This window comes from Rhodococcus sp. 105337 (assembly GCF_012844225.1).
Lineage (GTDB): Bacteria > Actinomycetota > Actinomycetes > Mycobacteriales > Mycobacteriaceae > Rhodococcus.
Genome location: NZ_JABAGQ010000005.1, coordinates 228,578 through 286,248, shown reverse-complemented (window position 1 = coordinate 286,248; position 57,671 = coordinate 228,578). Strand labels below are relative to the sequence as shown.

Genomic DNA, 57,671 nt, shown 5'->3' with positions numbered 1-57,671 from the left:
TGGCGGACGACAAGGCTCGTAACGAGCTCGAGGCCTTCATCATCGGCGCCGACGCCTGATTCTCACGCTCTACCGGATGTCACATTCGGGCAGTACGACGACTGCCCGAATGTGACATTCTGCTTTTTCGGACCGGAGGAGCGTCACACCATCCGGCGGACCACCGACAGCGGCAGCACCTTCATCGCGAAGCCCAGCGGCACCCAGGGCCACGCGGGCACGTAGGCGCGGGCAGGCTCTCTCTCGATCGCGGCCGCCAGTGCGCGACATCCCGTTTCCGTGTCGACGATGAACGGCACGTTCTTCACCTTCTCGTTGATCTCCGACCGGATGAAGCCCGGGTAGATCGTGCTCACACCGATTCCCGTGTTCGCCAGGTCCGCCCGCATCCCCTCGCCGAGCGACGCCACCGCGGCCTTCGAAGCCGCATAGGTGGTCATGTTCCTCGGCATTCCGCGGAGAGCGCTCATCGACGAGATGAGCGCGACGTGCCCGGCGTTGCGCGGTCGCATGAGTTCGAGCGCGGCTTCGCTCTGCGCGAGGGCACCGAGGAAGTTCGTGGTGGCCGTCTGCGCGTTCGCACGAAAATAGCCGGTGCCCAACGGTTGTCCCTTGCCGAGACCCGCGTTGACGATCACCCGGTCGAGACCTCCGAGTTCCTCGTCGAATTCACGGAAGACGGTGAAGACGTCGTCGTGCCGGTCGACGTCGAGAGCACGCAGCGTCACCGTGATGTGCGGATGTTCGGCGAGCAACTCGGTACGCAGTGCCTCGAGCCGGTCGACGCGCCGCGCCGCGAGTGCGAGATTTCGTCCCCGCGCCGCGAACTCGCGCGCCATCCCGGCACCGAGGCCGGAACTGGCACCGGTGATGAGGATGTTGCGTCGTTCCGGTCGGCTCATCGCACTTCGCTTTCGATTCGGTCGATCAGCGCGTTGCAGCGCGTATCGAGATAGCCGACGATGACCCAGAAATCCTTGAACGCCGGGTTGGTGGTCTGGCCGTGGTGGTAGCGGTAATAGATCTGCTGCGCGATGACGGCGAGCCGGAACAGGCCGAACACCTCGTAGAAACCCCAATTGTCCACCGGCAATCCGGTTTTCTCGGAGTAGTAGTCGACGATCTCCTGCCGGGTGAGCATCCCGGGAAGGTCGGAGGGCTGCCGCTTGGTCGCGAGCAGCATCGGATCGTCGTCGGCTTGCACCCAATAGGCCAGGGACGAACCGAGATCCATCAGCGGGTCGCCGACGGTGGCCAGTTCCCAGTCGAGAACCGCCAGCGGTGTGCACGGATCGGTCTCGTCGAGCACGACGTTGTCGAGGCGGAAGTCACCGTGGACGACCGTTTGCGCCACGTCGGCGGGCTGTGCTCGATCGAGCCAGGTCCGCACCCGGTCGAAGTCGGGAACGTTGTCGGTGCGGGCCTTCTCGTACCGTGACGACCACCCCGCCACCTGGCGGGCGACATATCCGGTGCCGCGGCTGAACTCGTCCAGTCCGGTCGCGGCCGCGTCGACGCTGTGCAATTCGACGAGCAGATCGACGATCCGCAAGCAGAGGCCGCGGGTCTGTTCGGGCGTGAGTGCGAGATCCGTCGGCGGATTCGTGCGCAGGATCGTTCCGGGTACGCGTTCCATGACGTAGAAATCACTGCCCAGGACGCTGTGGTCGGTGCACAGGCCGATCATCGTCGGGACGTACGGGTAGACAGGGGCGAGCAGCGACTGGATGCGGTACTCGCGCACCATGTCGTGGCCGGAGGACGGTTTCGCGCCCACCGGTGGTCGCCGGAGCACGAGATCGCGGTCCGGGTACCGCAGCAGATAGGTGAGATTCGATGCGCCACCCGCGAACTGGTGGACCGCGGGAACGCCGTCGATGCCGGCATGCTCGGAGAGCCACGACGCCACCGCGGCGACGTCGAATGCGTCTTCCTCACGCACATCGCGCGCGTTGTCGGGAAGAGTCGTCACTTCTGCCGTACCCCGTCCTGCTTGTACTTGCCGAGTTCGCCGCGCGCGATCAATCCCTGATGGACCTCGTCCGGCCCGTCGGCGAGACGCAACGCACGGGCCGCCGTCCAGGCTCCGGCGAGAGGGAAATCGTCGGACAGCCCCGCGCCACCGTGGATCTGGATCGCGAAATCGACGATCTGCTGCGTCACGCGGGGCGCCGCGACCTTGATCTCGGAGACTGCCGACCGGGCACCGGCGAGACCTTGCGTATCGAGCAGCCATGCCGCGTGGAGAACGAGCAGTCGCAGCTGATTGATCGCGATGCGGGCGTCGGCGACGCGCTCACGATTACCCCCGAGGTCGATGAGGGGTTTGCCGAACGCGGTGCGCTCGAGGCCGCGACGGCACGCGAGTTCGAGAGTGCGCTCGGCGAGGCCGACGAGACGCATGCAGTGGTGGATACGGCCGGGTCCGAGTCTGCCCTGGGCGATCTCGAATCCTCGGCCGGGGCCGGCGATGATCGCGTCGAGCGGCAGCCGCACATCGGTGAACGACACCTCGCCGTGCCCTGCGGGCTCGTCGTAGAACCCCATCGTCGGCAACATGCGTTCGATCGTCACGCCCGGGGTGTCCACGGGAACGAGGACCATCGAATGCCGTTGGTACTTGTGAGCTTCCGGATCGGTCAGCCCCATGAAGATCAGGACCTTGCAGTCCGGGTGCCCGATGCCGGTGCTCCACCACTTGCGCCCGTTGAGCACCACCTGGTCGCCCTCCACCACGGCGGTCGCGGCCATGTTGGTCGCGTCCGACGAGGCGACACCGGGTTCGGTCATGCAGAACGCGGAGCGAATCTCGCCGTCGAGCAGGGGGCGGAGCCACTGATCCTTCTGGGCTGCACTGCCGTAGTGGTAGAGCACCTCCATGTTGCCCGTGTCGGGCGCGGCGCAGTTGAACACCGCGGAGTAGAACGGCGAGCGTCCCATTTCCTCTGCGAGCGAGGCATATTCGACGTTCGACAGACCGGCGCCGAGTTCCGCGTCCGGAAGGAAGAGATTCCACAGTCCCTGGGCGCGGGCAGCACGCTGGAGTTCGCGGAACTCGTCGCTCACCGCCCATGCGTCTGCACCGGAAGTGTCCTGGCGCTGGGCCTGGGCGACGCCGCGGGCGGCGTGCAGGCGGGCTTCCACCGGCGCGACCTCGTCGGCGATGAACGTGCGGAGCCGCTCGAGATAGTCGCGGCTGCGGTCGGACTGTCCGAAATCCATGTGCGCCTTCCGTAGGAACGGTAATGAGCAATGCTCAGTTAGGCTAACCGGATGAGCACCCCGCGACAAGAGGTCGGCAAACGCCGACGGCTGCCACCCGAGGAACGACGCCGGCAACTCGTCGCGATCGGTCTGCAGGAACTCGCGACGCGCCCCATCCACGCGCTCTCCATCGATCGTGTCGCCGACATCGCCGGAATCTCCCGCAGCCTGTTGTTCCGGTACTTCCCGACGAAACAGGACTACTACGTGGCGATCGTCGGTTCCGCCTCGCGCCGCCTGCTGCGCGCGGCGGTACCCGCCCCGGGCGACCCCGATCCGCTACGCGCGATTCTGCAGGCGTTCGTGTCGTTCATCGACCGGCACGGCGACAACTACCAGACCTTCTTCCACGGCGGATACGGGTCCGATCCGCAGATCCGCGAGATCCACGGTTCGATGAAGAACACCCTGGTCGATCGCGTGATCTCCGCGCTCGGGTGCGCGGACGGCTCGCTCACCCGGATGCGGCTTCGGGGATGGTGGTCGCTGGTCGAATCCCTCGCAATCGACCGGCTGCACGAACCGGGGCTCTCCGTCGACGATGTGGTCGACTACGTCAGCACGCTCCTGCCCGCCGTCCTCACGCCGGACGACGAGCTCACAGCCCCGGAATCTGGATCGTGACCCCGGGGAACACCTCGATCTGCGGCGGGACGGGCACGGGTAGCTGAACCGGCGGTGCCGGAATCGTGATCGGCGGAAGATTCGAGAAATCCGGAAGCCGGAACCCGGGGACGGGGGCTTCCGACTCGGGCTCCTCGATTCCCGGGTCGGCCGGTACGCCGGCCTGACCGCCGATCGGTGCCGGCCACGGGAAGCTCTCCACCTCGGTACCGGCGAGGGCGCCGTCCATCGTGCCCTTCCAGATGTCCGCCGGCAGGCTCGACCCGTAGATCGATCCGCCCCAGCTGTTGGTGATGGGACCGGCGTCGGGTGTTCCGATCCAGACCGCTGTCGACAGGGACGGGGTGTATCCCACCATCCACGCGTCCTTGTTGAGCCCGGTGTCGCCGAGCTGCGTGGTGCCGGTCTTCGCCGCCGAGGGGCGGCCCCCGGCCAGTGCATGTCCGCGCGAGTGCGCCGCGATGGGCAGCATCGCCTGCGTGGCATTGTCGGCGACGGCGGGATCGATGCGCTGTTCGGCGGGGGAGGCGGGCCGATCGAGAAGTACCACACCGTCCGCCGTGACGACCTTCTGCACGAAGTACGGCGCGCGGTACGTCCCGGACGCGGCGAGCGTCGCGTACGCCGATGCCATGTCGATGACCCGGGACTCGTACTGGCCGAGCACGATGCCGCCTTCGGGAGGCCCGTTCGTCGTTCCGAGGGTGGTGCCTTCGACGCCGGGAATGGTCTTCGGGATTCCCGCCCGGTGTGCGATGTCGGCGATCTTCTGCGGACCGTCCTTCATCGACATCATGAGCCGGTAGAAGCTGGTGTTGAGCGACCGCTTGAGTGCTTCCGCGATGGTGCACCGCCCGCACGATTCGCCCTCGACGTTGCCGATCTCGAGGTTCCCGATCTTCAGCGGTGAGCTGTCGAACTTCGCGTTCAGACCGATCCCCTCGTCGAGTGCCGCGAGCAGGCCGAACACCTTGAACGACGAACCGGTCTGCAGGGGCGCCTGCGCGTAGTCGAACCCGGCGCCGTCCTCACCGCCGTAATAGGCGCGTACGGCACCGGACCGGGGGTCGATCGACACGACCGCGGTGCGGAGGTCGGGGTTCTCGCCTTCGAGCGTGCGGCGCGCGGAGCCGACGGCAGCCTCTTGCGCGACGGGGTCGATGGTCGTGGTGATGCGCAGGCCCTCGGTGTTGAGAACCTGCTCGCTGATTCCGGCCTGTGACAGTTCGCGCAGGACGTGGGACCGGATCAGGCCCTCCGGTCCCGTCGCCTGACTCGCGAGCGCGAGCGAGTTCGACGGCACGGTGTCCGGGAACACCTGGGTGGCGCGCTCACCTTCGTCGAGCACGCCCATACCCACCATGCCGTCCAGCACGTAGTTCCAGCGTGCCTCGACGGCGAGGCGGTTGTACTCGGGATCGAGAGTCGACGGGGTCTGGATCACGCCCGCGAGCACGGCCCCTTCGGACACCGACAGCTCACCGACGGGCTTGCCGAAATATGCCTGCGACGCCGCCGCGATTCCGTATGCGCCGCGCCCGAAATAGATCGTGTTGAGGTACGCCTCGAGGATCTCGTCCTTCGACCATTCGCGGGCCATCTTCGTGGAGATGACGAGTTCGCGCATCTTCCGGTCGAGAGTGCGGTCCGCGCCGACCAGGACGTTCTTGACGTACTGCTGCGTGATCGTGGAACCGCCACCGGCGCTTTCCTTACCCATGACGTTGTCGCGGGCCGCGCGGGCGAAGCCTGTGATCGAGAAACCCGGGTTGGTGTAGAAGTTGCGGTCTTCGGCCGACAACACCGCGTCGCGGACGTGCACGGGCACGTCGTCGATGGTGATCTCGACGCGGTTCCCTTCGGGCGGCACGACCCGCGTGATCTCGGTCGTGTCGTCGGCGGCATAGATCCGCGCGATCTGGTTCGTCTTCAGGTCGGCCGGACGCGGAACCTCTGTCGCCGTGTACGACGACATGAAGAACCCCGCGGGCACGATCACCAGAAGCGCGACGACGGCGAGCACTACCCACCGCGCGATCCGCCACCCACTCGAGCGCGCGGACTTTCTAGAACCGTTCCTGCCGGTTGTGTGCCTGTTCGAGGAAGTCACTCGTATCACTTTCTCCGGAATCCGGGCGGGCAGGGCAATCGCACCCGACTAGGAATGGTACGGAAGTGCCCGGCACAGATGATCTACGAGCAGATCAGGAGCCGGTGCGCCGCCAAGCCCGGAACGCGAACCACCACGCCACCGCGAAGCCGAGGAGCACCAGCGACGGCACGATCCCCGGCGCCGAAGTACGCATCTCGGCCACCGCGCCGACCACCGCCAGCACGGTGAAGACGGTGAGAAAGCCCAGGAGCATCTCGAGTCGCTGCCGTTTCGGAAGACGTTTCACGACTTGACGCCACCTGCGGTCAGACCCGAGATGATCCGGCGCTGGAACAGCAGCACCATGATCACGAGCGGCACCATCACGAGTGTGCCGCCGGCCATGATCGACGCGTACGGGGTGACGTACGGGTCGGTTCCGGTGAAGCGGGCCATCGCGACCGTCACCGGTGCGGTGCGTTCGCTCGAGAGCTGCGACATCAACAGGAACTCGTTGACCGTCGCGATGAACGCGAGGATCGCGGTGGTGAACAGCGCGGGGGCCGCCAGCGGCAGCATCACGAGGCGGAAAGCCTGTCCGCGGGTGGCACCGTCCATCCGCGCGGCCTCTTCGAGTTCCCAGGGAAGCTCGGAGAAGAACGACGTGAGGGTGTACACGGTCAGCGGCAGCACGAAGGAGATGTTCGGGATGATCAGGGCCTGATAGCTGCCGATCCAGCCGATGTCGGTGAACAACTGGAACAGCGGCGTGACGAGTGCGACGACCGGGAACATCGACGCACCCAGGATGATGCCCGTGACGAAGTACTTGCCACGGAAGTCGAACCGTGACAGTGCGTAGGCGGTGAACACGCCGATGAGCAGGGCGATCGCGGTGGTCGCACCCGCGATGATCACGCTGTTGAGCAGTGCGCGCGAGAAGTTGACCTTGGCGGCGGGATCGAGTGCGTCCGCGAAGTTCTGCAACGTCGGGTTCGACGGCCACAGGGAGGTGCTGAACGTCTCCCGCGGATCCCTCAATGCCGTGACGATCATCCAGTAGCACGGAGCGAGGCCCCACACCACGATGATCGCGACCCCGACGTAGGTGCCGAACGAGCGCAACCGGGGCTTGGACGTGCGCGCGGCGGTCATGCGACCTCTCCCTTCCGCTGTTTCTCCTGGGTATCGACGGCGTTGGCCCCCAGGAACCGGACAAGGACGAATGCGCACGCGAAGATGATGAGGAACGTGATCGTCGACAGCGCCGACGCCGAGTTCGCACCCTGCCGCATCTGGTCCACGACGAGCACCGAGATCGTCGACGTCGCGGGATTGGAGCCCATCATGATCGCGGGCAGGTCGTACATACGCAGCGCGTCCATGGTGCGGAACAGGATCGCCACCATCAACGCGGGCTTGACCAGCGGCAACGTGATCTGCGTGAAGCGTTGCCACGCGTTGGCCCCGTCGACCTTCGCTGCCTCGTACACGTCCGACGGGATCATCTGCAGACCCGCGAGGATGAGCAGCGCCATGAACGGCGCGGTCTTCCAGACGTCGGCGACGATGATGGCGAAACGGGCCGGCCAGGGATCGGCGGTCCACATGAAGTCGGTGCCGAGCAGTTTGTTGGCGATACCGTCGTTGGCGAAGATGAAGAACCACAGCTTGGCGGTGACGGCCGTGGGAATCGCCCACGGCACCAGAACCGAAGCGCGCAGCAGGCCGCGGCCGCGGAACGACTTGGCCATCACCAGCGCCATCGCGAAACCGACGACGGTCTCGAGCGAGACGGTGACGACCGTGAAGAAGAACGTATTGAAGATCGACTGCCAGAACTGGGAGCCGAGCGTCCCCGGGGGACACGGGATCGTGCCGGTGGCAGTCCCACAGGTCTGGGTGATCCAGCGCGTGTAGTTGTCGATCCCCACGAAGCCGCCGGTGACGAATCGACCGGTCTCGGGATCGAGGGTCTTCGCGTCACCGTGTACCGACATCCACACCGCTCGTCCGAGCGGATACAGGATGATGACGGCCAGGACGATCATCGACGGAGCGACGAACATCCAGATCGGGATCGTGCGTCGCTTCTTCACCACGGGTACGGGCGCGTTGGGCCCACGATGCCGCCCACCGACATGCCCGCGGTCGGGACCTGACGTGGTCCCGACCGCGGTGTCGTGTGGCGGATCCGCGGGAATACCGACCTGCGGTTCTGCCATGTACTGCTCCTAGAGCATCAGTTGCCGGCGGTTGCGATGCCGGCCTGGGTGTCGTCCAGCGCCTGCTGAACGGTCTTCTCACCGCGGATCGCGGCGTAGGAGTTGTCCGAGATCGCCTTCGACACGGCCGAGTAGTACGGCGACGCCGGACGCGGCTTGGCAGCCTCGAGAACTTCCTTCAGCGTGGTGAAGTACGGGTACTGCTCGATGATCGCCGCATCGTCGTAGACCTCGGCGAGGACGGGAGCGCCGCCCGCTTCGGCGTAGTACAGCTGCGACTGGCGCGTCTGCATGAACTCGAGGAAGTCACGCGCGGTCTCCGGCGCATCGCTGAACGCGCTGATGCCGACGTTGTAGCCACCGAGCGTGGACGCACCCGGTCCGTCGACACCCGGGAGGACGGCGATGCCGTACTTGCCGGCGATCGAGGAGCTCTCACCGTCGGTGTAGAAGCCGGGCCACGTGCGCAGGAACATCGCCTCACCGTTGCCGAACGCGGTCTGCGACTCGCCCTCGGTGTAGGTCTGCGCCGCAGCCGGGATGATGTTGTCCTCGAACGCGTCGACGATGAACTGCAGGCCTTCGGCGGTCTGCTCGTCGATTGCCGGTGCGAGACCGTCTTCTCCGACGAAGGAGCCGCCGAAGCCGTTGACGATCTCGGTGACGTTGACCGTCAGGCCCTCGTAGTTCTTGAACTGGCCGATGTAGCACGCGATGCCGGCTTCTTCGGCCTTCGGGCACTCGGCCTTCAGGTCGTCCCACGTGGCGGGCGCCTGGTCGACGAGATCGGTGCGGTAGTAGAGGAACGCACCGTTCGTGTTCTTGGGCGCGGCGTACAGGGTGCCGTTGTAGGTGCCCGATTCGACGGTCGCGGGCAGCAGGCCCTCGGTGTCGATCGCGAAGTCGCCCTCGAGGGGGCGCAGCCATCCGTTGGCCGCGAATTCCGCGGTGTTGGTGACGTCGACGGCGATGAGGTCGTACTCGTCGCTGCGCGCCTGCATGCGCTGCGCGATGTCGTCGTACTGGTCGTTGGCCTCGGTCGCGAGCGGCTTGAACGTCACCTGCTCGTCCGGATGATCGGCGTTCCAGTCGGCGATGATGCTTTCGAGCGCCGTGTTCAGGGGATCCTGACCCTCGACGATCGTGATCGGGCCGCGGCCGCCTGCCGGCGCAGCACTGCTGTTGTCGTCGCTGCCGGCGTTGTCGTCGGACGAGCAACCTGCGAGGACGAGCGCAGTGGCCGCCGTCGCGGCGATCGCGGCTCTACGCATCGCCTTCGTGTTGAGATTCATCAACTATCTCCCCATTCGAGGTCGGAAAATATCGCCGGTAACGCGGAGGTAACCGACACCGGCCACTACTGTGGCACGCGCCACCCGGAAAAGTCGGCATTCCGCCCATCCTGGACGGCCGAGTGTCGGGGTTCGCCGGTGCTCACCTCCGGAGGTCAGCCGATGCGCGTCCCGTCCGACGTCCTGAAGATGTGAACCTGCTCGGGGTCGAACCGCAGGTGCACGCGTTCGCCCTTCTGCGGCGGACTCCGCCAGTCGCTGCGCGCGACGATCTGCTGGTCTCGGCCACCGACCACCGCGCGCCCGTAGACGTACGCCTCGGAACCGAGTTCTTCGACGACGTCGACATCCATGGGCAGGCCGTCGTTCGAGATCTCGAGATGCTCGGGACGGATGCCGAGGGTGACCTCCGACTCGGTGACCTGACCGACCACATCGCGCGGTACCGGCACATAGCTCTCGTCCAGCCGGACGCCCCGGTCGATGACCGGCAGCCGGAACAGGTTCATCGCGGGCGACCCCATGAATCCGGCGACGAAGACGTTGGCGGGCTTGTTGTAGAGCACGCGCGGCGACGCGCACTGCTGGAGGACACCCTTGTCGAGGACTGCGACGCGGTCACCCATCGTCATCGCCTCCACCTGATCGTGAGTGACGTAGACGGTGGTGGTGTTGAGCCGGCGCTGCAACTGTGCGATCTGCGTCCGGGTCTGGACGCGGAGTTTGGCGTCGAGGTTGGAGAGCGGTTCGTCCATCAGGAACACCTGCGGCTGGCGGACGATCGCGCGGCCCATCGCGACGCGCTGCCGCTGACCACCCGACAGCGCCTTGGGCTTGCGGTCGAGGAACGGTTCGAGGTCGAGCATCTTGGCGACTTCGACGACCCGCTCCCGGATGTCGCTCTTGGGGTGCTTCGCGAGCTTGAGGGCGAATCCCATGTTCTCGGCGACCGACATGTGCGGATACAGCGCGTAGTTCTGGAAGACCATCGCGATGTCGCGTTCCTTCGGATCCTGCGCGGTGACGTCGCGGTCGCCGATGAGGATGCGGCCGCTGTGCACTTCCTCGAGACCGGCGAGCAGGCGCAGCGACGTGGATTTCCCGCAGCCCGAGGGGCCGACCAGGACGAGGAATTCCCCGTCCTCGATCTCGAGATCCAGCGAATCGACCGCGGGGGTCGTCGAGCCCGGGAACAGGCAGACCGCCTTGTCGAAGGTCACCGAGGCCATCGCAGATCCTTTCCGAAGCGGAACACAGTCTGTGCGGTAGGGGAATCTACCGTGTTCGTGGCGTATTTCCGCTACTCGGTGTGAACTCGTCGTCCTCGCCCCAGACCTGGATCCCGCGGAGGCCGGGAACGTCCCCGCGATGGAACACCGGATCGCGTCCTTGCTTGCGCTGTGCGGTGTAGTTGTGGAACAGCGCGTAGGCGATGCCGGACAGCGGGATCAGTGCTATCAGGTTGACGATCGCCATCACGCCCATCGAGAGGTCGGCGAGCGCCCACACGAGGGGCACCGATCCGATCGCACCGAGAAACACGCAGAGCACCACTGCGCTGCGCAGGTACGGCAGTGCCCTGCGCGTCCCGGTGAGAAATTCGATGTTCGATTCGCTGTAGTAGTAGTTGCCGATAACGGAAGTGAACGCGAGAAAGAAGATCATGACGGTGAGGAAATGCACCGTCCAGTCGCCCAGTTGCAGCGACAGTGCGTTCTGGGTCATCGCGGCACCTTCGAGACCGCCGCCGAACTCGGGCTCGGACAGCAGGATGATGAACGCGGTGATCGAGCAGACGAGCCAGGTGTCGAAGTACACGCCCAGGCTCTGCACCAGTCCCTGCTTGACGGGGTGCGAGACGGACGCCGTGGCGCCGGCGTTGGGTGCCGACCCCATACCGGCTTCGTTCGAGAACAGGCCCCGGCGGATGCCGTTCATGAATGCGGCACCGAATCCACCGCCGACGATCTCCCGAATTCCGAACGCGTTCTCGAAGATCAGCCGGAACATCCCCGGCACCTCGCCCACGTTGAGAATCACGACCACCACACCGATCACCAGATATGCGGTCGCCATGACCGGAACCACGATCTGCGACACCGCCGAGATCCGCCGGACCCCGCCGAAGATCACGGCGGCCACGCACAACGCGACCCCTATTCCCACGACGACCTGCAGACCGAAGGTCTTGTCACCGACCGAACCGGCGACCGCATCGACGATCGAGTTGGTCTGCACCGCGTTGAACACGAACCCATAGGTGATCGTGATGATCACCGCGAAGATCATTCCCATCCAGCGCTTACCGAGCCCGTACTGCATGTAGTACGCGGGTCCGCCGCGGTATGCGCCTTTGTCACGCACTTTGTACAACTGCGCGAGGGTCGATTCCAGGAACGCCGTCGACGCTCCGATGAGCGCCATGGCCCACATCCAGAACACCGCACCCGGGCCGCCGAGGCTGATCGCGATGGCGACCCCCGCCACGTTGCCGGTACCGACGCGGGACGCCGCCGAGATCGAAAAGGCCCGGAATGCGGAGATGCCCTCTTCCCCGTCGGGGAGTCGCTCGGGCTTCTCCACGATCGAGCGCAGCATGTCCGGAATCAGCCTGATCTGGATGAACCGCGACCGGATCGTGTAATACAGACCGGATCCGATGAGCAAGGCGATCACGGCATACCAGAACCGGTCGTTGACCGCGGTGACAAAATCGACTGCGACGTCCATCCTGCCGATCTTGGGCTGTTCACGGAGATCCCGCAGCGCTTTGAGGTCAGCACCCCGCGTCGGTGCGACGGCCTACCCTTCTCTGGTGAGCTCGGACAAGATGTTGACCCGGATCGGTGGCCTGCTGAGACAGGCCGAGTCGACGGACAACGCGCACGAAGCCGACGCCTTCCTGGCGGCCGCGCAGCGACTCGCGACCGCCGCCTCCGTCGACCTCGCGGTGGCACGCGCGCACGCGGGCGCCAAGGAGCGTCGCGCCACCCCGGTGCAGCGACTGGTGACCATCGGCGAGGTCGGGAAGAAGGGTCTGCGCACCTACGCGCAGTTGTTCCTGGCCATCGCCGCGGCCAACGACGTGCAGTGCGACATCACGGCCACGTCGACGGTGATCTTCGCCTACGGCTTCGCCGACGATATCGACGTGTGCGAGGCGCTGTACTCGTCGCTGCTGGTGCAGATGGTCCGTGCGTCCGACGCGTATCTGCGGTCCGGCACCTACCGCAGCGAGTCGACGGTCCGCACCGTGATCGAACGGCGCGGCGGGCGCGACGTCAGAACGCGGGTACGCAAGCCGATCGCTCCCGTCACCGCGAGGCTGAACTTCCAGTCGGCGTTCGCTGCGCGTATCGGTGCACGACTCGCCGAAACCAAAGAGGAAATCGAGAAGGACGCCGAGTCGTCGTCTCCCGGGACCGAACTCGTGCTGCGCGGCAAAGCCGTGGAATTGCGCGACTTCTACCGCAGCACGTCCCAGGCCCGGGGAAGCTGGCGGGGCAACCGTGCTCCGTCGGCACGCTCGACCGATGCACAGCGTGCCGGCGACAAGGCGGGTCGCGCGGCTCGCTTGGGTACGGCACCCGAACTTCCGTCGTCGCCGAGGAGGCTGGAGGGATGACCCGGGTTCGTGATATCCGCAAGTCTGCGGTGTACGACGCGGAGGCGATGGTGCGCCGCATGTTCGATCTCGCCGACGAGCGCGGTCTGCGCACGGTCGAGGTGGCCGGATCGAGTGTGACGCTGCCCGTCGAGCGGCGGTTCGCGTCCCTCGATTCGGTGCAGCGGTACGTCGATGCCGTACTCGCGCTCGACTGGGTGCGTGCCCGCTGGCCTCGCGCCGCGGTGCCCGTCCGGATCCGTGTACGCGCCGGGAATACCGCTGCGCATTACGAAAATGATTGCGCCACGATCGCCCTGCCCGAGCATCGCGCGAATCGCGCCTGGGCGTTCCGTGAACTCGTGGTTCTGCACGAACTCGCTCACCACCTCGATCCCCAGGATCCCGACGATCCCACTGAAGCAGCTCACGGCGCCGGTTTCGTCGATCGCTTCCTCACGCTGGTCGGTGAGATCATCGGCGCGGAAGCAGTATTCGTGTTGCGTGCCACGGGGATCACCGGAGGCGAACAGCGCACCTGACAGGACGAGATCCGTCTCGTGCGCTGTCCGCCCGGACGCAGCGGTCACATTCCGGCGATCTCGACCCGGTCGTAGGACGTCACGCCGCCGGCAAGCACCCGAAGGTGATCGTCCATGGTGCCGAGCGTGTGCTCGATCGCGGTGAGTCGGCTCAGGTAGTGGCCGATGGAGTGTTCCGCGGTGACACCGATGCCTCCGTGCATCTGCACCGCCTCCTGCCCGACCTTGCGTGCGGTCCGGCCCACCTGCAACTTCGCCCTCGACGCGATGATCGGATCGACGATGCCGTCCGCCAGTGCCATCGTTGCGTACAGGCTCATGCTGGCCGCCAGCTCGTACAGGACGTACATGTCGGCGGCGCGGTGTGTCAGCGCCTGGAACATCGACAGCGGCACACCGAACTGCTTGCGCTGCTTCAGATAACCCGTGGTCAGCTGCACCGATGCGTCGATCGCCCCGACCGCTTCGGCGCACAGCGCGGCTTGCGCGCGGACGACGGCGCCGGAGATCGCGGCGGACGCGTCGACGGCGTCACCGAGGGGTTGCGCCGCCACGCCGTTCAGCACGATCTGCGCACCGCGTCGCTCGTCGTTCGTGCGGTAGACCGTGCGCGAGAGGCCGTCCGCACCGGCGTCGACCAGGAACAGGCCCACGCCGCCGTCGGGAAGCTTCGCGGACACGAGGACGATGTCGGCGCAATCTCCGTGCAGCACAGGGTTCTTGCGACCGGAGAGCAACCACCGGTCACCGTCGCGGGTCGCGGTGGTGGCGACATCGACCGTGGGCCACCGGCTACCGGGCTCGTCGTGCGCGAAAGCGAGCCGGAGATCACCTTCGGACAACCGCGGCACGAGTTCGGAACGCTGTGCGTCACTGCCGAGTTCGGCGACGAGACCGCCCGGCAGGTACACCGCGGCGAGTACCGGTTCGGGTGCGAGCGTACGGCCGATTTCGGTCATGACCGCCATGACCTCCACCGGGCCGGCACCCATGCCTCCGTGTTCCTCCGCGAAAGGCAGTCCGAGCACTCCCAGTTCGGCGAGCTGCTTCCATACCTCGGGGCTCCACCCCAGGTCGCTGTCGGAGACTCGGTTACGGGCTTCCACGTCGTATGCCGCAGTGAGCATGTCGCGGACGGTCTTACGGAGCAGGTCCTGCTCGGTGTCGAGTTCGAAGTTCATGTCCTGGGCCTCACAGTCCGAGAATCGAAGAAGCGATGATCGAACGCTGTACCTCGCTCGAACCGCCGTAGATGGTCACCTTGCGGGTATTGAGGTAGGCCGGGGTGGTGAGTTGCGCCCATTCCGGCGAATCGATGTCCGAGGCGCCGGACGGCAGCGAGTCCGGTCCCGCAACGTCGACGAGAAGCTCGGTCGCCGCCTGCTGCAATTCGGAGCCTCGGAGCTTCAGCAGCGACGATGCCGGATTGGGCTTACCGTCCGCAGATCCGGCGACCACCCGCAGCTGTGTGAGTTCGAGAGCGAGCAGTTCGTTCTCGAGTTCGGCGAGACGCGAGGCGAAGATCGGATCCGAGAGCAGAGTGCCGTCTCCGACCGCGATGTCCGCCGCGAGGCTCTTGGCGCGAGCGAGCCTGACCTTGGTCGCGCCGACCCTGGCGATGCCGGTGCGTTCGTTGCCGAGCAGGAACTTGGCCTGCGTCCAGCCCGTGTTCTCTTCGCCGACAAGGTTTTCTGCGGGAACACGCACGTCCTCGAAGAACACTTCGTTGACCTCGTGGCTGCCGTCGATCAGCTTGATCGGCCGCCGGGTGACCCCGGGTGTATTCATGTCGATGAGCAGCATCGAGATACCGGCCTGCTTCTTCACGTCCGGATTGGTGCGGACGAGGCAGAAGATCCAGTCGGCGTGCTGGGCGAGTGTGGTCCAGGTCTTCTGTCCGTTGACGATGTAGTCGTCACCGTCGCGCACCGCGCGGGTCTTGAGCGACGCGAGATCCGACCCTGCTTCGGGCTCGGAGAATCCCTGGCACCACCAGATGTCGAGGTTGGCGGTTTTGGGGAGGAAGCGTTCTTTCATGTCCTGCGAGCCGAACTGCGCGATGACAGGACCGATCATCGACGCATTGAACGGCAGCGGTTCGGGCACCGACGCGAGTTGCATCTCGCTGAGCCAGATATTGCGCTGCATGGGGGTCCATTCCTGACCGCCCCATTCGACGGGCCAGTTCGGGACGGCCAGGCCCCGAGCGTGGAGGATGCGCTGAGTCGCGATGAAGTCGTCCTTGCCGAGAGGTTTGCCGGCGGCGACCTTCGAGCGCACATCGGCGGGGATCTCGGTGGTGAAGAAGGTGCGCAGCTCGTCACGGAATGCGCGCTCCTCCTCGGTGAGCTTCAGGTTCATGGGGGCCTTCCGTCACGGGTGGTGGCAATGGCTCATGAACGCCCGGATCCACGTTTTGCGGATTGTGGCGCCCAACACAATGCAAAACTAACCTTACATCGTTAGTTCGTCCAGATCGGCGTCGAAAAGGACCTTCCATGGCACGACCCAGCACGCCCCTGCTCAACCGATCACTCATTCGCGACACCACGCTCGCGCTGGTGGACGAGTACGGCCTCGCTGCCGTGTCCATGCGCAGAATCGCTGCCGAACTCGGCGTGCGCGCACCCTCGCTCTACAGCCACTACGCGAACAAGGACGAGCTGTTCGACGACATCGCCGACGGCATCGCCGAGACGGTGGATGTGAGCGGATTCGAGGGTGAGGACTGGCAGGAAGGACTGCGGATCTGGGCGCGCTCGTATCGGGCGGCGCTCGCCGTCCATCCCAACCTCGTCCCCTTCCTTGCGTCGAGTCCACGCCAACGTCCCACCGCCCTGCATCATGCGGACGCCGTCCACGGAGGCCTGACCCGCGCGGGCTGGCCCCCGCGCACCGCGACGCTCATCGGAGCGTCGATCAAGTACATCGTCATCGGCTCGGCGATCACGTCGTTCGCGGGCAGCTTCGACCCGCACGCCGAGACCTACAGCACCCGATATCCGCATCTCTCTCAGGCGCATCGGCTGCGCGAGTACGCGGCCGAGATCGATGTGGACAGCTTCGAACTCCTCCTGGAATCGTTTCTCCGCGGACTCGAGGACGAATACCCCGGGATGCCGAAGATCCCGGCGCACGGTTGAGCACCCAGTTGACAGTGTGGAGTCGGCGATGCCGTCCTACGGTGGAACGATGACGCGCACCATTCGTATCGGACTTCAACTGCAGCCCCAGCAACAACCCGACTACAGGGTCATTCGCGACACCGTGCTCCGCGCCGAGGACGCCGGCGTGGACATCGTCTTCAACTGGGACCACTTCTTTCCGCTCTACGGCGATCCCGACGGCGCCCACTTCGAATGCTGGACGATGCTCGGTGCCTGGGCCGAGCAGACCGAACGCGTCGAGATCGGCGCACTGGTCACCGGAGGCGGCTACCGCAATCCCGACCTGCTCGCCGACATGGCCCGTACGGTCGACCACATCAGCGGCGGCCGTCTCATCCTCGGTATCGGCTCCGGCTGGTTCGAAAAGGACTACGACGAGTACGGCTACGACTTCGGCACGAAAGGCTCCCGCCTGGACCTCCTGGCCGAATACCTGCCCCGCATCACGTCCCGGTTCGAGAAGCTGAACCCACCGCCCACGCGGCACATCCCGATCCTCATCGGTGGTGGCGGACCGAAGAAGACCCTTCCGCTCGTCGCGAAGTATGCAGACATCTGGCACAGCTTCGGCGAGTTCGACACCCACGTCGAAAAGTCCGACATCCTCGCACAACGATGTGCTGATCTGGGCCGTAGCCCCGACGAGATCGAGCGGTCCACGGACTGGCCCGGCGTCGACAAGGCCGCACTCTACGTCGAGCAGGGCATCACCCAGTTCACCGTCGGCATCGGAGGGCCGGACTACGACCTCGCGCCCCTGGTCGAGGCGATCGCCTGGCGCGACGCGAGCGCCGGTCTCGCCTGAAAAACCCACGGCCTGAAAAACCCACGGGTAGGTGCTGTTACGTGGCGCACACGTCTCAGCACCTACCATGGATGGTGCATGCCGTATCTACCGAATCTTCCACCGTGCACCTCCGACGACTGGGACGACGACCGCCGGCGTCGGCGCATGCGCGATACTCGGCTCGGCCACAGCGGGACCCGCTTCGGCCGCGCGCGCATCATTCTGGCCCGGCTCGTGTACGTGCTCGTACCACTGATCGTGCTGGCCACCCTGTATTGGACGTGGGACGTCGCACCCGTTCGGGAAAAGCTTGCCCTGACACAACCGCAGATCCATCAGGTCTACGACGCGGCGGAGCGAGACGATCTCGATACCGCCGTGGTCGATCTGGTGGGCCTGGGCAACCTCGATGCGACCCCGACCGCCGAGGCGTTACCGGCGTTGAGCGAAATCGGTCAGGTGTGGTCGGTCCAATACGACAACAGCGGTCTCGACACCGCTGTCGTCAGCGACCTGATCCTCGAGCGTGCCGGGTGGTCGGGCGTGGAGAACGTCGTCCTCGTCGGGCACAGCATGGGCGGCATCATCGCGCTGAAAGTCGCGCAGCACCTGTACGAGGAATCACCGCTCGAGGTGAGGGGCGTGATCCTGGATTGCACTCCGGTGGACCTCCACGCGGTGCGGGCCGAAAGCCGCAATGCGGGGGAAGACCTGCTCCGCTGGATCGGCTGGCTGCCCGGCGCACGCGAAAGCCGGTTGATGCGGATGACGGTCGAGGTCGCCGCACGGCAGGATCGTTTCGTCGTCCCCTCGGACCGCTGGTATCGGCGGATCGACACCACCGAACTGCGGAACGTGGTCGACGAAGTGCTGCGCGACAAGATCTTGTCGGACGATGCCGCGAGCAACGGACTGATCGAGGCACAATTCCGCGCGATCGTCGCGTCGGGCGCCACCGACAATCTGCAGGCACTCGCCGAACCCCGCGACGACAAGGTCCGTCCCGCCGTCGTCTTCCTGCGGCCCCGGCTCGCGCAGGACGACCCGGTCGTGGACGTCGACTACACGCAGCGGATTCTCCTCGACCAGGCAGGCGGACCCGGCGGAACGCTCCTCGTGTCGAAGCTCGGACACATCGGGCACGCCAACCCGATCCAGGCGCCGGCGGCGTACAACGAGGCGATCACCCGGCGGGTAGCACCGTTTCTGGACACGCGGCCCGGTGCGGTCGACACGAACGACGACGCGGCGGACGGCATCGCTCCGGACGGATCCTGAAGGCGCACAACGCTCATTACCCGTTCATCTTCTCGTTCCCTGCCGATCGTGTACGACTCCTACGGTGCTCGGAGCCCCCCGAACCGAGGAGATACGCCCGTGGCCCGCACGCACCTGCCCCTGTTCCCGACGCACGACGGCAGTTCGTCCCGCGCGAACATCACCTGCCTGTACAAATGTGGCGACGCATGCTCGCAGAGCGTGCCGAACACCTCCGGCGGTACCTATTTCGGCGATGTCGTGCGTACCGCGCTCACACGCCGCGGGGTGTTGCGCGGCGGCGCCATGGCCGTTCTCGCAGTGGGGGCCGGAGGTGCCCTCGCCGGTTGTGCGGACGACTCCGCGGCCGCGAGCAGCGGTGCAGAACCCACCGCCGGCCCCCGTGCGGTAGATCTCGGACCCGCGGCCACCGGAACGGACTTCGCCGCGGTGGCACCCAACACCGACGACGCCGTGACGGTACCGGCCGGGTACGAATCCGCGGTGGTCATCCGTTGGGGCGATGCCGTTCTGCCCGGCGCTCCCGCGTTCGACATCGATCGCCAGACGGCGGCAGCACAGGAAAAGCAGTTCGGGTTCAACAACGACTTCGCCGGGTTGCTCCCGGTGGACGGGGTAGCGAACACGTATCTGCTCGTCGTCAACCACGAGTACACCACCGAGCCCTTCATGTTCGCCGGTTACGACGCCGAGAACCCCACCGAGGAACAGGTGCGGATCGGCTGGGCCAACCACGGACTGTCCGTCGTCCAGGTCCAGGGTGAGCCCGGGACCGGGCGTCTCACACCGGCATTCGGACCGTACAATCGGCGCATCACCGGAACCACCGAATTCGTCCTCACCGGACCCGCCGCCGGAAGCGAGTTGCTGAAAACCACTGCGGACCCGACAGGCACGCGCGTCGCGGGCACCCTCAACAACTGTGCAGGTGGCCTGACACCATGGGGCACAGTGTTGTCCGGCGAGGAGAACTTCAACCAGTACTTTGCGAACGCAGAACGCATCACCGACCCTGTCGCCGCCGAACGACTGGCGCGGTACGGACTGGAAGGCGGCGAGACCGAACGGAAGTGGGAACGCTTCGACACCAGATTCGACATAGCATCCGAGCCCCAGGAGGTGAACAGATTCGGATGGATCGTCGAGATCGACCCGTGGGATCCGCACTCCGTCCCGGTCAAGCACACCGCGCTCGGGCGTTTCAAGCACGAAGCCGCAACCGTGTACGTCACCGCCGACGGCACAGTGGTCGCCTACAGCGGCGACGACGAGCGTTTCGACTACATGTACAAATTCGTCTCGTCGCGGAAGATGCAACCCGGGAACTCCCGGGCCGCAGTACGGCACAACATGACTCTGCTCGACGCCGGGACGCTGTACGTCGCCGAACTCACCGGCGATCACCCCGACGCGATCGACGGGTCGGGCACACCCCCGGAGGGCGGCCGATTTTCGGGCACAGGCCGGTGGATTCCCTTGCTGCGCGCCGAGGAAGACGGTCGGGGAGTCTCGCTGGTGGACGGCATGAGCGCCGACGAGGTGGCCGTCTTCACCCGGTTCGCCGGCGACAAGGTCGGTGCGACCAAGATGGACCGGCCGGAGGACTTCGAGCCCAACCCGGTGACCGGCAAGGTGTACGTGGCACTGACCAACAACACCAAGCGCGGCGCAGACAGTACTGCCCCCGCCGACGAAGCCAACCCGCGCGTCAACAACAAGAACGGCCAGGTTCTCGAGATCGACGACGACCACGCGGGCACATCGTTCACGTGGAATCTGCTGCTCGTGTGCGGTGACCCGAACGAGGCGGACACCTACTTCGGCGGATTCGACCCGGCGCAGGTCAGTCCCATCTCGTGCCCCGACAATCTCGCCTTCGACCCCCACGGCAACCTGTGGATCTCCACGGACGGTAACGCTCTCGGTTCCAACGACGGCCTGTTCGCCGTTGTACTCGACGGGCCGCGCCGCGGCGAAACGAAACAATTCCTCACCGTGCCGATCGGCGCCGAGACCTGCGGCCCGATCGTGGACGCGGACCGGGTGGTCGTGTGTGTTCAGCATCCGGGGGAGACCGACGAAGCATCGTGGGACAGTCCCGCATCGCACTGGCCCGAGGGCGGCAACACCGCACCCCGGCCGGCTGTCGTCGCAGCATGGAAGTCCGACGGGGGACGGATCGGCACCTGACGGGCCTGCGGCGCGCTACCCCAGCCAATCCAGGACGGCGGCAGCGGTCCAGGACTGCTGCATGCTGCCCAGCGGTTCACCGGTGAACGGTTCGTAGTACTCCGCGAACGAACCGTCACTGACCTGGCGTAACCCCTCCGCCCGCAACATGTTCGAACGTTCTGCCCAACCGCGCCGGGCGAACGCCCACGAGAACAACCACGTCATCACGGGCCACACGGGGCCTCGCCAGTACTCGCGGGGCCGGAACGCTCCCGAGACGGGCGAGGCCGACGGTGGCACCGCGTAACGGAGATCGGGGTGGCCACAGAATTTCGGGCCTTCGAAGGTCCGGAGCAGCGCCCGCTCCGCCTGCCGGTCGAGACCGCCGCACAGAAGCGGAGCAAACATCGCGAGAGTGTCTGTGGCTACCCATTTTCCACTACGAAGGTCGAAGTCCTTCGCTGCGCCGCTGCGGGGATCGGTCGTCGCGACGACGCCGTGCCGGAACCGTTCGGCCCAGCCGTACAGGTCGCGGACATCGGCGTTGGGCCGGGAGTGTTCCTCGCCGATATTGGCCAGAACTTCACACGCCAGGGAGAAGATCGCGCTGACGAACACATCCTCCACCGCGAAGCTCATCGTCTTGGCGAGCACGTCGTCCTCGTAGCGCGCCGCCTTCATCTCCTCGAGCAGCCACAGATAGCGGGCGTACTCGCCGTCACTGGGACGCTCGGCGGGATCGGCGACGTGGTTGAGATCCTCGCGGCGGAAGAGCGGAACGTTACCGGCGGTGACGTTCGAGTAGGCGAGATCCCACCGCGGCGAATTGTCCATGCCCGATTCCCACCCGTGGTAGAGCGCGATGCGGCCGTTACCGTCCAGGTCGCGGGCATGGGCGAGCCAGCGGTGCCACCGCATCAGATCGGCCCACCGGCGGTCCAGGAACTCCTCCGCGACCGCTCGGGTGCTGCGGCCGTGCCGCCGCGAGTTCTCGAGGATGCGTTGCACGGCGATCGCGTGCACGGGCGGTTGCGTGATGCCCGACGTCTCCACTCCCACCGGGGCGTTGTCCGCGAGTTCGGACACGGCCCATCGCGCCGGCCCGGGGAAATATCCGTCGACACCGTTCGCGAACACGATGTGCGGGATCATGCCGTTCTTCCACTGCGCCGACAGCAGGGTGTCGAGTTCCACGACGGCGCGCTCGACGCTGAGCGGCGCGAGCCCGACCGCGACGAACGCGGCGTCCCAGCTCCACATGTGCGGATACAGCCTGGGTGCGGCACTGGTCATGGATCCCAGGTCGTTGCCGCGCAGCAGGTAGGCGGCGCGCGCGGCGAGCTGAGTCGGGGTGAATCCTCGGTCCGGCATCGTCTCATTCTCCGGCTTCCCCGCCGATCCGCACGCCGGGCCCGCCTGTGTAACACGCGCGATACATGCGGGACTACGCTCGAAGTATGGGCAGGCAGCGAGGTGGCCGGGCTGCATCGACGCCGCGCCGGGTGAAAGCGACAGATGCCGCGAAGGGACCCGTGGAGGGTCTGTACGACATCGACACCGGTACATGTGAGCTGGTCAAGGACCGGTATCTGCCCGACGGCTGGGTGCTCGAGGTCAACGGGGTGCCGAGTTCTCATATCGACCTGAGCGATCCCACCCTGCTCGAGTTCGAGTACATGCGCTGGATCGCGCTGCTCGTGGAGAGCAGATTCGCCACCGGCACCCGGCTGCGCGCGCTGCATCTCGGTGGCGGCGCGTGCACGATGGCGAGGTATTTCGCAGCCGTGTATCCCGACGCACGCCAGGTGGTCGTGGAGATCGACGGCCGGCTCGCCGAACTGGTACGCGAGTGGTTCGATCTTCCGCGCGCACCGCTGCTCCGCATCCGGGTGGGGGAGGCCCGCGCGGTCCTGACCGGCCTCTCGGACGACAGCAGGGACCTCGTGGTGCGGGACGTGTTCGCCTTCGACCGGACGCCTGTTGCTCTGACGACGGTCGAATTCACGCGTCACGCGCGGCGGGTGCTCTCGCCCGGCGGCATCTACGTCGTCAACTGCGGGGACACCCGCGACCTGACCACCGCGCGGCGAGAAGCCGCCACGATCGGGTCCGTGTTCGAACACCTGGCTGTGATCGCCGATCCCGCGATGCTCAAGGGCCGAAGGTACGGCAACATCATCATCGCGGGAAGCGATACGCCCCTGTCCGATACCCCTTCGCTGGCAAGGGAATTGCTCGGCGGTGCGGTCCCAGCCCACTTGTGGGACGACACCCAGGTACGGCGGTTCGCGGCCGGTTCGCGCGTGATCGACGACAGTGAGGCCCCGGTCCGGAAGTCCGGCACACCGGTGGACGCCGGAACAAACGGGAAGACGCAGGGGTTGCACGAATCATGACTTCCGTGGACTCGCCCGTATTGCAGGTTTTCCCTCTGGGCTCCCCTTGGCAGACGATCGATCCGTTCCTGTTCGTCGCCCACCACGTCGACGCCTACCCGGCAGGCAACCCCGACCTCGGTCCCGACGCTCCGCTCACCGGCCGTCCGCTCGGTCAGGACTTCGGCAATCCCGAGGGCTGGAACATGTACCACGGCACGACCGTCCCGGGGTTCCCGCAGCACCCGCATCGCGGTTTCGAGACCGTGACGTTCGTCCGGACCGGCATCATCGATCATTCCGACTCCGTGGGCGCCACCGCGCGCTTCGGCGAGGGCGATACGCAGTGGCTCACGGCAGGCAACGGCGTGGTGCACAGCGAGATGTTCCCCCTACTGCACCGCGACCGCCCCAACCCCCTCGAGTTGTTCCAGATCTGGCTCAACCTTCCCCGCGAGTCGAAAACCGCGGAACCTCACTTCGCGATGCTCTGGAACGAGGTCACGCCCACCGTCGTCGCGACCGACGCATCCGGGCGATCCACGCACGTCCGCGTCCTCGCGGGTGCGCTCGGTGACGCGACACCGCCACCTCCACCGCCGGCGTCGTGGGCATCCCGGCCGGAGTCCGACGTCGCGATCTGGAACATCGACCTTTCTGCCGGATCGGAGTGGACACTTCCGCCCGCCGCGGGCCCCGACACCCGCAGGGTCCTGTACGTCTACAGCGGTTCCCCGGTCGCCATCGGTGGTACCGCAGTGGAATCCGGCCACGGTGCGCTGGTCGACGCCACGGCACCGGTGGTACTCCGGGGCGGACCCGACGGGACGCAGATCCTGATGATGCAGGGTCACCCGATCGGTGAGCCCGTCGTGTCGTACGGGCCGTTCGTGCTCAACGACGAAGACGGCGTCCGGAAGGCTTTCGACGACTACCGGCGCACCGGATTCGGTGGCTGGCCGTGGGAGTCCGACGGCCCGGTGCATCCCGCGGAATCGGGGCGCTTCGCGCGTTACCCCGATGGCAGGGTCGAGACGCCCTGACCGGGCAGAATGCGGATCACCTGAACTGCATGGACCTGTCGACCCGGCCCCATCTCATGGTGGGCAGATCGAGCAGGTAGTTCTGGCGCATGAGCCATGGGCTGCGGGAACCCTGGCCGGGCAGCGTGTTTTCCGCGCGGTGGATATACCCCGAGTTCAATCCGAGCAGCGGTCTGCGTTGCCCGTCGCCGGTGTACGAGGGTACGGCGATGCGGTATCCCTTGCGGCGCATGTATCCGAGCACCCGGCAGACGTACAAAGATGTGAGGTCGGCACGGAGGGTCCAGGACGCATTCGTGTAACCGATGCACAACGCGGCGTTCGGGATGCCGTCGAGCATGGTGCCGCGATAGATGACCGTGGAGGAAAGATCGACCGGTTCGCCGTCGACGGCTATCGCGATCCCGCCGGCCGGTACCAGACGAAGGCCGGTGGCCGGGATCAGGATGTCGGCGTCGAGTTCGGTTCCCGAACGCAACCGGACACCCTTCTCGGTGACCGTGTCGATGTGGTCGGTGACGACCTCTGCCGCGCCGGTTCCCAGCGCCTCGAACAGATCGGAGTCCGGCACCACGCACAGGCGCTGGTCCCACGGATCGTACGACGGCGTGAAGTGAGGATCGACCTGCGCCTTGTCACGGAGCCGGCGCGCGGTCAGCGTGCGCAGCACGCGCTTCGCGAGAAACGGTGCCCGCCGGCAGAACTGGTAGAAACCGAGATTGGTCACCACGTTCTTCGCCCGCACCGCACGGTGGGCGACGGCGCCGGGCAGGTAACGGTGCAGGAGGCGGGCCCACCCGTCCTGCGCCGGAAGAGACATGACGTACGACGGCGAGCGCTGCAACATCGTCACGTGTTCGGCCCGTTCCGCGAGCGCGGGCACCAGGGTCATCGCTGTCGCGCCACTACCGACCACCACGATCCGCTTGCCGTGCCAGTCGAGATCCTCCGGCCAGAACTGGGGATGGACGACCGTCCCCACGAAGTCGTCCAGCCCGGGAATCTCGGGTAGGTACCCGGACTCGTAGCTGTAATAGCCGCTGCACAGGTACAGGAACGAGCACGACATCTCGACCGTCCGGTCTCCGACCCGGGCACGCACCGTCCACCGCGCATGCTCCGACGACCAGGACGCCTCGGTCACCTTGTGCCCGAACCGTATTCGAGTATCGATTCCGTTTTCGGCGGCAGTGTCGCGTACATACTGCAGAATGTCCGCACCGTCGGCGATCGACTTCTCCCCTCGCCACGGCCGGAACGGGTAACCCAGTGTGTACATATCGCTGTCGGATCGGATTCCGGGGTACCGGAACAGGTCCCAGGTTCCGCCGAGGGAGTCGCGGCTCTCGAGAATTGCGTACCGGAGGTCCGGGCACCGCGTCTGCAGGCGGTATCCGGCACCGATTCCGGAAAGACCGGCACCGACGACCAGCACATCGACGTGTTCCACCGGGTTCCTACCCTTCGGTCCAGGCGAGAAGGTCGTCGACGGACCACGTGTTGATCACCCGATCCGGTTCGACGCCCCGCTCGGCAGCGCGCTCACAACCGTAGCCCAGCCACGCGAGTTGCCCGGGTGCGTGGGCGTCGGTGTCGATGGAGAACAGGCACTCCGTCGCCAGCGCGAGATCGATCAGGCGTGACGGGGGATCGCGGCGCTCCGGCCGGGAGTTGATCTCCACCGCGGTGCGGTGGTCGCGGCACGCCGCAAACACCTTCTCGGCGTCGAACTTCGATTCGGGACGCTGCCCGCGACCCCCCGTGACGAGCCTGCCCGTGCAGTGCCCCAGCACATCGACGTGAGGGTTTTCGACAGCACGGAGCATCCGCTTCGTCATCACGTCACGGTCGGCACGGAGGTGGGAGTGCACGCTGGCCACCACCACGTCGAGTTCCGCGAGCAGGCCCTCGTCCTGGTCGAGCGTTCCGTCGTCGAGGATGTCGACCTCGATTCCCGTGAGTATCCGTGCGCCCTCGCCCTTCTCGTTGATCTCCGCGACCACCTCGAGCTGAGTGAGAAGGCGTTCGGCGCTGAGCCCGTTCGCGACCGTGAGCCGGGGGGAGTGGTCGGTGAGCGCGTAGTACTCGTGCCCGATCATCGACGACGCGGCGCGGTGCATCTCGTCGATCGAGCTGCCGCCGTCCGACCAGTCCGTGTGGGTGTGCAGATCACCGCGCAGCGCCGCGAGCAATTCTTGCCCGCCTCTCCCGATGGGTTCGGCTTCCTCGCGCAGCCGGGCGAGATACTCGGGAACGCCGTCGAAGGACTCGCGTATCACCGCTGCGGTCTTCGGACCGATGCCGGGCAGTTCCGTCCAGTTGTCCCGGCGGCGCCTCGAGGACCGCGCCACGTCGTCGAGTCCGGCGACGATGTCGGCCGCGTGCCGGAAGGCCTGGACGCGGTAGGTGGCGGCATGCTCGCGTTCGAGATAGAACGCGACCTCACGAAGAGCTGTGACCGGATCCATCTCTCCATTGTGGCAACGCGGGTCCGTACGGTGGAGGCCATGCCGAAATGTCCGATTGCTCTTGCCGTCGCCGTCGCGGGCGGTATGTCCGCGTTCGCCTGGGTGTCGTCACAGGTGAGCGCGCAGGCGCAGGGCCGGATGGTGGACATCGCCGAAGCACCCCCTGCGCCCGTGGTGATCGTGCCCGGCGCCCGGGTGCGTGCGGGTGCGCCGATGACGTACCTGCGAGGACGGCTCGACGCGGCCGTCGAGTTGGTCCGCAGCGGCCGGGTGCGGGCGGTGCTGGTGTCGGGCGACGCGGCGGGTACGTCAGGCGACGAGATCGCGGCAATGGTGGGGTACCTCGTTGCGCACGGCGTCGACCGCGAGCAGATCGTCACCGATCCGTACGGCCTCGACACCTACGACACCGCTCGCCGGGCGGTGGAGACCTACGGAGTCCGGCACGCGCTGATCGTGACGCAGTCGTTTCATCTGCCCCGCGCCGTCGCGCTGTGCCGCCGGGCGGGCATCGACATCACGGGTGTCCGGGCGAGCGGGGACGTACGAACCCGTACCCGCGTCCGGAATCTTCTCCGCGAGCATCTGCTCTCGCGACCGAAGGCATTCCTGGAGTTGCGGTTCCCCCGTGACCCGGTGGTGTCGACGCCGCGCGACGGCCGGCTCGCCGACATCCTGGCGGTGCGCTGAGCAAGCGGTGTCCTGCCGCGATCGCCATGCCCTCCGCGCGGCTCATAGTGTGGACCCATGCGTCCAACAGCTCTCATCACCGGCGGAGGCCGCGGCCTCGGTGCCGCGATCGCCCGTGAACTCGCCCCCACACACGATCTCCTGGTCGGTGGGCGCAGTCGCGGTTCCCTCGACGCCGTGCTCACCGAACTTCCGGCCGCCACCGCGTGGCCGGTCGATCTCCTCGACCACGATGCCGTTGCACGATCCACGGGGAGCATCGAGCACCTCGACGTTCTTGTACACAACGCCGGAATCGCGGAACTCGGAACGATCGCCGACGGGAACGCCGGTCAGTGGCGCGAGACGTTCGAAAGCAATGTCGTCGCCGTCGTCGAGCTCACCCGGTTGCTGCTCCCTGCGTTGCGTGCAGCGAACGGGCATGTGGTGCTCATCAATTCGGGAGCGGGTCTCCGCGCGAATGCGGGCTGGGGTGCGTATGCGGCGAGCAAATTCGCGCTCCGCGCGTTCGGCGACGCGCTGCGGCTCGAGGAGCCGTCGCTGCGCGTCACCTCGGTCCACCCCGGCCGGATCGACACCGACATGCAAAGGGCGATCATCGCCACCGAAGGTCGCGAGTACGACCCGGAGCAGTTCTTGAAGCCGAGCACGGTGGCCCGGGCGGTGCGGCAGGCGATCGAGACCCCGCGCGACGCGCAACCCACGGAGATCGTTCTGCGTCCCTGGTGACGCGGGTGCGCCCCGGAGCCGCAGGACTCAGAAGGGCAGCGGAATGACGACCGGAGGTCCGCCGGGAATCGGAATCTGGATCTGAGGGGGCGGCGGCGGAGGTGGCGGGGCCGGCGCACGAGGCGGAGCCGGAGCAGGCGCCGGCGGTGGCTGTGGAGCCGGCTCGGGTGCCGGCGGTGGGGCGGGCGCCGGCGGCGGCGGAGGCGGCACGAACACCGGGGGCCGGGCGGGCGGCGGTGCCACCGGGGGCGGTGCGGGTTCGGGTGCCGGCGCGGGCTGCGGTCGCTGCTCCTGTGCACGCTGCTCGGGCGACGGAGACGGTTCGGGTTCCGTCGGCGCGACCTCCGGTGGCGGAGGGGGCGCGGGCGCCTGCTTGCCTTCTCCGATCCGGACGGGCAGGAGGCCACCGGTCATGATGTCGACGACCCGGAACTCCTCGATGGGCTGGGCCGCCGGTTGAACGACGAACAGCCGTTCGGGATTCAGGCCGGACCAGCTTCGGCCCTCGAGCTCGGCACCTTCTGTCAGCACCGGCGACGACAGGGGATTTCCGCGGGCACATCGGACCTTGGGGACTCCGCGGTTGTCGACGAGCACGATCGTTCCCGTCTCGAGTACGGACTGGACGGGTCGTGCCACGCCGTCCTCGTACTCGTGGAGGGTGACGCGCGTATCGGCGCGGAGCAGCACCGGGGTGAGCTTGGCGATATACCCCCGGATGTCGGGGACTTCGAGGACGTCCCGCCACGCGTCTGCCTTGGAGCGGTCACCTTCGAGCGTGTCTACCAGTGCATTCCGGTCACACAAATCTCGTTCGAGGCTCCCGCCGTAGAGAGCGGCCCGGTCACCCGACACCGCGGGCGTCGCGCCGTCCGCCGCCACCGGGTCGCCGGCCGTCTCGACGACATCGCGTGCGGGCGGGGGTACGGCCACGGGCGCTTGCGCCGGGAGCAGTCGGCCGGTCCACGGATATTCGCCTTGCGACGTCGTCACCTGGAGTCGCACGGTCGGGGGTTCCTCCGAACCGCCCGATGTGCACGCGCCCGCCACAAGCGTCGCGGTGAGCGCGAGCACCAGCCCGAATCCACGCACTGTGTCGGTGGCCACGTCGCCATGTTAGGTCGATGGCGTACGGAGATATGGCTATTCGGCACTTCCCGCGGGCGAGACGACGTCGGACACGAAGCGGAGGAGCAGAGCGTCCACCTCCGCCTTCCGTTCCATCTGCACGAAATGTCCGGCTCCGGGGAGAAGATGAATGCCCCGCAAGTCGGGCACAGCGGCGCTCATCCGCTCGAGCGCTCCAGGACCGGACATCGTGACGACCGGATCCCGGTCGCCCGCGACGAAGAGCGTCGGCACCGTGATCTCGGCGCCCTCGTAAGGAGCCGAGGCGAGCCAGTTCGCGTCGTACGCCCGGTACCAGCACAGCCCGCCACCGAAGCCGGTGCGGTCGAATACCGCGGCGTACGTGTCGAGTTCCTCCTCCGAGAGCCACGCCCACGGAAGGGCAGGTGCCTGCGGGAGCACGTCGAGATAGCCGTTCCCCTCGGACGGGTGATTCCACACGTCGAGGTACCGGTACTCACCGGAGAGAGCGAAGAACAGCCGCTGCAGGAATTCGCGCGCCCGCGGATCGAGTTCCGCTTCCGCGACGCCGGGTTCCTGGAAATAGTGCAGGTGCAGAAAATGCTGTCGCGCCATCTTCCGGTACAACTCCGTCGGGCGGGCACGGAGCCTGTCCGGCGCGTACGGCACGGCCAGCAGGACCAGACCGGCGACGCGGGAGGGATGACGCAGCGCCGTGGTCCACGCGGCGGGCGCACCGAAGTCGTGGCCGACGAATACCGCGCGGGCGATCCCGAGAGCGTCGAGCAGTCCGACGAGACGGTCGGAGGTCGCGACGGCTGTGTACTGCTCGACGGTGGCCGGACGATCGGTGCCGCCGTACCCCGGCATATCGGGCGCAATCGCCCGATATCCGGCTCCGGCAAGCGCGGCACTCTGGTGCCGGAAGCTGTAGCCCAGACCCGGGAAGCCGTGGCACAGGACGACGGCGGGGCCGTCGCCGCTGTCGTCGATGTTCCACGTGAAACCGTCGACGTCGACGGTGCGGGACGCCATCAGGACGCCGGAACGGTCTTCATGTCCTCCTGGCTCCAGTACGCCTTCATGCTCGAGATTCGCGCCTCGTCGTCGAACGTCATGACGTCGACGACCTCCATGACCAGATCCTGCTCGCCGAGGTGGGTGACGAGCCGGAAGAGGAACGCCGCGTTGTTCTCGGCGATCTTGAGTTCGAGTACTTCGCCCGTCTGCGTCATCGGCTCGATCACACCGTAGAACTCGCGGAGTTCGGCCTCGGTGGTGCGCACGGGCGTACCGATCGGGTCTTCGACCGTGGCGCCGGGCGCGTAGAGCGCAAGCACATCGTCGACCGTTCCCTTCGCGACCGACCGGACATAGTTCTCGACGGTGGCGCGGATCGCGTCACGGGTGGGTGCCATGGGTGAGCCCTCTCGATTTCTGGAACGTGTTCCACGTTGGAGGCTAGAGCACGACGCGCATTCCGACCAGGCTGTGATCACACAGTCCTGGGCCACAGTCGTGCCATGCTTACCCCACCACCGACGGTTCGACCCGCGACGCCAGGAGCACGATGCCCGAGACCCTCGCCTTCACCCTCGACGGACACGCCGGCACGCTCGCGGCCAGGCAATGGGAGACGGCGACGCCCCGATACATCGCGTTGTTGTGCCACGGCTACGGGGAACACGCCGGCCGCTACGACCATGTGGCCGCGCGACTCGTCGACGACGGCGCCGCGGTGTACGCCGTCGACCATGCCGGTCACGGACTCAGCGACGGCGAGCGCGTCTTCGTGCCCGATTTCGAGCTCGTGGTGGACGATTTCCGCCGCCTCGATCTCACCGCCCGGCGCGACCACCCGGGGCTTCCCGTCGCCCTGATCGGACACTCGATGGGCGGCATGATCGCCGCACGGTACGCGCAGCGATTCGGAGACGAACTCGCCGCCGTCGTTCTCTCCGGGCCGGTTCTCGGTACGTGGCCGGTGGTCGACACGCTGCTGGCAGCGGACGAGATCCCTGATACTCCTATCGATCCCGAGACACTCTCGCGCGATCCGGAGGTGGGACGCGCGTACATCGACGATCCTCTCGTGTGGCACGGACCGTTCCAGCGGGTCACCGTGCAAGCCCTGAAGGCGTGTCTGGACCTCGTCACGACGGCCGGCCCGGTCGAGACCGTGCCCGTGCTGTGGCTGCACGGGGAAGACGACCGCCTCGTGCCGCTCGACGGAACCGCGAGCGGCTGGTCCACCTTCGCCGGCAGCACGTCGTCGTCGAAGGTGTACCCCGGCGCGCGACACGAGATCTTCAACGAGACCAACCGGGACGAAGTTCTCGGTGACGTGCTCGATTTCGTGCGCAGCCACCTGGGGGAAGCCCGCACGGGCGGGTGACGACACCGGGAATTCTCCGGCCGGTTCAGGATTGAAGCGTGCCATTCGCGGTTATCCCGCCGAAAGCCACTTTCTCGTGGACCCATCGGAAGGAGTTCCCGTGGCCGAAGAGGATGCATCGCACAAAGCCCGTGAAGGGTTGAGGAAATCCGTGGTCGGCAAGTTCAAGGAAGTAGCCGGAGCGCTCACCCGCAACGACTCCCTGACCGCCGAAGGCCGCCTCGAGCAGGAGGAGGCACGCAAGCGCAAGGAAGCGGACACGTCCGCACAGCTGGCGGACGCCGAAGCCAAGCAGGCCACCGACCATCTCGAGGCTGTGCACGAGGCCGGCCGCCAGGAACGTGCGGCGGCGGAACGCCGAGCCGACGCCACAGAGACCCGTGCGCACCAGGAAGCCGAGATGCGGAAGCACGAGGCCGAACGCGAGCAACAAGAGCAGGTGGCGCGCGAGAAAGCCCAGGCGACGCGCGACGCGGCCCTCGCCGAACAGCGTGCCCGGGCTCGGGAGAACGCGGAGGCAGCCGACGTTGCCGCAGACGTGGGCGACGCCCACGCGGAACACGGAGAAGCCGTCACCGACGCCGAGCGCGCACGCCTCGAGGCGGAACAGGAACGCCGCCGGGCCGAGGCTCTCGGACAAGCGCTGGACGAGCACGACCGCTGACGCGGGCGTCAGCGGCGACCCCGCGAACCGTGTTCGACGAGACCCCGACTTCGTACGGCCCACAGAACCGGAGACTGGAGATGTGCCCATGAATCTGACCGCCTTACCCAAAAGCGTTCTGCGACTGCAATATCGCATCGCCCGATTCCCTCTGGGCGTGATCGAACAGCAGTTGCGGTTCCTCCCGTCCGACGCGGCACCGCGCCTGATGTACGAGCGCGGCCTCGGTATGCTCGACGGCATTGTCGGCAGTGTGGTGGGAGACGAGGACATCGCCACACGCGGGGCGCTGGCCAACGAACGCGCGCAGGCCGTGATCCGCGCCGAAGAACTCGACCGGCAGGCGGCCGACGAAAAGCGGGCTGCAGACGAGGAACTGCGGCGCGCGCACGAACGCGCGGCGGACGAGCGCGAGGAGGCGCGACGGAAACGCGAACGCGACGTGGAGCAGGCGCGAGCCCAGCGCGACGAGCGCGAGAAGCAGGCCGCACAGGAAGCCGCGCAGAAGAAGGCAGCGCAGACCGCGCAGGCCACGAAGCAGGCCGAGAAGCAGCAGCAAACCGCCGAAGCGGCGAAGCGGAAGCAGCAGACGGCCGTTCGGGAGGCCGAGAAGCAGGCATCCGAACCGGCCAAGATCGCGCTCGAGGATGCCGTCGCCAAGAAACTCGAGTCGAAGAAGGCCGAGCAGGACGCCAAGAAGGTGGGCAACCTCGCCGACGCGGAGAAGTCCTCGCGGCGTTCGGCTTCGAGGCAGTCCAAGTAGCAGGAACCGACAGTGCCCGGCAGCTCGTGCGAGCTGCCGGGCACATGTTCGTCGCCTAGGTGAACACGTCTACTTCACGACGTTGACCATCTTGCCCGGTACGACAATCACTTTCCGGGGCGCGGCGCCGCCGAGCATCTCGACGATCTTCTCGTCCGCCAGCGCGGCGGCTTCGATCGCATCCGGCTTCGCATCGGCGGGCACCGTGATGCGACTGCGCACCTTCCCGTTGACCTGGATCGGGTACTCGACGGAGTCCTCGACGAGCCACTTCTCGTCTGCGGTCGGGAAGGGCCCGTGCGCAAGCGATTCCGTGTGTCCGAGCCGGGACCACAGTTCCTCGGCGAGGTGCGGCGCCACCGGAGCGAGCATGAGCACGAGGGGTTCGACCGCACTGCGCGGCGCACCCGCCGGGTACTGCTTGGTCAGGTGGTTGGTGTACTCGATCAGCTTGGCGATCGCGGTGTTGTCACGCAGGTGTGCGTAGTCGTCCGTCACCCCGGCAACGGCCTTGTTGAGCGCACGCAGGGTCTCGTCGCCGGGCGTCTCGTCCGTGACCCGCACATCGCCCGTCTCCTCGTCGACCACCAGTCGCCAGGCACGCTGCAGGAAGCGGGACGCACCCACGACGTCCTTGGTCGCCCACGGACGCGACTGGTCCAGCGGGCCCATCGACATCTCGTAGACGCGGAGCGTGTCGGCACCGTAGTCGTGGCAGATCTGGTCGGGCGCAACGGAGTTCTTGAGCGACTTGCCCATCTTTCCGTACTCGCGGGCGACTTCCTGCTCGCCGTCGGGACCCGTCCAGAAGAACTTTCCGTCGCGTTCGACGACGTCCTCGGCCGGGACGTAGACACCGCGCGCGTCGGTGTAGGCGTACGCCTGGATGTATCCCTGGTTGAACAGGCGCCGGTACGGCTCGGACGAGGTCACGTATCCGAGGTCGAACAGCACCTTGTGCCAGAAACGCGCGTACAGCAGGTGCAGCACCGCGTGCTCGACGCCGCCGACGTACAGATCGACGCCGCCGGGATCGTTCGGCCCGTACAGATCCGGGCGCGGCCCGGTCCAGTACTGCTCGTTCTCCTTGGCGCAGAACTCCTCGTTGTTGAGCGGGTCGATGTAGCGCAGCTGGTACCACGAGCTGCCTGCCCACTGCGGCATCACATTGGTGTCGCGGGTGTAGCGCTGCAGACCGTCGCCGAGGTCGAGTTCGACGTTCACCCAGTCCGTGGCCTTCGCGAGCGGAGGCGAGGGGGCCGAGTCGGCGTCGTCGGGATCGAACGAGACGGGAGCGTAATCCTCGACCTCCGGAAGCTCCACGGGCAGCATGGATTCGGGGATCGCGTGAGCCTCGCCCTGTGCGTCGTAGACGATGGGGAACGGTTCGCCCCAGTAGCGCTGGCGCGCGAAGAGCCAGTCGCGCAGCTTGTACTGGACGGTTCCGACTCCCGCCCCGGACTCCTCGAGCTTCGCGATGATCGTCTTCTTCGCGTCCGGCACCGCCAGACCGTCGAGGTAGTCGGAGTTCACGAGCACACCGTCGCCGGTGTATGCCGCCTCCGAGATGTCGCCACCGGTGATGACCTCGCGGATCGGCAGCCCGAAGGCGGTCGCGAATTCCCAGTCACGCTGGTCGTGGCCCGGCACCGCCATGATCGCTCCGGTGCCGTACCCGGTCAGGACGTAGTCCGCGATGAAGACCGGCAGCTTCTCCCCGTTGACGGGGTTGACCGCGTAGGCGCCGACGAAGACGCCGGTCTTCTCCTTGCTCTCCTGCCGCTCGAGATCGGACTTGGCCGCGATCGACGCGCGGTACGCGGCGACGGCGTCACCTGGGGACGCGGCGCCACCGGTCCAGCGGGCATCGACACCCTCCGGCCAGGATGCGGCGACGATCTCGTCGACCAGCGGATGCTCGGGTGCGAGAGTGACGTAGGTGGCACCGAACAGCGTGTCGGGCCGGGTCGTGAAGACCTCGATATCCGAATCATGCCCGGCCACACCGAACTTCACCTGTGCGCCGTGGCTGCGCCCGATCCAGTTGCGCTGCATCGACTTGACCTTCTCGGGCCAGTCCAGGTATTCGAGATCGTCGATGAGCCGGTCGGAGTACGCCGTGATGCGCATCATCCACTGCTGGAGGTTCTTCCGGAACACCGGGAAGTTCCCGCGTTCGGAACGGCCGTCCGCGGTGACCTCCTCGTTGGCGAGCACCGTGCCCAGGCCGGGGCACCAGTTGACCAGCGAATCCGAGCGGTACACGAGGCGGTAGCCGTCGAGAGCGGACTGCTTCTCGGCATCCGACAGGGTCGACCAGTCACGGCCGTCCTCGAGGGAGCGGACACCCGCGTCCAGTTCCGCCTCGAGTTCGGAGATCCGGCGGGCCTTCCCTGCCGACCGGTCGTACCACGCGTTGTAGATGGTGAGGAAGATCCACTGCGTCCAGTGGTAGAACTCCACGTCCGTGGTCGCGATGGAGCGACGCTCGTCGTGCCCGAGTCCGAGGCGCCCGAGCTGGCGCTGCATGTTGGCGATGTTCGCCTGGGTGGTCGTGCGGGGATGGGTCCCCGTCTGGACGGCGTACTGCTCCGCCGGCAGCCCGAAGGCGTCGTAGCCGAGTGTGTGCAGCACATTGCGGCCCTGCATGCGGTGATAACGCGCGTAGACGTCCGTCGCGATGTAGCCGAGCGGGTGGCCGACGTGCAGGCCCGCACCCGAAGGGTAGGGGAACATGTCCTGCACGAACAGCTTGTCGGCCGGCACATCGCCGGCGAGCGCGCCGACGGGATTGGCGGCGTGGAAGGTGCCGCGCTCGCGCCACAGCTCCTGCCAGCGCTGCTCGATCTGCCCCGCGAGTTCGGCGGTATACCGATGCTTCGGGGTGGCGTCGGACGACTGCTGCTGTGCGGCAGCGTGCGGCTGTGCGGAGGTCTGATCGGGACGGGTCACGGTGATCGCTATCTACTCGGCCGGCGTTTGTGGGCTCCTACCAGGGTAGAACGTGCCCGAACCCGACCTCACCGGCGCCTTCGGCCGACGCGTATCCTGACCGAGTGCTGATCGTCGCCCTTCTGCTCTTCCTGCTCGCTCTCGTCGTCGGAGCGGTCGGTGTCGCAGCGCTGGCCGGGAAGTTGCCGCGTAACCGCTGGGCCGGAGTGCGCACCCCCGACTCTCTTCGCGACGACACCACGTTCGCGCTGGCCAACAAGGTTGCGGCCCCCAGCATGCTCGGGGCTGCCGTCCTACTCGCCGTGGGCGGTATCGCCTGCCTGACCCTGCCGACCGTCGCGGCGATCATCGCGATCGTCGTCACCGTCGGGGCGGCGCTCGTCACCGCCGGTGCCGGTGGTGCGGTCGGTGCGCGGGTCGCGGCGGCGACGAAGCCCACGGAATCCGAGGGATGCGGCTCGTCCTGCGGTGCGTGCAGCCTGCGCGGGGCGTGCGAGCCGAGCGCCTGACAGATCCCGGCGCCGGCGTCGCCGGCAACGCAGAACGGCTCCGAGCCTCTACTGTGAGGCCGTGTCGCAGAGTGAGGCCGTTTCGCAGAGTGAGGCCGTGTCGCAGACCCGCGTGATCGATCCTGTCGGTGTTGTCTTCGGCATCGTGGTTCCGGTACTCGCCGCCGCCTCGATCATCGTTCTCGCCCGTCTCTGGGAGCCACGGCTACCGGCCGAGGTGGCAACGCACTGGACCGGATCGCGCCCGGACGGCTTCGGACCGGTCGGCTCGTCGGCGTGGACGATGGCGCTGCTCGTCGTGATGGTCGGGGGCGGTTGCTGTGCGATCGCGGCGCTCGCCCGGTCGTTGCTGCTGATGCGGCGCTACATGCTCGTCATCGGTCTCGGGGTCACCGGGGTGATGGTCGCGACATTCGTCGCCGTGCTCGGCGCCCAGCTCGACGTCGCGGACGCGACACAGACAGCATTTCCCACCTGGTCGATCGCGGTCGGCACGGTCGCGGGTGTCGCAGTCGGATGGCTCGGTGCGGCCCTGCTGCGCGACGGACGCGAACGCACACCCGCATCACGCCCGCCCGCACCCGCTCTGCCCCGCGGACCGGTCGAATCACCCCTGGTGGACCGAGTCGGTATCGGCGCCGGTGCCACCGTCGTCCTGCTGGGCTCGGTCCTCGTGCCCACCGTCCTCGTGTGCGCAGCCACGGACAGCTGGTGGCCGACGGCGGTCGTCGTTCCGGTCGCCGTCCTCGCCGTGAGCCTGCTGCGCTTCACCGTGATCGTGGACGAGAAGGGCATCCGGGTGCGCAACCTCGCGACGGATGCGGTGGTCTACGACCTCGACGAGATCGTCGGGGCCGAGGTCACCGAGACCCGGCCCTTCCAGGACTGGGGCGGCTGGGGTTTGCGGGTGAAGGGGCGCGGCAGATACGGCCTCGTCACCACCACCGGACCGGCTGTGGCGGTGTCAACGGCGTCGGGCCACGTCTTCACGGTCACCTCGGCACGCGCCGATGAGCTGGCCGGGGCACTCAACACCCTCGCGGATCGACGCGGCGCCGCAGTATCCACCGACCCCACCGGGTTGACGGAACCGTCCACCTGACGGTCGGTCAGTTCCGCTCGATCTCGATCGGATGCGTCGCGAGCAGCGCGAGCGGGAGCGGCTGACGGCGCAGGACCCGCGCCCAGAGGTCGACGTGCGCGGGAGTGAAGATGTCGTAGGGGAGCGCGGAGACCACCATCCAGTCGTCGTTGCGCAGCTCCCCGTCGAGTTGACCCCCGCTCCATCCCGCGTACCCGGCAAAGATCCGCACGGCTTCGACGTGCCGGGCGATGACGGCCGGATCCGAATCGAGATCGATCATCACGACGCGCCCGTCGACCCGTCGGATACCGGGCACACCGTCGACGGACATTCCGACCGGGACCGTGCCCAGACACAATGCCGAACTCCGGTGAACCGGGCCGCCGACGAACAACGCCTTCGGCGCCGCCGCGAGCCGCGTCCACCGTGGCAGCATCGCGTCGACCGAGGTATTGCTGATGCGGTTGAGGACGACGCCGAAACTGCCCGCGTCGGTGTGCTCCACGACGTAGACGACGCTGCGGCGGAAAGTCGGTTCGGTGAGGTCGGTGGCGGAGACGAGGAGACTTCCGGGCCGCACCTTCGGAGTCACAGGTGCGGTGCGGTCCTCGGGTTCCTCCTGGTGCTGCGCCACGAGAGACATTCTGTCACCGGCGTCACCGCGATGTCGGCCGGAACCCGGCTGTCCGCGCGAGCAACGCGAGGTGGTGGTCGAACAACGACTCCGGGTCCGTGAAGGTGTCCGTGCCGTACTGGCCGAACACTTCGAAACTCACCGCCCCGAACAGCGCCGGCCACACGAACAGACCGCGCGCCAGAACGTCGTCCGGCAGGTCTGCGGAAATCTCGGCACGGATGCGATCGAGATCACCGACGAGCCCGGCGGTTGTGGGGACTTCCGTCGCCTCGTCCAGCGCCGCGGCCCGGTGGGCCTCGACCAGGATGCGTACCAGAGTCAGAACGACGCGGGTCCCCGGCTGGGTGGTCCGCTCGGCGGGTGCGTGATAGCCGGGCACAGGGGTACCGAAGATCAGGCCGTACCGGGCCGGCTCGGCACGCGCCCAGGCTCGCACCGCCCGGCCCAACGCGAAGAAGCGTGCCCGGTGGTCGGCGGCATCCACGGCATCGACGGCTGCGTCGACGGCATCGCCGAGTTCGTCGTAGGCATCGATCACCAGCAGGGTCAGAAGTTCGTCGCGGCTTGCGACGTACCGGTAGACGGCCGAGGAGACCACCCCGAGATCGCGGGCGACCGCCCGCAACGACAGGGCCTCGGCGCCACCGGCGGCGAGATGCTCACGGCCGATGGCCACGATGTCCGCCATCGTGCGGGCACGAGCCCGGGCGCGGGGTGTTGTCACGTCGCCCAGCCTGCCCTACCGGAAGCACCGCAAACAAATGTGAGCGCTGCTCCCTGCCGCGCCGGGCGGGACATCCGCGCAAAGTCGCGATCGATAGGGTCGCGTGTGTGCGGGACTCCCAGAAACAGGCGTGGCGATCGACCGCGACGGCGCTACGGCATTCCCCGGGACTCGCGCGACTGACAGCCGTCCGGTTCGCCGGGCAGTTCGGGGACGGTCTGTTCCAGGCCGCCCTCGGCGGAGCCATCCTCTTCAACCCCGAACGTCACACGAATCCGGTGGACATCGCCGTAGGGTTCGCGGTGCTTCTGCTGCCCTATTCGGTGATCGGACCGTTCGCCGGAGCCTTGCTCGACCGCTGGGATCGCCGTCTCGTCCTGGTATGGGCCAACGCGGTACGCGGAGTTCTCGTCGCGTCCGCGGCGGCGGTACTCCTCGTCGGCGGGCCACAACTGCCCCTGATGCTGCTGGCACTTGCCGCCGTGGGGGTGAGCAGATTCGTTCTCGCCGGAGTCTCGGCATCACTTCCCCACGTGACGAGGCAGTCATGGCTCGTCCCGGTCAATTCCGTTCTGGCGACCGCGGGTTCGGTGGTCGCCGCAGCGGGTGCCGCCGTCGCGGTCGCGACGATCGGTGTCGTCGGTGCGGGGGACACGGCTTCCGGCATCGCGGTGGCGGTCGGCGTGACCGGATCGATCGTCGGCGCCGCCGCAGCGGCAGGGTTCCCCCGCAACGCGCTCGGACCCGACGGTGCACGACTCCGTTCGCCCGCGAGCGCGGTACTCGCCGGCCTGCGAACCGGCGCGGGCGCGGTCGCCGAGAATCCCGGAGTCGCTGCCGCGCTGCTCGGTATCGGGGCGCACCGCATCGTGTTCGGCCTGAACACACTCATCACGCTTCTCGTCCTGCGAAACGCCGACAACCCGTCGGACCTACCCGGTGGGCTCGCCGGATTCGGTGCCGCGGTGGCCTGCACGGCGGCGGGAATGCTCCTCGCCGCCGCCCTCACACCGTTCCTCCTCCCACGGCTCGGGCGACCTCGTGCGGTCACCGCCGGATTGCTCGCCGCCGCGGTCGTGCAGTTCGCGTTCGTCACCTCCTTGACGACGGGATCGTTGCTGATCGCCGCTTTCCTCCTCGGGGTCGCGGGACAGACCATCAAGCTGACGGGCGACGCCGCCATGCAGATCGAGATCGACGACGCACGTCGCGGGCAGGTATTCGCGTTGCAGGACACCGTGTTCAACCTGGCGTTCCTTGCCGCGATCGCCGCGTCGGCCTTCCTGATCGCGCCGGACGGGCGCAGCCCGGGACTTGCCCTGGCCGGCGGGCTGATCTACGTGCTCGCCCTGGCCGGCGTTCTCGCACTCGGGCGGTCGCGGACCTAGTCACGACCCCCGCAGGGCCGGAAGCGCGGCGCGATGAACGCGAATCTCCATGGCCTTGACGACGAACCACACGGCCGAGCCCGGCTCGAGACCGAGATCCGCAACCGCGGCGGGCGTCACTTCGGCCGCCAGACCGGCGACTCCGGTGCGCACCAGCACCGTCGAGCCCCGGGCCTCGACTTCGGTGACGGTCACCTCGAACGCATTGCGGGGACTCCCGTGTGGCTCGTCCACGTACACCGCGACCGCGGCGGGGGAGAAGACGGCCGCGGCCACATCTCCCGGTACGCACTCCTCGTCGACGACGCCGTGCACGGCACCGACCTCCGTCTCCACGCCATCCGCTGTCACCGTGCCGGCGATCAGGTTCATCCCGGCGATCTGTGCGGCGAAAGCGCTCCGTGGCCGGGTGAGGACGTCCCGCACCGCGCCGTGTTCCACGACACGTCCCGATTCGACCACCACGACGCGGTCGGCGAGGGCCAGGGCGTCGAGGGGGTCGTGTGTGACCACGAGCGCCGTGCGCCGGTCCTCACGCAGTATCCGGCGCAGCAGTGACCTGATCGCCGGCGCCGCAGCGACATCCAGCGCGGCCATGGGTTCGTCCAGCAGGAGCAACTGCGGGTCGGCAGCGAGAGCGCGGGCGATCGCGACCCGCTGAGCCTGCCCGCCCGACAAACGGTGCGGTTTGCGGTCGGCGAACGCCACAGCGTCGACGGCGTCGAGCCAGCGCAACGCCTCGGTATGCGCGGCGCGGCGGCTCATTCCGGCACTGCGCGGTGCGAAGGCCACGTTGCCCGCAGCGGTCAGGTGCGGGAACAGCAAAGCCTGTTGTGCCAGCAGGGCAACCGACCGGCGATGGGGCGGCACCGCGACACCCGCCGACGTGTCGGTGAGGATCCGGCCACCGAGCTCGATCCGGCCTTCGTCCGGAAGAACCAGTCCTGCAATCAGGTTCAGCAGCGTCGATTTCCCGGCACCGTTGGGACCGAGGATCGCGACCACGCTGCCCGATGCCACGTCCAGGTCGAAGTCGACGGACCGTGCGTCCACCCGTGCGTGCACGTGCAGTTCGCTCACCAGTCGCCACCTGCCCGGCGTCCGCGTGCGGCCACCACGATGAGCACTGCCACGAGGACCAGGAGCAGCGACAACGCCACGGCGGCATCGGGATCGGTTTCCCGCTGCAGATAGATCTCGAGAGGGAGGGTGCGGGTGACGCCCTGGAGGCTGCCCGCGAAAGTGAGAGTCGCGCCGAATTCCCCGAGCGCCCGCGCGAACGCCAGGATCGCACCGGAGACGAGTCCCGGCAGCACCAACGGCAGGGTGACCCTGCGGAAGACCGTAGTGGGCCGGGCGCCCAGCGTCGACGCCACCGCCTCGTACCGTCGGCCCGCGGTACGCAACGCTCCCTCGAGACTCATCACCAGGAACGGCAACGCCACGAAGGTCTGTGCCAGCACGACAGCGGTGGTGGAGAACGCGATCCGGATCCCGAACGCCTCGAGGTGCTCACCGATGAGGCCGCGTCTGCCGAAGGTGTACAGCAGCGCGATCCCACCCACCACGGGTGGCAGCACGAGCGGCAGCAGGACCAGTGAACGGAGCACCGGCATCACGCGGGACGTGCTGCGTGCGAGCACGGCAGCCATGGGCACACCGCATACGATGCACAGCACGGTGCTGGTGAACGCGGTCCGCACACTGAGCGCGAGCGCCTGCATCGATGCCTCGGACGTGACCAGTTCCGGGAAGCGGTACCAGTCGACGGAGAGCACGATCGAGACCAACGGCAGCACCACGAACAGGCCGCCGGCGATCGCCGGAAGATAGATCCACGCCGGCAGACCGGTCGGGGTGCGGGCCGCCGTCATGGACCGGCGAACCCGGCTTCCCCGAGAATCTCCAGTCCTTCGGGTCCGGCGACGAAATCGACGAACGCGCGGGCGGCGTCCGGATTCCGGGAATCTTCGAGTACGGCGATCGGATAGGAGTTGACGGAGTCCCCGGACTCGGGAAACGCCACGACGGTGACGGCGTCGCCCGCGGCGCGCGCATCGGTGACGTAGACCAGTCCGGCGTCGGCCTGTCCCGAGGTGACCTTGGCGAGCACGTCGGCGACGGAGGATTCCTCGCTGACCGGCGACAGTTCGGTTCCGGTCGCCTCCTCGGCGCGCACGGTGGCGGCGCCGCACGGCACCTGGGGTGCGCAGACGACCGCCGACACGCCGTCGCGGCCGAGGTCGTCGAACGAGGTGATGCCCTTCGGATTCCCCGGCTCGGTGACAATCGTGAGCGTGTTGGCCGCGAAGAGCACCGGATCACCGGCGACGAGACCCTCGTCCACGACGCGGGACATCGTGACGGTATCGGCGGACGCGAACACGTCGGCGGGTGCGCCCTGCGCCAGTTGGCCGGCGAGGTCCGACGACCCTGCGAAGTTGAACACCACGGCGGCGTCGTCGTGCACTTGCTCGAACGCGGTGCCGATCTCGGTGAACGTGTCCCTGAGCGACGCTGCCGCGAACACCGTGACAGTGCCCGTCACACCGTCACCCGACGGATTCCGATCACTCTGTTCCGAACCGCAGGCGACCGAAGCCAGTGCCACGGACGCCACCAGGATCCATCCTGCGCGCACGCGCCTCACGAGGACCCTCCGGGTGTTTCGATGATGACGGTTGTCGCTTTGACGACCGCGACCGCGACGCTGCCCGGTTCGAGGCCGAGTTCCCGCACCGCTTCGGTGCTCATGAGAGATACGACCCGATGCTGCCCGCACTGCATCTCGACCTGCGACATCACCGGGTCCGAGACGACCCGGGTGACGAGACCGACGAATTTGTTGCGGGCGGAACTCCCGACGCCGAGCAGATCCGGTGCCGCGTCGGCTTGGGCCCGCGAGAACGCCGCGAGTTCGCTGCCGTCGACCACTTTGCGGCCGGTGTCGTCCTTGCTCGCACGAAGGGCGCCCTGGTCGATCCAGCGCCGCACGGTGTCGTCGCTGACACCGAGCAGGCGTGCGGCGTCGCGGATACGGAAAGTCGTCACGATATGTTCCGCACACAAGTCACGAACTGGACGATACGTCCGCAGATGCGGTTGTATCAACCTTCTCAGTAGACGTCGCGCACGTACCGCTTCTCAGCACTCAAACGATCGACGTATGCCGCTGCCGCCTCCTGGTCGAGCCGGCCGTGGGTCTGCACCACCTCGCGGAGCATCGCGTCGACATCTTTCGCCATGCGCCCGGCGTCCCCGCAGACGGCGAAATGAGCGCCGTCCTCCAGCCATCTCCAGAGCTGGGCGCCCTGCTCACGCATGCGGTCCTGCACGTACACCTTCTGTCGCTGGTCACGCGAGAACGCGAGGTCCAGCTTGGTGAGGAACCCGTCGGCGTGCATCTTCTCGATCTCGTCGCGGTACAGGTAGTCGGTGTCCGACCGCTGGTCGCCGAAGAAGAGCCAACTGCGACCGGTGTGCCCGGATTCGCGGCGGTCGTGGAGGAAGGCCCGAAACGGCGCGATCCCCGTTCCCGGCCCGACCATGATCATCGGAGTATCGCCGGGTGGTGGCCGGAAGTGCGGATTCCGCTGCACGAAGATGGGGATGTCGACGCCCTTGCTGTGGTCGGCGAGGAAGCCCGAGCACACGCCGGCCCGGTCGCGGCCCTCGAAGCCGTATCGCACCACCGACACGGTGAGCTGCACCTCCCGCGGGTTGGACTTCGGACTCGACGAGATCGAGTAGCTGCGTGGCTGAAGCCGCGTGAGCACACCGAGCCACTCGTCGAGCGGTGCCTTGAACGGGTATTCGGCGATGACATCCATCGCCTGCCGCCCCCACAGCCACCGCTGCAATTCCATCTTGTTTCCGGGTCGCAGCAGCTTGGCGAGTTCCGGACTCCCGCTCTGGCGTTGCACGAAGCGCAGCAATTCGGGAGTGGTCCTGGTGATGTCGAGGTACCGAGCCGCGGCCTCCCGGAGAGGGACGGTGGGACGATCGACGCTTTCGACGGGCGCCTCCGCGTCGAGCGCGGTGACCTGCATCCATTCTTCGACGGCCTCGGGGCAGTTGGTCGGCATCACCCCGAGGGCATCTCCCGCACAATATTCGAATTCCGGGTCGAACAGCTCGAATCCGAACTGCCGCACATCCTTCGACGATCCGGCTCCACTGAGTGCGATGTTGCGTGTCAGGCGGGTGACGAGCGGGGACTTGCGGCTGTACACGGATGCCCGCGGCGGGACAGGTTGCGCGGGCGCGTCACCGGCCACCAGATTCTGGACCGAGCACACCCATTCGTTCGCGCGGTCCTCGAAATCCGGTTCACAGTCCACGCGTGGAACCATCCGGGTCGCTCCGAGATCGGCCAGCCGGTCGTCCACCTTGCGTCCGTACCCGCAGAAGTCGTCGTAACTGGAGTCGCCGAAAGCCAGTACCGCATAGCGGGTACCGGCGAGCGACGGTGCGTCTGCACCGTTCAAGCTCTTCCAGAACGCCGAAGCGTTGTCCGGCGCGTCGCCGTCACCGAACGTACTTGTCACCACCAGCAATTCCGGTATCTGCACGAGATCCGCGACGGTCAGCGTCCCCATCCCGACCGCGGTGGCCTCACGTCCCGCGGCACGAAGACGCTCGGCGCAGGTGTGCGCGAATCCTTCGGCATTCCCCGTCTGCGACGCCCACGCCACCACGACCGGCGGTTCCGGGTTCCGGTCCCCGGCCGCGGCATCGGAGCCGGCGTCGATCGCAGCGCTCTGCGAGTACATCCCCGCGAACAGTCCGTCGAGCCACGCCCGGGTCGCGGGAGGAAACGGCGCCGAAGCCGGCAGCGACGGCGCGGCGGTGACATCGGACGACCGCAGACCGGCGAGAAGACCTGCGAGATAGCGTTTCTCGTCGTCGCCGAACAGGGGAGCGGGGATACCGCCGACTCCGAGCGTCTCCGCGAGCCGTCCGACGACCGAATCGTCGGCGGGCAGGGAAGGGGATACAGGTGCTGCCGCGACTTTCGTCACGGCGACCGCGCAGAACTTGAATTCTGGCTGGAGCGACGCGGAATCGACGGCGTCGTTGGTCACGACGTTGATCGCGCGATCGTTCCCGAACAGGTCGTTCCAGTGGAACGGGGCGAAACAGTTTCCCGGCATCACCCGATCGGTCACCACCGCCGGAAGGATGGCGCGCCCCCGCCGCGATGCGATGTCCACCGCGTCACCGTCGACGATCGACAACCGCGCGGCATCCTCGGGACTGATCTCCACGAACGGTCCGGGGTCGAGTTTTCCGAGCTTGGCGATCTTGCCCGTCTTGGTGAGCGTGTGCCATTGGTGTTGTACGCGACCGGTATTGAAAACGAACGGGTAGTCGTCGTCGGGCAGTTCGGCTGTGGGCAGATGCGGACGGGGGAAGAACCGGGCTCGTCCGTCCGGTGTCGCGAAGGCCAGTTCCGGTACGGATCCGTCGTCGCGGACCACCAGCGTCCGGCTGTCTCCGTCGTTGAGATACCGGACCGGACTGCGATCGTCGGTGCGGCCGGGGCCACACGGCCATTGCACCGGGCCGTGCCGCAGCCTGTCGTATGTCACGCCGCGCAGGTCGTACCCCGTCTGCGGATTCCAGAACTGCGTGATCTCGTCGAAGATCTCCTCCGCGCACGAGTAGGTGAACGCGTCACCGAACCCCATCTCACAGGCGACACGCGCGATGATCTGCCAGTCGGGCAGTGCCTCTCCGACCGGTTCGACGGCCTGTTGCAACAGGTTCAGAGTGCGGTCGGATCCCACTGTCACGTAGTCGGACTCCGCCCACAGGGCACCCGGAAGGAGGATGTCGGCGTACGCATTCGTTTCGGTCTCGAGGAACACGTCCTGGGCGATGACGAGTTCCGCGTTCTCGAGACCCTCGAGAACGGTCGCCCGGTTCGCGACCGAGGCCACCGGGTTGGTGCAGATGATCCAGCACGCCTTGATCGTTCCTTGTGCCATTTCCCGGAACATGTCGACGGTGCCGGTGCCTGCTTCGGCGCGCAGCGTGCCGGGAGGTAGCACCCACTGCTCCTCGACGAACACCCGGTCGTCGCCGGACAACACGCTGCGCTGGCCCGGCAGGCCGGGACCCATGTACCCCATCTCGCGACCACCCATCGCGTTGGGCTGACCGGTCAGCGAGAACGGGCCGCTTCCGGTGCGGCAGATCGCTCCCGTGGCGAGATGGAGATTGCAGATCGCGTTGGTGTTCCAGGTGCCGTGGGTGCTCTGGTTGAGCCCCATCGTCCAGCAACTCATCCACTCGCCGGCCTCGCCGATCCATCGTGCAGCCGTGCGGATGTCGGCTTCCTCGAGGCCGGTGATGCCGGCGACGAGAGCGGGCGGGTACTCGGCGAGAAACTCCTCCATCGCTTCCCAGCCCTCGGTGTACTCCTCGACGAAGTCACGATCGACGTGCCCGTTCTCGACGATCAGGTGGAGCAGGCCGTTGAGCAGTGCGAGGTCGGTACCCGGCGCGATCTGCAGGAACAGGTCCGCTTTGTCCGCGGTGGCGGTGCGCCGAGGATCGACGACGACGAGCTTGGCCCCGGCTCGGACACGTTCCATCATCCGCAGGAAGAGGATGGGGTGACAGTCGGCCATGTTCGAACCCGAGACGAAGAACAGATCGGCGTGCTCGAAGTCCTCGTACGAGCCGGGTGGCCCGTCCGAACCGAGCGACTGCTTGTAGCCGGTGCCCGCAGAGGCCATGCACAGCCGCGAGTTCGATTCGATCCGGCTCGTGCGCACGAATCCCTTGGCGAGCTTGTTCGCGAGGTATTGCGCCTCGAGCGACATCTGTCCGGAGACGTAGAACGCCACCGCATCGGGTCCGTGGGTTCCGATGATCTCCGTGAGACGGCGTGCGGTGTCGGCGACGGCCGCGTCCACCGGCACCGGCGAAGGAGCGCCGCCGCGGCGGTCACGCACGTACGCGGTCTCGAGACGGCCCGCCGCAGCCAGCATCTCCGCGCTCGTCGCACCCTTGGTGCACAGGCGCCCCCGATTGGTGGGGTGCTCCTTGTCGCCGTACGCCTTGACCACCCTGCGGGCACCGGTATCGGGATCGGTGGCGACGTCGAGCACCATGCCACACCCGACACCGCAGTAGGAGCACGCGGTCTTCACCGTCGTGATGTCATCCCGCATCCGAATCTCCTACCCGGCACCGCGTCCGCCGGCAGTGAACCGAGGGGCACGCCGTTGCCGTCGCCGATACGACGACTTCCATGCTGCGGACTCGGTGTTTCGGACGCGTCACATGGGATGAGCACGCTGTGACATCTGGCTCACGGGTGACGGGAGGAGGTGTGAGGTGCCGGCAACACGCTCAGGACTTCGGTTGCTGCTCCCACCATTTCAGGAGCTCGGCCTCGGCGTCGTCGCGATCGAGTGGACCGCGATCGAGGCGCAACTCCTTGAGGAACTTCCACGCCCTGCCCACCTCGGGGCCCGGCGGAATGCCGAGAACTTCCATGATCGCGTTGCCGTCGAGATCCGGGCGGACCTTCGCGACGCCCTCTTCCTCCGCCAGTCGCGCGATGCGCACCTCGAGATCGTCGTAGGTGGCCTGCAGTGCTGCGGCGCGCCGTTTGTTGCGGGTGGTGCAATCGGCCCGAACCAGCTTGTGGAGCCGGGGGAGGAGGTCCCCGGCATCGTGCACGTACCGCCGCACCGCCGAGTCCGTCCATTGGCCCTTGCCGTACCCGTGGAAGCGCAAGTGCAGAAACACCAGCTGGCCGACGTCCTCGATCATCTGCTTCGGGTACTTCAGGGCCCGCATCCGCTTGCGCACCAGCTTCGCCCCGACCACCTCGTGGTGATGGAAGCTGACGCCGCCGCCGGCCTCGTTGCGCTTGGTGCCGGGCTTGCCGATGTCGTGGAGCAGCGCCGCCCAGCGCAGCACCAGGTCCGGGTCGCCGTCCTCGAGATCGATCGCCTGGGTGAGCACGGTGAGCGAATGCCAGTACACGTCCTTGTGCTGGTGATGCTCGTCGATCTCGAGTTTCATCGCGGGGATCTCCGGGATGACGCGCTCCGCCAGGCCGGTCTCCACCATGCACTCGATGCCGTCGACCGGATGGTCCCCCAGGATCAGCTTGTCGAGTTCGGCCCGCACCCGCTCGGCGCTGATGCGCAAGATCTCGTCCGCCATCTCGCGGATCGCCGTCTGGACCCGCTCGGTGAGCGAAAAGCCCAGTTGGGAGACGAATCGGGCCGCCCGCAACATGCGCAGCGGGTCGTCCTCGAACGAGTCCTCGGGCCGAGCCGGAGTGTCGAGAACACCTGCGAGCAACGCGTCGAGCCCACCGAGCGGGTCGACGAACTCACCGGCACCGTCCGGACCGATCCGAACGGCCATCGCATTGACGGTGAAGTCACGGCGTACGAGATCGTCCTCGAGGCTCGTTCCGTACTCGACGACGGGATGGCGGGTGACACGGTCGTAGGCGTCGCTGCGGAACGTGGTGATCTCGAGTTGTTCGGATCCCTTTGCCGCGCTGACCGTGCCGAAGTCGATGCCGGTGTCCCACTGATGGTCCACCAACCCGCGCAGCAGTTCCTGGACCTTCTCGGGGCGCGCGTCTGTCGTGAAGTCGAGGTCGGTACCCAACCGGCCGAGAAGCGCGTCGCGGACGCTCCCGCCGACGAGATACAGCTCATGGCCCGCCTCGGTGAACCGCGCACCGAGTGGAGCCAGGACATCGGACAACGAGCGCAGAGTGACGTCGGCTCCGGCGAGCAACCGGGTTCGGCGGTCGAGGTCTGCGGTGGGTGAGTTCACGTCTTTGCACCTTACCGAGCAGGGCGTTCGTGTGGTTGAGCCGGGACCGACGGCGGTACATCTACTATCTATTAGGTGTCGCCCGCCGAACGTGCCAATCGCAACCGCCGCAGCTCGCGGCGTCGTGGCACGAGCGCGAAAAAGGCTGCTCAGGGCGGAGCACCCGGCGCACCCGGCCCTCGACTGCGCACCGTCCGCGAGACCTCGGCCGGCGGGCTGGTCGTCGACGGACTCGGCGGTCCACCCGACAAGCTGTGCGCCGCGCTGATCGGGCGTACCGACCGTCGCGGCCGCCTGCTGTGGTCGCTGCCGAAGGGGCACATCGAGCGCGGCGAGACCGCCGAAATGACCGCGATGCGCGAGGTGCACGAAGAGACCGGTGTCCGCAGCACGGTGCTCGCCGAACTCGGCAGCATCGACTACTGGTTCGTCACCGAAGGCCGTCGCGTCCACAAAACGGTGCACCACTATCTTCTGCGTTACCTCGGCGGTGAACTGTCCGACGCGGATGTCGAGGTCACCGAAGTCGCGTGGGTTCCGCTCCGTGAACTCCGGTCCAGGCTCGCCTACGCCGACGAACGTAAGCTCGCCGACGTCGCAGACCAGCTCATTGCGGAGATGCATCCCGAATCGCGTCCCCGCACCGACGAACCGGGGGCCCATCTCGGATGACGGCGGTGGTTTCCCGAACGGGTGCCGCGGTTCTGGCCGTGCTCACGCTCGTTCTCACAACGATCGGTGTGGCGATCCCCGCACCCGCGGCGGCACAGCCGGACTCCGAAGACACCAAGTTTCTCGCTCTGAGCATCGACGAGGTCACCCCGTCGGTGGTGTCGCTCACGAGTGAATCGGTAGTCGAGGTCACGGGCACCGTCACCAATGTCGGCGACCGCGATGTCGAGGACGTCTGGGTGCGACTTCAGCGCGCACCCGTCATCTCCGACCCTGCTGCCCTGCGCACCTCGCTCTCCCTCGATCAGTCGGGTTTCGACACCGTGGGCGAATTCGAGCAGGTCACGGACCGGCTCGGCCGCGGCGACCGCACCGAGTTCACGATCGAGCTGCCCCTGCGTTCCGAACTCGAGCCGTCGCTCGGCATCGACACCCCCGGTGTCTACCCGTTGCTCGTCAACGTCAACGGCTCGCCCGAATACGGGGGCCAGGCCCGTCTGGACGATGCCCGTTTCCTGCTGCCCGTGCTGGGAGTGCCCGCGGGCGAGGACACCTCCGGCCCGCGAACGTCGGCGTCCACGCCCTCGGGCGGAACCGCCGGAACGGCGCCCAGGAGCGAGACCGAGAGCTTTCCCGCCGTTCCACCCGAGGTGTCGCGCCCCGTCGCCGTCTCGATGTTGTGGCCCTTGGCCGACACGCCGCGGCTGGCCTCGGGTGTTCCCGGATCCGCGACGGAACCCGCCCGGCTCGTCGATGACGTGCTCGCCACGTCGCTGGCCGAAGGAGGACGGCTCGACGGGTTGCTGCGCGCTGCCGAACAATCGCTGGAGACCGATCCGCGGGTCACCGAAGGCATGTGCCTGGCGATCGACCCCGACCTGCTGGTCACGGTCGCGAACATGACCCGGGACTATCTCGTGGTGGACGACCCGGCCGATCCGATGGGGGCCGCGAGCCCCGGAACGGGCACCGAGGCGGCTATCGCGTGGCTCGGCCGCATCCGGGCACTCGCGACCTCCATGTGCACGGTGGCGGTGCCGTTCGCCCAGGCGGACCTGACGGCGCTCGCGGAACTGGACGATCCCTCGCTGACCGTGCCCGCCTTGCGGTCCCCGAGCACGCTTGTCGACACGATCCTCGGAACCACGTCGCTTCCGGATGTCGTGTGGCCCGATTCCGGTGTCCTCACCGAGAACGCCGGGCTTCTCGTCGCCGCGGACGGCCCGGTCACGGCGGTACTCGCCGACACCGCGGTGGACGACGGACGCGCCGCCATGAGCGGCGCATCCCCGCGCAACAGTGTCCGGGTGTCGGGAGTGGACGGGCTGACGGCCGGCCTGTTCGACGCCGCGGCCTCGGCAGCACTCGCGGGCATGGGCGACGCGCCGTCGACCCCCTCGTTCGTGACCAAGGCCGCGCGCTACGACCTCGCCGACGACTCCGCGACCGCACGGTTCCAGGACGCGCTCGGTGCGCTGGCGTTTCCGGCGCTGGCCCCGTCGGTGGACGCGGCGTCGGGAGTGCCGCTGCCCGCACCCGGCCGCTCGGTGCTGTTCGCTCCGCCGCAGGTCTGGTCGCCGTCCCCGGACGAGGCGTCGGCCACGCTGTCCATGATCTCGTCACTCATCCGTTCGGGAACGGCGACGGCTCGTCCCTTCACCGAGTTCGTCGCCGCGGCAGCAGCCACCGCAGACGACCCGAATACCTCCGTGCTCGACTATCCGGAGCAAGCCGTCACCGACGGTGTGCCGGCAGAAGTGGTCCGGATTGCCGCCGAGCAGACGCCCCGGCTCGATGCTCTGCAGGCAGCGTTGATCGAGGATCCCCAGGCCCAGCTCACGCCGCAGGAGTTCCTCACACCGCTGCGGGAGGATCTGCTGCGCGCGATGGCGTCGGCGGGGCGGCGGGGTGAAGACCCCGAGCAGGCGGTGGACGCCGCGACTCTGCGCGCGGTGGAAGTCGAAGAAGCCGTGGACGGGATGTTCGCGGGAGTGACAGTGCTCTCACCGGGTGGTGTGTACACACTGACCTCCGAACAGAGTCCCCTACTGTTGGTGGCGCGCAACGATCTGCCCGTGGGCATCACAGTGCGGTTGCACGTGGACGCGCCCTCGGCGATGGAGATCACCGATATCGGGCCGACCCAGCTGCCTCCGCGCGGTAGCCGCACCCTGACGGTGCCCGCTCAGATCAGCGACTCGCGGAAGCTCGAACTGGAGTTCTCGCTCACCACGGAATCCGGCCTGTCTCTCGGCAGTCCGACGAACGTGACGGTACGTTCCAATGCGTATGGCCGGATTCTCGCCATCGTCACGGGCTGTGCGGGAGCGCTCCTGCTGTTCCTGGCGGGCAGGCGGCTTCTGCACCGGTTCCGCGGGGAACCGGATCCAGCCGACGAAGGGTACGAACGAGAATGACGGGGAACGCGACCCGCGACGACGTGAAGTCACCGACGACTTCACCGGACGTCACCGGTGCCGGTCCCACCGGCCGGAAGGTTCCGAGCCTGCTCGCGGCCACCGGCTCCATTGCCGTCGCCACCCTGGTCAGCCGGATCACCGGGTTCCTCAAGCAACTGCTGATCCTCACGTTGCTGGGTGCGAGCGTCGCGTCGTCGTTCACCGTGGCCCACCAGATCCCCAACATGATCTCCGAGCTGGTCCTCGGCGCGGTCCTCACCTCGATCGTGGTGCCGGTGCTCGTGCGGGCGGAACGCGAGGACCCGGACGGCGGCGAGGCATTCGTCCGTCGCCTGTTCACCGCGGCCGTCGTGCTGCTCGGCGGCGCGACGATCCTCGCGGTCGCCGCCGCGCCGCTGCTCACGACGCACGTGTTCCTCGACGACTCCGGCAAGGTGTCGACGACACTGACGACTGCCCTGTCGTACCTGCTGCTGCCGGCCATCGTGTTCTACGGGCTGTCGGGCCTGTTCACGGGCATTCTCAATACGCGGCAGGTCTTCAAGCCCGGCGCATGGGCACCCGTGGCGAACAACGTCGTCGTGCTCGTCGTGCTGGTCGTCTATTACCTGATGCCGGGGGAGATCACCCTCGATCCGGTGCGCATGAGCGACCCGAAGCTGCTGGTACTCGGCCTCGGTGTGCTTCTCGGCGTCATCACCCAGGCGATGTGCCTGATCCCCGCGCTCCGCCGCGAAGGCATCAACCTGAAGCCGCTGTGGGGCCTCGACGACCGCCTGCGCCAGTTCGGCGGGATGGCCGCGGCAATCGTGCTGTACGTGCTGATCAGCCAGATCGGCATGATCTTCGCAACCAACATCTCGTCGGGCGCCGATGCCGCAGGCCCCGCGATCTACAACAACGCCTGGCTGCTGCTGCAGTTGCCGTACGGCGTGCTCGGCGTCACCGTGCTCACCGCGATCATGCCGCGACTGAGCCGCAACGCCGCCGAGGGCGACACTCCCGCGGTCGTCGACGACCTGTCGGTCGCGACCCGGATGACCATGATCGCGCTGATCCCGATCGTCACGTTCCTCACGATCGCGGGCACGCACGTCGGGACCGCCCTGTACGGCTACGGCAATTTCGGCGCGGGCAACGCGTCCCTGCTCGGCCAGGCCGTGAGCTGGTCCGCCTTCACCCTGATTCCCTACTCGCTCGTGCTCATCCACCTGCGTGTTTTCTACGCGCGGGAACAGGCCTGGACCCCCACCTGGATCATTCTCGGCATCACCGCCGTCAAGATCGGCTTGTCGGCGCTCGCTCCGGTCGTGGCGAGCAACGACCAGCAGGTCGTCGTCCTGCTCGGTGTCGCGACCGGTCTCGCGTTCACCTGCGGTGCGTTCATCGGCGGGTTCCTGCTGCACCGCACCCTGGGCGACCTGCGGATGGCCAACGTGGGCCGCACGATTTGGCACGTGGTGCTGGCGTCGGCCGGCGGGGCGGTCGTCGTGCTCGTCGCCGACAGACTCCTGCAGTTGGACGCCCTCGCGGACCGCTTCGGCGGCCTCGGCTCGATGGTGCGTGTCGCGATCAGCGGCATCCTCATGCTGCTCGTCGCGCTCGTCGGTATGTATCTGCTCAAGGTTCCCGAGATCATGGCCATCGAGGCCGCCGTACGCCGCAAGATCGCCGCGGTGCGCGGTGGCGGCGCGGAAGAGAGCGAAGCCGAACTCGGGGAGTCCACGGCCACTTCGCCGGCCGATACCGGTGCCTTCCCGACCCGCCGCCGCTTCGGCTACGACGCCTACCCGGAGTCCGACTTCGAGAAGACCGTCGTACTGCCGCGCATCGACTACGGCGACTACGGAGTCGGACCGTACGACGCGATCACCGAAGTCATGCCCGCGATCAGAAACGTGCCCCGTCCCGTCGAGGCGCAGCAACAACTCCCGTACCCTGGTCAACAGCAGATTCGACACGGGCGCCGTGGTCCGCGCTACTTCGCGGCCCCCACGGGCGATCCTCGTCTCCGCACCGGAAGTGGACGAGTCGACAACGAAGGAGTGAGGGTGAGCGACGACCACGCTGCCGGCAGGTCCACGATCGACGCGTCACAGCAGGCAGGATCGACGCCGGCCGGAAACGATCAGCGGCCCACGCCGCCGAGTCCGCCGCGCGACACCCACCACGACACCGGGGTCATACCGATCGGCTCTCCTCAGCTTCCGCCCGTCCGGGTTCCCGGGTCGGCGCCCCGCCGCACCATGCGCGGACCGGAACTCATCGCCGGCGCGTCCGTGGCCGGTGGCCGGTACCGGCTGCTCTCGCCCCACGGTGGCGCACGCGGGCTCCGGTTCTGGCAGGCACTCGACGTCAAACTCGACCGCGAGGTGGCACTGACGTTCGTCGACGCCGACCAGAGCGCTGCCGACGGCACCGGGCCGGACTCTCCACAGGCCATCCTGTCCCGGACGCTGCGGCTCGGCCGGATCAATTCGCCCGGACTGGCACGTGTCCTGGACGTGGTCCGGGGTAGTTCGGGCGGCATCGTCGTCGCCGAGTGGACGCCCGGTCGTTCGCTGCGCGAGATGTCCGCCACGCAGCCGTCCCCGTTGGGCGCTGCACGAGCCGTCCGCGCCCTCGCGGCAGCGGCAGAGGCCTCGCACCGTGCGGGCAGCGCGTTGTCGATCGACCACCCCGACCGCATCCGGATCAGTGTCTCCGGCGACGCGGTGATGGCGTTCCCGGCAACCTTCTCCGACGCGGATGCCGTCTCCGATGTGCACGGTCTCGGAGCCAGCCTGTACGGGCTGATCACCGGCCGCTGGCCGCTCGCTGAACCGCCCGCTCCGGGACGGCCGCCGGCCCCGCACCACAGCGGCGCGACCATCGGTGGCATGCCGGAAGCCGACCGCGGCGCCGACGGCAAACCGGTCGAACCCAAGGTGCTCCGCCCCGACGTTCCGTTCGAGATCTCGGCGGTCGCCGTGCGCGCTCTGAACACCGACGGCGGGATCCGCACCGCGGCAACGGTGCAGCACATCCTCGACCAGGCGTCGGTGGTGGATCAGAAGACCGACATGATTCCCGCGCTCCGTATCGGCCAGCGCGCGAACATGACCGAAAGCCATGCCCTGGCGGACCCCGAGGCGCTCGAACAGAAGAAGAAGCATTCCCAGCGCATGCTCGTCGCGCTGATCGGCCTCGGTATCACGACGGTCGTGCTGCTCTCGCTGATCGGTTGGTGGATCACGAATCTGCTCGCCGGCGACGCAAGCGATGCGCCGCTCACCAGCCAGGAATTCGGTCTCACACCGACCGCCGAAGCACCTGCCGCACCCGAGTCCGCGTCGGAGGAGGCGGCTCCCGCCGCAGCCGGGGGCCCGGTGCCGGCATCCGCGGTGACGGTGTTCTCGCCGCAGGGCACCCCCGATTCTCCGGCGTCCGCGTCGCTTGCGATCGACGGCGACCCTGCCACGGCGTGGAGCACCGACGCGTACTTCGATCCCTTCCCGTCCCTGAAGAGCGGGGTGGGCCTGCTGGTGACGCTCGAGGACGCAGCGACCCTCTCGTCGGCGAAGGTCACGTCCGAGTCGCCCGGGACCGTGCTCGAAATCCGCAGCGCGCCCTCGGATTCGACGTCCCTGGACCAGACGCAGGTGATCGGCCAGGCGACACTCGGATCCGGCGAAACCGAGATTCCGCTCGACGCCGACGGCCGCACCACGCACGTGTTGCTGTGGATCACCGGGCTCAGCTCCGACGGTGGCAGCAACAAGAGTTCGATCTCCGAGATCGAGTTCATCGGCTCGGACTAACCGGATCGCCCCGAGCGCAAGCCGGGGCAATCGCCGTGCGATCGGCTACCATCCGCGCGTGCGAATTTTCGGGGGGATCGCAAAAATCGCCGTGCCCGACGACTCTGTGCTCACAGAGGTGCCGGGCACGTTCGTGTCCGACGCAGCCCTGTTGTCGGCACACGCGGCCGGCGATCGGGAGGCGTTCGCGACACTGCTGTCGCGCCATTACGACCATTTGTGGCAGGTGGCGCGACGTACCAGCTACTCGCCGGAGGACGCGGCCGACTCGCTTCAGGAAGCTCTCCTGTCCGCGCATCGTATGGCCGCGAACTTCCGTGAGGACGCCGCGGTCCGTAGCTGGATGCACACCATCGTCGTGAACGCGTGCCTGGATCGCATCCGGCGCAACAGGGTTCGGCCCACGGTTCCGCTCTTCCCCGACGATTCCGAAACTCCTCGTACGGGGCGGGATTCCATCCACGACACGGAACTCGCGCTCGATGTGAGGACCGCACTGTTCACACTTCCGCCCGATCAGCGCGCCGCGATCGTGGCGATCGACGTCGAGGGATATTCGGTGCGAGAAGCGGCCCGCCGGCTGGGAGTACCGGAGGGGACGGTCAAGAGCCGATGCGCGCGGGCACGTCGCAAACTCGCCGTCGTTCTCGGCGACCTACGGGAGTGAGGGAACCGAACACGAGTCCGGATCGTCTTACTCTGGTGAGGACAACCCACCCGCGAGGAGAATGCGCATGAACGAGGACGAGATGCCACGTCCGCCGTACTCGCACGACCTGCTCGCCGACCTGCACGCGGGCGTGCTGGACGACGCCTCGGCCGACAGGCTCTGGCCCCTCGTACACGCAGACCCGGAGGCCGCGGCCGTCCTCGCACGACTCGACGCGGTGAAGTCGCGTCTCGGCACGCTCCGCGACAGTGATCCGGCGGAACCGATTCCTCCGGCGGTGGCCGCCCGGATCGACGCCGCTCTGGCAACTGCTCCGCGACGACCTGCCCGAACATGGCTGGCGGGAGCCGGGGTTGCCGCGGCAGCGGCATTCGCCGGCGTGTTCGCACTCGTCCTGCTCCACTCGGCGCCCGGGGGAGACGACGACGCGGGTAGCGACGCCTACGCCGCCCACGAGAGCGACTCCGTGTTCGAGCCCGCCGAGCTACGCTCGATGGTCGGCACGACTTCGCTCGGTCCTCTCTCGGATACGGTTCGGCTCCGGAACTGCTTGGAAGCCAACGGTTTCGATTCGAATTCTCCTCTGCTGGGATCGCGGCAGACGGAATTTCGCGAACGTGACGCCGTCCTGCTGCTCCTCGGTGGACCGCACCCTCCGCAACTGACCGCGGTGATGGTCGGAACCGATTGTGACGCAAACACTCCCGCTACCCTGGCGGTTCATACCATCGGATA

50 protein-coding genes (2 of these 50 running past the window's edge) are annotated in these 57,671 nt (G+C 67.3%); 23 read left to right on the top strand and 27 right to left on the bottom strand.

The genetic code is table 11. The features are described 5' to 3' along the window. Positions 1–59: the end of an inositol-3-phosphate synthase gene (locus HF886_RS11320; protein ID WP_169652338.1), read on the top strand. 1,042 nt of this gene lie to the left of the window's left edge; only the last 59 of its 1,101 coding nucleotides appear in the window; its start codon lies off the left edge, out of view; the stop codon is at positions 57–59. A gap of 84 nt (positions 60–143) precedes the next feature. Here the strand turns inward: HF886_RS11320 and HF886_RS11315 are convergent, their stop codons facing one another. The 3 genes from HF886_RS11315 to HF886_RS11305 are packed head-to-tail and all read right to left on the bottom strand — an operon-like array spanning position 144 to position 3,222. Continuing rightward, positions 144–902, bottom strand: a complete 759-nt coding sequence (locus tag HF886_RS11315; protein WP_169652337.1) for an SDR family oxidoreductase — start codon at positions 900–902, stop codon at positions 144–146. After that, positions 899–1,972, bottom strand: coding sequence for a phosphotransferase family protein (locus HF886_RS11310; RefSeq protein WP_169620958.1), 1,074 nt, complete (start codon positions 1,970–1,972; stop codon positions 899–901). The genes HF886_RS11315 and HF886_RS11310 overlap by 4 nt, the downstream gene beginning before the upstream one ends. Then, on the bottom strand, positions 1,969–3,222 hold the full coding sequence (locus HF886_RS11305) for an acyl-CoA dehydrogenase family protein (RefSeq protein WP_169620957.1): 1,254 nt from the start codon (positions 3,220–3,222) through the stop codon (positions 1,969–1,971). The genes HF886_RS11310 and HF886_RS11305 overlap by 4 nt, the downstream gene beginning before the upstream one ends. A gap of 51 nt (positions 3,223–3,273) precedes the next feature. Between HF886_RS11305 and HF886_RS11300 the strand changes: the two genes are divergently transcribed. Further along, on the top strand, positions 3,274–3,888 hold the full coding sequence (locus HF886_RS11300; protein ID WP_169652336.1) for a TetR/AcrR family transcriptional regulator: 615 nt from the start codon (positions 3,274–3,276) through the stop codon (positions 3,886–3,888). On the opposite strand, the gene HF886_RS11295 is transcribed toward HF886_RS11300, so the two are convergent. The 7 genes from HF886_RS11295 to HF886_RS11265 form a co-directional block, all read right to left on the bottom strand. Then, the gene (locus HF886_RS11295) at positions 3,863–5,998 is read right to left on the bottom strand and encodes a transglycosylase domain-containing protein (protein ID WP_169652335.1); all 2,136 of its coding nucleotides are present in this window, start codon (positions 5,996–5,998) and stop codon (positions 3,863–3,865) included. The two genes, HF886_RS11300 and HF886_RS11295, sit on opposite strands and share 26 nt — an antisense overlap. A gap of 94 nt (positions 5,999–6,092) precedes the next feature. Further along, entirely contained in the window at positions 6,093–6,287 is a 195-nt protein-coding gene (locus tag HF886_RS11290; RefSeq protein WP_169620954.1) for a hypothetical protein, read from the bottom strand. After that, the gene (locus tag HF886_RS11285) at positions 6,284–7,135 is read right to left on the bottom strand and encodes a carbohydrate ABC transporter permease (protein WP_169620953.1); all 852 of its coding nucleotides are present in this window, start codon (positions 7,133–7,135) and stop codon (positions 6,284–6,286) included. The genes HF886_RS11290 and HF886_RS11285 overlap by 4 nt, the downstream gene beginning before the upstream one ends. Then, positions 7,132–8,205, bottom strand: coding sequence for a sugar ABC transporter permease (locus HF886_RS11280; protein ID WP_169620952.1), 1,074 nt, complete (start codon positions 8,203–8,205; stop codon positions 7,132–7,134). Before HF886_RS11280 ends, HF886_RS11285 begins: the two co-directional genes overlap by 4 nt. Before the next feature lie 17 nt (positions 8,206–8,222). Next, the gene (locus tag HF886_RS11275; protein ID WP_169620951.1) at positions 8,223–9,497 is read right to left on the bottom strand and encodes an ABC transporter substrate-binding protein; all 1,275 of its coding nucleotides are present in this window, start codon (positions 9,495–9,497) and stop codon (positions 8,223–8,225) included. 155 nt (positions 9,498–9,652) lie between these two features. Beyond that, entirely contained in the window at positions 9,653–10,726 is a 1,074-nt protein-coding gene (gene ugpC / locus HF886_RS11270) for a sn-glycerol-3-phosphate ABC transporter ATP-binding protein UgpC (RefSeq protein WP_169620950.1), read from the bottom strand. A gap of 46 nt (positions 10,727–10,772) precedes the next feature. Next, positions 10,773–12,227: an alanine/glycine:cation symporter family protein gene (locus HF886_RS11265; protein ID WP_169620949.1), complete on the bottom strand. Its 1,455-nt coding sequence runs from the start codon at positions 12,225–12,227 to the stop codon at positions 10,773–10,775. Between the two features lie 85 nt (positions 12,228–12,312). Here HF886_RS11265 and HF886_RS11260 point away from each other — a divergent pair, with 85 nt between their 5' ends. Together HF886_RS11260 and HF886_RS11255 are read left to right on the top strand one after the other, a co-directional pair. Further along, the gene (locus tag HF886_RS11260; protein WP_169652334.1) at positions 12,313–13,122 is read left to right on the top strand and encodes a DUF2786 domain-containing protein; all 810 of its coding nucleotides are present in this window, start codon (positions 12,313–12,315) and stop codon (positions 13,120–13,122) included. Continuing rightward, positions 13,119–13,643, top strand: a complete 525-nt coding sequence (locus HF886_RS11255; RefSeq protein ID WP_169652333.1) for a TIGR04338 family metallohydrolase — start codon at positions 13,119–13,121, stop codon at positions 13,641–13,643. The genes HF886_RS11260 and HF886_RS11255 overlap by 4 nt, the downstream gene beginning before the upstream one ends. Before the next feature lie 44 nt (positions 13,644–13,687). Here HF886_RS11255 and HF886_RS11250 read toward each other — a convergent pair whose 3' ends face one another. Both HF886_RS11250 and HF886_RS11245 read right to left on the bottom strand, forming a co-directional pair. Further along, positions 13,688–14,824, bottom strand: coding sequence for an acyl-CoA dehydrogenase family protein (locus HF886_RS11250; protein ID WP_169652332.1), 1,137 nt, complete (start codon positions 14,822–14,824; stop codon positions 13,688–13,690). A 10-nt stretch (positions 14,825–14,834) separates the two neighbouring features. Further along, positions 14,835–16,004: an acyl-CoA dehydrogenase family protein gene (locus HF886_RS11245; protein ID WP_169652331.1), complete on the bottom strand. Its 1,170-nt coding sequence runs from the start codon at positions 16,002–16,004 to the stop codon at positions 14,835–14,837. A 137-nt stretch (positions 16,005–16,141) separates the two neighbouring features. Between HF886_RS11245 and HF886_RS11240 the strand changes: the two genes are divergently transcribed. The 4 genes from HF886_RS11240 to HF886_RS11225 all read left to right on the top strand — a co-directional run bounded on the left by HF886_RS11240 (position 16,142) and on the right by HF886_RS11225 (position 21,065). Then, the gene (locus HF886_RS11240; RefSeq protein WP_169620944.1) at positions 16,142–16,786 is read left to right on the top strand and encodes a TetR/AcrR family transcriptional regulator C-terminal domain-containing protein; all 645 of its coding nucleotides are present in this window, start codon (positions 16,142–16,144) and stop codon (positions 16,784–16,786) included. 49 nt (positions 16,787–16,835) lie between these two features. After that, on the top strand, positions 16,836–17,615 hold the full coding sequence (locus tag HF886_RS11235) for an LLM class F420-dependent oxidoreductase (RefSeq protein ID WP_169620943.1): 780 nt from the start codon (positions 16,836–16,838) through the stop codon (positions 17,613–17,615). Between the two features lie 78 nt (positions 17,616–17,693). Beyond that, on the top strand, positions 17,694–18,875 hold the full coding sequence (locus HF886_RS11230; protein WP_169652330.1) for an alpha/beta hydrolase: 1,182 nt from the start codon (positions 17,694–17,696) through the stop codon (positions 18,873–18,875). A gap of 99 nt (positions 18,876–18,974) precedes the next feature. After that, complete coding sequence (locus HF886_RS11225; RefSeq protein WP_169652329.1) at positions 18,975–21,065, top strand: PhoX family phosphatase; 2,091 nt, start codon at positions 18,975–18,977, stop codon at positions 21,063–21,065. Positions 21,066–21,080: 15 nt separating this feature from the next. Here HF886_RS11225 and HF886_RS11220 read toward each other — a convergent pair whose 3' ends face one another. Beyond that, positions 21,081–22,418, bottom strand: coding sequence for a glycogen debranching protein (locus tag HF886_RS11220; protein ID WP_169652328.1), 1,338 nt, complete (start codon positions 22,416–22,418; stop codon positions 21,081–21,083). Between the two features lie 86 nt (positions 22,419–22,504). Between HF886_RS11220 and HF886_RS11215 the strand changes: the two genes are divergently transcribed. Beyond that, positions 22,505–23,443 (top strand): fused MFS/spermidine synthase, encoded by a 939-nt coding sequence (locus HF886_RS11215; protein WP_169652327.1) that lies wholly within the window; start codon positions 22,505–22,507, stop codon positions 23,441–23,443. Further along, positions 23,440–24,465, top strand: coding sequence for a pirin family protein (locus HF886_RS11210; RefSeq protein ID WP_169652326.1), 1,026 nt, complete (start codon positions 23,440–23,442; stop codon positions 24,463–24,465). The genes HF886_RS11215 and HF886_RS11210 overlap by 4 nt, the downstream gene beginning before the upstream one ends. A gap of 16 nt (positions 24,466–24,481) precedes the next feature. Here HF886_RS11210 and HF886_RS11205 read toward each other — a convergent pair whose 3' ends face one another. Together HF886_RS11205 and HF886_RS11200 are read right to left on the bottom strand one after the other, a co-directional pair. Further along, positions 24,482–25,915 (bottom strand): NAD(P)/FAD-dependent oxidoreductase, encoded by a 1,434-nt coding sequence (locus HF886_RS11205; protein WP_169652325.1) that lies wholly within the window; start codon positions 25,913–25,915, stop codon positions 24,482–24,484. A gap of 7 nt (positions 25,916–25,922) precedes the next feature. After that, positions 25,923–26,933, bottom strand: coding sequence for a PHP domain-containing protein (locus HF886_RS11200; protein ID WP_169620936.1), 1,011 nt, complete (start codon positions 26,931–26,933; stop codon positions 25,923–25,925). A gap of 84 nt (positions 26,934–27,017) precedes the next feature. Between HF886_RS11200 and HF886_RS11195 the strand changes: the two genes are divergently transcribed. Beyond that, entirely contained in the window at positions 27,018–27,623 is a 606-nt protein-coding gene (locus HF886_RS11195) for a YdcF family protein (protein ID WP_240952249.1), read from the top strand. A gap of 57 nt (positions 27,624–27,680) precedes the next feature. Continuing rightward, positions 27,681–28,352, top strand: a complete 672-nt coding sequence (locus HF886_RS11190; RefSeq protein WP_169620934.1) for an SDR family oxidoreductase — start codon at positions 27,681–27,683, stop codon at positions 28,350–28,352. 27 nt (positions 28,353–28,379) lie between these two features. Here HF886_RS11190 and HF886_RS11185 read toward each other — a convergent pair whose 3' ends face one another. The 3 genes from HF886_RS11185 to HF886_RS11175 are packed head-to-tail and all read right to left on the bottom strand — an operon-like array spanning position 28,380 to position 30,859. Continuing rightward, positions 28,380–29,459, bottom strand: coding sequence for a DUF6777 domain-containing protein (locus HF886_RS11185; RefSeq protein WP_169652324.1), 1,080 nt, complete (start codon positions 29,457–29,459; stop codon positions 28,380–28,382). Between the two features lie 36 nt (positions 29,460–29,495). Continuing rightward, entirely contained in the window at positions 29,496–30,476 is a 981-nt protein-coding gene (locus HF886_RS11180; RefSeq protein WP_169620932.1) for an alpha/beta hydrolase, read from the bottom strand. Beyond that, positions 30,476–30,859, bottom strand: a complete 384-nt coding sequence (locus tag HF886_RS11175) for a nuclear transport factor 2 family protein (protein WP_169620931.1) — start codon at positions 30,857–30,859, stop codon at positions 30,476–30,478. Before HF886_RS11175 ends, HF886_RS11180 begins: the two co-directional genes overlap by 1 nt. Before the next feature lie 152 nt (positions 30,860–31,011). Between HF886_RS11175 and HF886_RS11170 the strand changes: the two genes are divergently transcribed. The 3 genes from HF886_RS11170 to HF886_RS11160 all read left to right on the top strand — a co-directional run bounded on the left by HF886_RS11170 (position 31,012) and on the right by HF886_RS11160 (position 33,263). Then, a complete protein-coding gene (locus HF886_RS11170) occupies positions 31,012–31,836 on the top strand; it encodes an alpha/beta hydrolase (protein WP_169652323.1) in 825 nt (274 codons plus the stop codon). 100 nt (positions 31,837–31,936) lie between these two features. Continuing rightward, positions 31,937–32,500: a CsbD family protein gene (locus HF886_RS11165; protein ID WP_206038687.1), complete on the top strand. Its 564-nt coding sequence runs from the start codon at positions 31,937–31,939 to the stop codon at positions 32,498–32,500. Positions 32,501–32,588: 88 nt separating this feature from the next. Continuing rightward, on the top strand, positions 32,589–33,263 hold the full coding sequence (locus HF886_RS11160; RefSeq protein ID WP_169620928.1) for an IF2 family translation initiation factor: 675 nt from the start codon (positions 32,589–32,591) through the stop codon (positions 33,261–33,263). A 69-nt stretch (positions 33,264–33,332) separates the two neighbouring features. Here HF886_RS11160 and leuS read toward each other — a convergent pair whose 3' ends face one another. Beyond that, positions 33,333–36,215, bottom strand: a complete 2,883-nt coding sequence (gene leuS / locus HF886_RS11155) for a leucine--tRNA ligase (protein WP_169620927.1) — start codon at positions 36,213–36,215, stop codon at positions 33,333–33,335. 104 nt (positions 36,216–36,319) lie between these two features. On the opposite strand from leuS, the gene HF886_RS11150 reads away from it, so the two are divergent. Then, positions 36,320–36,724, top strand: coding sequence for an SdpI family protein (locus HF886_RS11150; RefSeq protein ID WP_169620926.1), 405 nt, complete (start codon positions 36,320–36,322; stop codon positions 36,722–36,724). 97 nt (positions 36,725–36,821) lie between these two features. Beyond that, positions 36,822–37,826: a DUF1648 domain-containing protein gene (locus HF886_RS11145; protein WP_169652359.1), complete on the top strand. Its 1,005-nt coding sequence runs from the start codon at positions 36,822–36,824 to the stop codon at positions 37,824–37,826. Between the two features lie 7 nt (positions 37,827–37,833). Here the strand turns inward: HF886_RS11145 and HF886_RS11140 are convergent, their stop codons facing one another. Both HF886_RS11140 and HF886_RS11135 read right to left on the bottom strand, forming a co-directional pair. After that, positions 37,834–38,451 carry a YqgE/AlgH family protein gene (locus HF886_RS11140; RefSeq protein ID WP_206036880.1) on the bottom strand — a complete coding sequence of 206 codons (618 nt, stop codon included), beginning with the start codon at positions 38,449–38,451 and terminating at the stop codon, positions 37,834–37,836. Positions 38,452–38,464: 13 nt separating this feature from the next. Next, positions 38,465–39,133 carry a TetR/AcrR family transcriptional regulator gene (locus tag HF886_RS11135; protein WP_169621080.1) on the bottom strand — a complete coding sequence of 223 codons (669 nt, stop codon included), beginning with the start codon at positions 39,131–39,133 and terminating at the stop codon, positions 38,465–38,467. Between the two features lie 143 nt (positions 39,134–39,276). On the opposite strand from HF886_RS11135, the gene HF886_RS11130 reads away from it, so the two are divergent. Beyond that, positions 39,277–40,557: an MFS transporter gene (locus tag HF886_RS11130; RefSeq protein ID WP_169652321.1), complete on the top strand. Its 1,281-nt coding sequence runs from the start codon at positions 39,277–39,279 to the stop codon at positions 40,555–40,557. Here the strand turns inward: HF886_RS11130 and HF886_RS11125 are convergent, their stop codons facing one another. From HF886_RS11125 to HF886_RS11100, 6 genes are all read right to left on the bottom strand, one after another. Continuing rightward, positions 40,558–41,637, bottom strand: a complete 1,080-nt coding sequence (locus tag HF886_RS11125; protein WP_169620923.1) for an ABC transporter ATP-binding protein — start codon at positions 41,635–41,637, stop codon at positions 40,558–40,560. Further along, positions 41,634–42,431, bottom strand: coding sequence for an ABC transporter permease (locus tag HF886_RS11120; protein WP_169652320.1), 798 nt, complete (start codon positions 42,429–42,431; stop codon positions 41,634–41,636). Before HF886_RS11120 ends, HF886_RS11125 begins: the two co-directional genes overlap by 4 nt. Then, positions 42,428–43,162, bottom strand: coding sequence for a molybdate ABC transporter substrate-binding protein (modA, locus tag HF886_RS11115; RefSeq protein WP_240955062.1), 735 nt, complete (start codon positions 43,160–43,162; stop codon positions 42,428–42,430). The genes HF886_RS11120 and modA overlap by 4 nt, the downstream gene beginning before the upstream one ends. Positions 43,163–43,203: 41 nt before the next feature. After that, on the bottom strand, positions 43,204–43,608 hold the full coding sequence (locus tag HF886_RS11110) for a TOBE domain-containing protein (protein ID WP_169620920.1): 405 nt from the start codon (positions 43,606–43,608) through the stop codon (positions 43,204–43,206). Between the two features lie 65 nt (positions 43,609–43,673). Then, positions 43,674–47,738 (bottom strand): bifunctional nitrate reductase/sulfite reductase flavoprotein subunit alpha, encoded by a 4,065-nt coding sequence (locus tag HF886_RS11105; protein WP_169652318.1) that lies wholly within the window; start codon positions 47,736–47,738, stop codon positions 43,674–43,676. 181 nt (positions 47,739–47,919) lie between these two features. Further along, a complete protein-coding gene (locus HF886_RS11100; protein ID WP_169620918.1) occupies positions 47,920–49,374 on the bottom strand; it encodes a CCA tRNA nucleotidyltransferase in 1,455 nt (484 codons plus the stop codon). Between the two features lie 75 nt (positions 49,375–49,449). On the opposite strand from HF886_RS11100, the gene HF886_RS11095 reads away from it, so the two are divergent. The 5 genes from HF886_RS11095 to HF886_RS11075 all read left to right on the top strand — a co-directional run. Next, positions 49,450–50,046 carry an NUDIX hydrolase gene (locus HF886_RS11095; protein WP_169620917.1) on the top strand — a complete coding sequence of 199 codons (597 nt, stop codon included), beginning with the start codon at positions 49,450–49,452 and terminating at the stop codon, positions 50,044–50,046. Beyond that, complete coding sequence (locus HF886_RS11090; protein WP_169652317.1) at positions 50,043–52,463, top strand: DUF6049 family protein; 2,421 nt, start codon at positions 50,043–50,045, stop codon at positions 52,461–52,463. Before HF886_RS11095 ends, HF886_RS11090 begins: the two co-directional genes overlap by 4 nt. Then, on the top strand, positions 52,460–56,266 hold the full coding sequence (gene murJ / locus HF886_RS11085) for a murein biosynthesis integral membrane protein MurJ (protein ID WP_169652316.1): 3,807 nt from the start codon (positions 52,460–52,462) through the stop codon (positions 56,264–56,266). The genes HF886_RS11090 and murJ overlap by 4 nt, the downstream gene beginning before the upstream one ends. Before the next feature lie 133 nt (positions 56,267–56,399). Then, positions 56,400–56,933, top strand: a complete 534-nt coding sequence (gene sigM / locus HF886_RS11080; protein ID WP_169621079.1) for an RNA polymerase sigma factor SigM — start codon at positions 56,400–56,402, stop codon at positions 56,931–56,933. Between the two features lie 67 nt (positions 56,934–57,000). Further along, positions 57,001–57,671, top strand: partial view of a hypothetical protein gene (locus HF886_RS11075; protein WP_169620914.1) — the 5' portion only. 1 nt of this gene lie beyond the right edge of the window; the window shows 671 of its 672 coding nt (coding positions 1–671); the start codon lies at positions 57,001–57,003; its stop codon straddles the right edge of the window (only 2 of its three bases are visible, at positions 57,670–57,671).

What these genes read in the sequence shown, in the direction of transcription:
- HF886_RS11315 (WP_169652337.1), bottom strand. Translation starts at nt 902, where the DNA reads ATGAGCCGACCGGAACGACGCAACATCCTCATCACCGGTGCCAGTTCC.
- HF886_RS11305 (WP_169620957.1), bottom strand. Translation starts at nt 3,222, where the DNA reads ATGGATTTCGGACAGTCCGACCGCAGCCGCGACTATCTCGAGCGGCTC.
- HF886_RS11300 (WP_169652336.1), top strand. Translation starts at nt 3,274, where the DNA reads ATGAGCACCCCGCGACAAGAGGTCGGCAAACGCCGACGGCTGCCACCC.
- HF886_RS11285 (WP_169620953.1), bottom strand. Translation starts at nt 7,135, where the DNA reads ATGACCGCCGCGCGCACGTCCAAGCCCCGGTTGCGCTCGTTCGGCACC.
- HF886_RS11280 (WP_169620952.1), bottom strand. Translation starts at nt 8,205, where the DNA reads ATGGCAGAACCGCAGGTCGGTATTCCCGCGGATCCGCCACACGACACC.
- HF886_RS11275 (WP_169620951.1), bottom strand. Translation starts at nt 9,497, where the DNA reads ATGAATCTCAACACGAAGGCGATGCGTAGAGCCGCGATCGCCGCGACG.
- ugpC (WP_169620950.1), bottom strand. Translation starts at nt 10,726, where the DNA reads ATGGCCTCGGTGACCTTCGACAAGGCGGTCTGCCTGTTCCCGGGCTCG.
- HF886_RS11265 (WP_169620949.1), bottom strand. Translation starts at nt 12,227, where the DNA reads ATGGACGTCGCAGTCGATTTTGTCACCGCGGTCAACGACCGGTTCTGG.
- HF886_RS11255 (WP_169652333.1), top strand. Translation starts at nt 13,119, where the DNA reads ATGACCCGGGTTCGTGATATCCGCAAGTCTGCGGTGTACGACGCGGAG.
- HF886_RS11250 (WP_169652332.1), bottom strand. Translation starts at nt 14,824, where the DNA reads ATGAACTTCGAACTCGACACCGAGCAGGACCTGCTCCGTAAGACCGTC.
- HF886_RS11245 (WP_169652331.1), bottom strand. Translation starts at nt 16,004, where the DNA reads ATGAACCTGAAGCTCACCGAGGAGGAGCGCGCATTCCGTGACGAGCTG.
- HF886_RS11240 (WP_169620944.1), top strand. Translation starts at nt 16,142, where the DNA reads ATGGCACGACCCAGCACGCCCCTGCTCAACCGATCACTCATTCGCGAC.
- HF886_RS11235 (WP_169620943.1), top strand. Translation starts at nt 16,836, where the DNA reads ATGACGCGCACCATTCGTATCGGACTTCAACTGCAGCCCCAGCAACAA.
- HF886_RS11230 (WP_169652330.1), top strand. Translation starts at nt 17,694, where the DNA reads ATGCCGTATCTACCGAATCTTCCACCGTGCACCTCCGACGACTGGGAC.
- HF886_RS11220 (WP_169652328.1), bottom strand. Translation starts at nt 22,418, where the DNA reads ATGCCGGACCGAGGATTCACCCCGACTCAGCTCGCCGCGCGCGCCGCC.
- HF886_RS11215 (WP_169652327.1), top strand. Translation starts at nt 22,505, where the DNA reads ATGGGCAGGCAGCGAGGTGGCCGGGCTGCATCGACGCCGCGCCGGGTG.
- HF886_RS11210 (WP_169652326.1), top strand. Translation starts at nt 23,440, where the DNA reads ATGACTTCCGTGGACTCGCCCGTATTGCAGGTTTTCCCTCTGGGCTCC.
- HF886_RS11200 (WP_169620936.1), bottom strand. Translation starts at nt 26,933, where the DNA reads ATGGATCCGGTCACAGCTCTTCGTGAGGTCGCGTTCTATCTCGAACGC.
- HF886_RS11195 (WP_240952249.1), top strand. Translation starts at nt 27,018, where the DNA reads ATGTCCGCGTTCGCCTGGGTGTCGTCACAGGTGAGCGCGCAGGCGCAG.
- HF886_RS11190 (WP_169620934.1), top strand. Translation starts at nt 27,681, where the DNA reads ATGCGTCCAACAGCTCTCATCACCGGCGGAGGCCGCGGCCTCGGTGCC.
- HF886_RS11180 (WP_169620932.1), bottom strand. Translation starts at nt 30,476, where the DNA reads ATGGCGTCCCGCACCGTCGACGTCGACGGTTTCACGTGGAACATCGAC.
- HF886_RS11175 (WP_169620931.1), bottom strand. Translation starts at nt 30,859, where the DNA reads ATGGCACCCACCCGTGACGCGATCCGCGCCACCGTCGAGAACTATGTC.
- HF886_RS11170 (WP_169652323.1), top strand. Translation starts at nt 31,012, where the DNA reads ATGCCCGAGACCCTCGCCTTCACCCTCGACGGACACGCCGGCACGCTC.
- HF886_RS11160 (WP_169620928.1), top strand. Translation starts at nt 32,589, where the DNA reads ATGAATCTGACCGCCTTACCCAAAAGCGTTCTGCGACTGCAATATCGC.
- HF886_RS11140 (WP_206036880.1), bottom strand. Translation starts at nt 38,451, where the DNA reads ATGTCTCTCGTGGCGCAGCACCAGGAGGAACCCGAGGACCGCACCGCA.
- HF886_RS11135 (WP_169621080.1), bottom strand. Translation starts at nt 39,133, where the DNA reads ATGGCGGACATCGTGGCCATCGGCCGTGAGCATCTCGCCGCCGGTGGC.
- HF886_RS11120 (WP_169652320.1), bottom strand. Translation starts at nt 42,431, where the DNA reads ATGACGGCGGCCCGCACCCCGACCGGTCTGCCGGCGTGGATCTATCTT.
- HF886_RS11105 (WP_169652318.1), bottom strand. Translation starts at nt 47,738, where the DNA reads ATGCGGGATGACATCACGACGGTGAAGACCGCGTGCTCCTACTGCGGT.
- HF886_RS11090 (WP_169652317.1), top strand. Translation starts at nt 50,043, where the DNA reads ATGACGGCGGTGGTTTCCCGAACGGGTGCCGCGGTTCTGGCCGTGCTC.
- murJ (WP_169652316.1), top strand. Translation starts at nt 52,460, where the DNA reads ATGACGGGGAACGCGACCCGCGACGACGTGAAGTCACCGACGACTTCA.